A 41517-nucleotide genomic window follows, 5' to 3' on the forward strand; every position below is an offset into this window, starting at 1 on the left:
CCACGATGTCAACGTGGCGCTCTAACCAACTGAGCTATGGTCCTGCTGTGCAACGGATGCGTATTCTACGGCTTCATAGCTGAATTGCAAGTAGTTTTTAGCACTTTGAAATGACGTAAATGAACTACCCCCCTCAATTTTAATGTCTTATCGACACTTATCTACGGTTACCGCTAAGCTAAACGTAGATTAACCACTATTCACGGTTAAACCAGGAGGCAAATCTTGCTTGGGCCTTTGCTAGGATGCATCGCCATCTCATTGTTACTCGCCACACTGATTGCCCGCGTGCCTATGCGCTGGTGGTGGGTGCGCAGTTTTGAATTTCCTCGACTGCAAATTGCCGTACTGGCTTTAGCGTGTGGCTTAGCTAGCCTGTGGTTATTAGACCCAGGGCCGTGGCGGGTTACCGCGACACTGGCCTCACTCGCCACGCTAGCGCTTCAGCTGCGCTACATTTTGCCATGGACAACGCTCTGGCCTGTGCAGGTAAAAGCCGCCCATAATGCCCCTAAAGACCAGATGATTACGCTGCTAATCGCCAATGTACTGACACCAAACCGCCAGTCAAAAGAGTTACTGGCGATGATAACCCACCACCAGCCCGACATGATTCTGACGTTAGAATCTGACCAATGGTGGCAAGAACAACTTGACCCAGCATTAGATGCGCTGTGGCCTTATAGCGTTAAGATCCCCCTAGATAACCTTTATGGTATGCACCTCTACTCTCGCCTAGCACTGAAAGATACTGAGATTAAGTGGCTTATCCAGGATGACATACCTTCGATTCACACCCAGGTAGAGCTTAAAAGCGGCCAGCATATTCGCTTATTTGCCGTTCACCCAAGACCACCAGCACCCAATGAAAGCGAAAAATCTTTATGGCGTGATGCAGAGCTGTTGTGGATTGGCAAAGAGATACATCGACACCCAAAGGCCACTATCGTTGCCGGCGACCTGAATGATGTTGCCTGGTCACGTACAACACGCCGTTTTTGTCGCATAGGGGGTATGTTGGACCCACGCCGTGGTCGCGGCTTGTACAGCACCTTTCACGCTAATTACCCCCTATTGCGCTGGCCTCTCGACCACGCGTTTGTCAGCGAGCATTTCACCCTCGTCAACATGCAACGACTCGGGGCGTTCGGGTCTGATCACTTCCCTATATTGGCCACTTTTTGCTATCGGCCTTCGCGTCAAGATGAACACGAAACGCCCGATGCCAGTGCAGAAGAGCGTCAAGAGGCGAACGAAACCATTCAAAAGGGCAAAACGGAAAAGCAAGAAACCTAACCGTCTGCCCTCTGAATATCTCAATAGAGGCTACTCAGGTATGCCTCCTTGCGTTAGTACCGCAGGGTCTAGCAAACGCTCGAGCGTTGAGCGATCTAGATCGGTCTCTTCCTCCGCAACGTCAATGATTGGGCGCCCAGCTTGATAGGCTTTTTTAGCCACTGCGGCGGCGGCGTTATAGCCAATCACGCTATTAAGGGCCGTGACTAAAATAGGATTCCGTGCGAGCGGCCCCTGTAAATTATCGTCACGCACTTTGAATGTGGCGATAGCACGCTCACCCAATAAGGTGGCGGTGTTACTCATCAATGTAATCGATGTGAGAAGATTCGAAGCCACTAGCGGCAGCATCACGTTGAGCTGGAAATTTCCACTCTGACCCGCCACCGTTACCGCGGCATCCAGGCCGATGACTTGCGCTGCCGCTTGGGCGGCCGACTCAGGAATCACAGGATTTACCTTACCCGGCATAATGGAACTACCAGGCTGTAGTGCCTCAAGCTCAATCTCGCCCAACCCCGCCAACGGCCCCGAATTCATCCAGCGCAAATCGTTAGCGATCTTCATAACCACACAGGCCAACCCTTTCAACTGCCCCGACAACTCTACGGCAGCATCCTGGGATGCCAAGCTGGCAAAAAAGCTATCATTAGGCACAAAAGGTAGGCCCGTTTGCTGACTTAAATCGCTAGCCATTAGCTCGGCAAACCCCTCAGGCGCGTTAATACCGGTGCCCACCGCCGTGCCGCCTTGCGCTAATCGACACAGCCTTGTCATGGCACTATCAAAACGCTCGATGGCCTGCCCCACTTGGCTCGACCACGCTCCTAGTTCTTGATCCATACGCAGCGGCATGGCATCCATCAAATGGGTACGACCTGTTTTAACAATATGGGCCAGCTCACTCGCCCTACGATCAATCGTGGCCTGCAGCGTCACCAATGCGGGACGAAGCGCTTCATTAACGGCTATCGCTGCCGAGAGGTGAATGGCCGTTGGGATAACGTCGTTACTCGACTGCCCCATATTAACGTGATCATTTGGCGTTACTTCGACCCCTTCACGACTGGCAAGCGTCGCTAGCACTTCATTGACGTTCATATTGGTCGACGTACCAGAGCCTGTCTGGAAAACATCGATAGGAAAATGCGCATCATGCTGGCCACTAATCACTGCCCGAGCCGCACTCTCAATCGCCTCTGCGCGGGGTTTATCTAACAACCCCAACTGACAGTTACTTCGCGCAGCAGCGAGCTTTATTCGCGCGACAGCGTGAATAAATGCTGTGGGCATGGGGGTATGCGAGACAGGGAAGTTGTTGATAGCCCGTTGGGTTTGAGCGCCATAAAGCGCATTTGCAGGTACATCGAGCTCACCCATGCTATCCCGTTCAATACGTGTATCCATCCTGGCACTCCTTTTAAAAAACGCCTTAGCCAACGCCGCTCACATCACTAACATCACGTTTCCCAACGATTATTTTAGTGATAACGGTTATCTATACGCTTAAGCCTAGTCCTACCGGCGCGTTAGGTAAATCCGTGCGTATCACCGACTCACACAGCTACACTCACACGATCCTTAAATTCACTTCACCATAATGTTGCACCGCACAAAAAGCCCTGTTATGCTGCAACGCAAGATAACTAGATATCAGCCGCGGTGGACGCTTAACAAAACCGTTGCTGATCAACCAACACTAACGGCACCGCCAATCAATGGGCCGATTAGTGAGCAATGGAACAGGAGTGTTTACCATGCAAACATTTAACACCAACGAAATGACTCAGCAGTTCGACAACATGTTCATGGCACCTGTGCGTGCATACATGACGCTAAGCATCGATTACTCTGAAAAAATGCTTAACGCACAGTTTGATGTCAACAAATCTTACGTAGATACTAGCATCACCCAAATGCGTCAGCTGATGAGCGTGAAAGACGCCAACGGCCTGCGTAGCTACATGGAAGGCCAGCAGAAAGTGGCTAAAGAACTCGCTGAGCGTGTAAAAGGCGATGCAGATAAAGTTGTTGCTCTTCAGCAAGACTTCTTGCAGAAAGGCCAAAAACTGACAGAAGATAATGTTAAGCAAGCGCAAGCTGCTGCTAGCAAAATGAGCAAAACTGCTTAATCTGTTAGTTATTGACTTGCTGTCATTAAAACGCCCCTGCCAGTGATCTGGCAGGGGCGTTTTAGCAATTGCGCTTTACCAATTAAGGGCAGACTTGACGAAAGGAATAGTCAGTTTCCGTTTAGCGGATAACGATGCTTGATCAAGCGTTTCCAGTGCATGGCACAAATCCCCCAACTCCCTCGGTCCGCGGTGCATAATGTAGCGCCCTACATCATCAGGTAACTGCATTCCACGTACGTTGGCGCGAAGCTTTAACGCTGCTAGGCGTTCGTTATCATCCAACGGATGCAGGTGAAACGTAACTCCCCAGGTTAGCCGTGATGCCAAGTCCGGCAATGCAACGTCTAGTTGGCGTGGAGACGTATTGGCGGCAATCACTAAGGCTTTTCCAGCGTCACGAAGCCGATTAAAGGCGTGAAACAGAGCCTCTTCCCAACGCTTACGCCCGATCACATATTCAAGATCATCAATGGCGACGAGATCCAGACGTTCGATATCCTCCAGCATCAGCGGTGGGAAATGACCAAGGTCTGCCAATGGAAGATAAAGTGCCCGCTTATCTGCATCCGAGGCGGCGTGACACGCCGCCTGTAAAAGATGGCTACGGCCACTGCCCGGCGCGCCCCATAAATATAAGAACGGCTCAGCATCAGACTTAAGCTGCCGGCTCAGGTACTCCATTAATGAAGCGTTTGCTTGTGAGGCATAGTAATTATTAAATGTCGCGTCGTCTCGCAACCCTACCCCAAGCGGTAGCTGTGCCGGTAATCGGCTCATGGTGACTCCCTTTCGTCGTGACGACCCAGTCCATCATTGTAATGTTGCTGTTCTTGCGGACGTTGCTCGGCATCATAGAGAGCACTGCCTTTATAACGATCTTTAATTTCCCTTAAAAGCACCATAATGACCGCTGCGGCAGGCAATGCTAAGAGTACGCCCGTCAGACCGAAAAGATGACCGCCCGCCAGTACCGCAAAGATAACCGCAACAGGATGCAAACCTATCTTATCGCCTAACAGCTTAGGCTGAAGTATGACACTTTCTGCCGCCTGACCGATACCGAATACCGCGATCACGCCCAGCACAGCCCACCATGTATCAAATTGGAAAAGCGCCACGATAAGCGCCACCACTAACCCCACAATAAAACCAAGGAACGGCACAATACTGACAAGCCCAGACACAACACCAATCAGCAGGCCGAAGTTCAGCCCCATCAACGTTAGGCCCGCCGCATATATAATGCCTAAACACAGCATGACCAGTAACTGCCCACGTAGAAACGCTGATAGAACTTCATCACAGCGCTGAGCCAAGCGGGAAACATCGCTTGCCCATTGGCGAGGAACCAAATCAGCAAGACTAGAAATCAGCCTGCTCCAATCAAGTAGTAAATAGAACGTTACGACAGGAATCAGGGCGACGTAGGTAACCCAGGAAACGAAAGCCATCCCAGAACGGCCTATTTGACTTAACGCCTGAGCTGCATAGCTACCTGCATCACGCCAGTTTTCGATCAAAGTTTCTCTAACGTTCGTTAGCTCAGCGCCTAAATCGTAACCCGTCCACTCCTGAACTTGCGGCGCTAATATGTTCTCAATCCAGTTGAAGACACTCGGCAACGCCTCTCCCAGCTGTTTTGTCTGCTGCACAACCAGAGGAATCAAAATAAGCAGGCTTAAAATAAGGATCAGTAACAGGACAAAAAAGACGCTACTAACTGCCCAGGGCCGCTTCATGCCTAACCGCTGGAAATAATTAGCGAGTGGGTCAGCCAAATAGGCCAAAATTAAACCCGCAATAAACGGCATCAGTACCGCATCTAATAAGTAGAGGCAGCCCACCAATACCACCAAAAAAACAACGCCCCACCATGAATGTCGCATGCTCTTTATATCCCTCCTGGAAAGATGGTTAGCGCCCTTAGCGTACTGAATAGTAACAAAAGTAGCGTATTGAACATCGGTTAACGCCGCACATCGATGCGACTTACGTCTCTGGGTGTTACAATCCGTTCGGTTAACGCCCCAGCACTGGCCATTTCGCCAGCACTACCCGTATTGCTATAGGCTTCACAGGATCTGTCATGACCGATACCTCCACTTCTCAGGCCACTCCCTCACTCAGCTATAAAGACGCAGGTGTCGATATTGATGCCGGCAACGCGCTAGTTGATCGCATCAAACACGTTGCCAAACGCACGACACGCCCTGAAGTCCTGGGTGGCCTTGGCGGGTTTGGCGCACTGTGTGAGCTTCCCGCTGGTTATAAACAGCCAGTCCTGGTCTCCGGCACGGATGGTGTCGGCACTAAGCTGCGTCTTGCCATGGACCTTGGCAAGCATGACACCATTGGCATTGACTTGGTCGCTATGTGTGTCAACGATTTGATCGTTGCCGGTGCTGAACCGCTGCTATTCCTTGACTACTATGCCACGGGTAAGCTGGATGTGGATATCGCTGCAGATGTCGTGACCGGCATTGGCGCTGGTTGCGAACTGGCTGGTTGCGCACTAGTAGGCGGCGAAACTGCGGAAATGCCCGGTATGTACGAGGGCAATGACTACGACTTGGCAGGCTTCTGCGTTGGCGTTGTTGAGAAGGCCGATATTTTAGACGGCAGCAAGGTAGCCGAAGGCGATGTACTGCTGGGATTGGCCTCTTCTGGCCCGCACTCCAATGGCTATTCATTGATTCGCAAAATTCTGGAAGTTAGCAACTCTTCACTCAATGATACTGTGGATGGGCAGCCGCTTGGCGACGCGTTAATGGCGCCGACGCGTATTTATGTGAAGTCGTTGCTGTCGATGATGCGCGGCACAGATATTCCCGTTCACGCGCTTTCCCATATTACGGGTGGTGGTTTACTGGAAAACATTCCTCGTGTTCTACCCGATACCCTCGCAGCCCATGTTGATCTTTCTACCTGGCAGCGCCCAGAAGTATTTAACTGGTTACAAGCCCAAGGCAATGTCAGTGAAACGGAAATGCACCGCGTACTGAACTGCGGCATCGGCATGGTGGTTGTAGTTCCCCAGGCCCAAGCTGGAGACGCTATGGCGCATCTGCAAGCTCAAGGCGAGACCGTATATCGAATTGGTCAAATTATTCAGCGCCAGGAGGAAGCCGTCGTTTTGGAGAACCTTCGCGCATGAGCAGTACCGACTTCAATAGTGGCACGTTCAACGACACCATAAACGACATGGCGCCAGAACCAACAGCGGCGCGACGTATTGTGGTGCTAATTTCTGGCAGTGGCAGTAATTTACAGGCGCTGATTGACGCGCAAAGCCATGATCGACTTGGCGGGGAAATCGTCGCTGTTATTTCCAATGAGCCTGATGCCTATGGCTTGAAGCGCGCCTTAGAAGCGGGTATTGAAGCCGTTGCGCTACCTCATCGCGAATATGACAGCCGCGATGCTTACGACGGAGCGCTAATCAAAGTCATCGAACGTCATGAGCCTGACTTGATTGTTTTAGCAGGCTTTATGCGCATTCTGACGCCCCGCTTTGTGCAGCGTTTTTTAGGCAAAATGCTCAATATCCACCCTTCACTGCTTCCCGCCTATCAAGGGTTAAATACCCATGCTCGAGCGCTGGCAGATGGTGTCAAACAGCATGGCTGTAGCGTGCATTTTGTCACTGAAGAGCTAGATGGTGGGCCTGTTGTGCTGCAAGCAGAACTGAACGTTACAAATGAAGATACCGTTGAGACGCTTAAGGAGAAGGTGCACGCTCGTGAACACCTAATCTTCCCAATTGCCGTTCAGTGGTTTTTGCAAGGCCGCCTGCAATATAGCGCTGAAAACGCCACCATGGATGGCCATCCCCTGCCCCCCCATGGTATGCGGCTCTCCCACACAGATGCTGCAGAAGAGCTAGACGAAGAGTTTGACGAAAACACGTAAACGTCACTGCTCTGACCATAAGAAACGCCTTACCGCTATTAGCGCGTAAGGCGTTTTTCGTTTAGCTTGCGGATATTAGGTGCGAGGCAGCGTAACGCCTCGTTGCCCCATATATTTACCACCGCGATCTTTATAAGATGTTTCACACATCTCATCAGATTCAAGGAATAGCATCTGAGCTACCCCTTCATGGGCATAAATCTTGGCAGGCAGGTTGGTAGTATTTGAAAACTCAAGCGTCACATGCCCTTCCCACTCTGGCTCAAGCGGCGTTACGTTAACAATAATGCCACAGCGCGCGTAAGTGGATTTTCCAAGGCAAATCGTCAGCACACTGCGCGGAATACGAAAATACTCAACCGTGCGTGCTAATGCGAAGGAATTCGGCGGGATAATACACACATCCCCCTTAACATCGACAAAGCTTTTGTCATCAAACGCTTTGGGATCGACAATAGCCGAATGTATGTTGGTAAACACTTTAAATTCATCGGCACAGCGAACGTCGTAACCGTAGCTGGACGTGCCATAAGAAATAACGCGCTGATCATTCACATAGCGCACCTGCTCAGCTTCAAACGGTTCAATCATGGCATCGCTTTGTGCCATGCGACGAATCCACTTATCAGATTTAATACTCATTTGTTACGTCATCACTCGCTAAAAGAAATAGTGGGGCCGCCGCTATGGCTGGCATTTACCGATTGCGCCACTTGTTTGGCAATATCTGCAAACGTGCGACTCACTGAGCTATCGGGTTCGGAAATCACGCTGGGGCGACCGGAGTCAGCTAACTCACGAATAGAGAGCGTTAACGGCAACCGCCCAAGAACTGTCGTATCATACTCTTCCGCGATGCAATCGCCGCCACCGGTACCAAAAATAGCCGCTTCGTGGCCGCAATTTTCACAATGATAAAGACTCATGTTCTCTACTACGCCAAGCACTGGCACATTTACCTTACGGAACATCTCAATGCCTTTGCGGGCATCAAGGAGCGCAATATCCTGAGGCGTGGTGACAATCACGGCGCCTGAAACAGGCACTTTTTGCGCTAGCGTCAGTTGAATATCGCCGGTGCCTGGTGGCATATCAATCAGCAGGAAATCCAGATTATCCCATTGGGTTTGTGTCAGCATTTGCTGAAACGCACCAACGACCATCGGGCCACGCCAGACCATCGCCTCACGGGTGTTAACCATAAAGGCCATCGACATCGCTTGAAGGCCGTGCGCTTCTAGCGGCAGAAATTTATTGTCCTCTGTCGCCTGAGGCCGCACGCCTTCTTTAACACCCAGCATTTGCGCTTGGCTAGGGCCGTAAATATCAGCATCCAGTACGCCAACACGATACCCCTGGGCAGAAAGCGCTAGTGCCAAGTTCACAGTAACGGTCGATTTTCCGACCCCTCCTTTCCCCGATGCCACTGCTACTATATGTTTTACACCGTCCATCAATGGCACTCCTGTCTATTGCGACTAATCTATCCGTGGTTTGAATGATACTCCTAGGCGGCCTATTTCTAAACCAGCATGCAAAAGCGGATGCAGGGGGTACCTACATCCGCTTTATTACGCTAGCAATCAGCGCACGATCAAGTGTATAGATCAGTTACTGTTTTGCTGCCCCTGGTCTTCAGAGCTAGCTTCTTCGGTTTGCTCAGAACCATTTGAATCAGTGCTGTCACTCTCTTCATCTGTCAAAGAAGGTACTTCATCATTCGCCGCATCGTTTACATGTAAGCGACCCTCCAACGAAGAAAGCTCGTCACGCCAGTCACTAAGCTGGGTTTCCAGGCGTGCAAGCTGACCTTCACGAGCTTCAATATCACTTTCAACATTGGCTAGTTCTTCACGACCAATATCCAGCGCGACCATGAGATCATCCATCTCACTGCGCACTTGGTCGAGGCTCTGTTGCTCTTCTTCACGCAGTTGGGTTAACGAATCAACCTCGCTTTGCAACTCATCCCGCTCACTGGTGAGCGAGTCACGCTCGCTTTGCAAATTATCCAATTCACTTTGAACGGCTGACACCTCTTCCTCAGTACCGGACAGCTGTTCGCTAGCTTCACTAATCTGGGTTTCTAAACTCGACAGTTCCTCTTGAGCGGCACTAAGCTCGTCAACGGCCTCCTGACGCTCTTGTTCAGCTTGCTGACGTGCCGACTCCGCTTCTTGGCGGGACTCTTCGGCACTTTGACGAGCTTCTTCAGCTTCCTGGCGAGCAGACTCAGCTTGGTCTCGCGCGCTTACCACTTGATCACGTTCTTCTTTTAGTGATTGCAGGTCGGCTTCAGCGCTCTCTACTTGCTCGCTTAACGCATCGACTTCTTGCTGAAGTGCATCACGCTCAGCTTCTAATTCTTCAAGACGCGATTGCACCGCATTTGTCTCACCCTGAGCGGACTCTAGATCGCTTTGTGCCTGAGCCTGCTGCTCTTCCAGCGATGCCATTTCCTCACGCATTGCACTTAAATCGGTCTCAGCTTGCTCAACTTCCGCAATCCGCTGGCTAAGCTGGTTATTATCTTGCTCGACGCTGGCTAACTGGCCCTCTAACGTTTCGACACGCTCTTGCCGTGTGCCCGAGTTCGATTGCGCCATAATTGCCCAAATAACAGCAATGGCGGCAATACCAGCAATGCCTTTGACACGGTTGTCTTTAAAAAGCGTTTTCATGTCTGGCTTACTCGCTGGCGCTTGATTATCCGAGTGGTTTGCTTCTGGCATACTGCGTCCCTCTCTTCTTTATTAGGCTACCGATATCAGCAGCGTTGATAGACATTTAGCACCTGACATTCTTTTACTAGCATACACATCTAGCAACATCTAGCCAGCGAACAACGTATATGACTAACGGCCCATACGGTTAGCCGCTTGTTGGTTAGCCTAGTGGTTACTTTCCTTAAAGCCTATCGCATCCGCAGCGGCAACCTCAAACCAAGAAAGCGTGGCGTGTAACGACACAACACTACCAATAATCAATAACGTAGGCGGCGTAATCTCACCTTGGTGAAATGCTTCAGGCAGCTGTTGCAAAGAACCAATATGCGTACATTGGTGCTGTGTTGTGCCCTGTTCAATCAGCGCCAAAGGGGTGCTGGATGCGAGACCATGGTCCATCAAAGCCTGGCAAATGGCCTCTAAGTTGCTCAGCCCCATATAAAATACCAAGGTTTGCCCAGGGCTAGCTAACGCCTGCCAATCAAGCGTGCTCTCTCCATGTTGCAAGTGGCCCGTGACTAAGCGAACCGACTGCGCATGGTCTCGGTGTGTCAGAGGAATGCCCGCATAAGCGGCACAACCGGATGCCGCTGTAATACCCGGGATGACTTCTACCGCCACATTTTCAGCCATGAGCGTTTCTAATTCTTCTCCACCTCGGCCAAAAATGAAGGGATCTCCCCCCTTGAGACGCACAACTTGCTTACCTTGCCTGGCCCAAGCCACCAATGTCTGGTTAATTTCATTTTGAGGGACGCTGTGCAACGCCTTCGCCTTGCCAACGTAAAACCGCTCAGCCTTAGGCCCAATCAGGGCTAGCACTTCATCGCTAACGAGGCGGTCGTAGAGCACCACTTCTGCTACCTGAAGCCGCTTATACGCTTTCAACGTCAATAGCTCTGGATCCCCTGGGCCAGCACCGACCAAACTTACCAAACCACCGCCAACTTTTTGGGCGCTAGCCGAGTGGCCTGTCTTTATAGTGGCTGCTTTTACTTCGCTCAAAGAAACACCCCGACAATAAAAAATGATCCAATCTATTAAAAAGCAATAGGCCTTCCTGTGTCGCGCCAAAGTTTCTATGGAAGACACTGAACGTCACACCAAAATTCCTTTATAGAATATATATAGATCAATTGATTTTAAAAAAAGCAAGCATTGTCAGTAATGGCTTACATATTAGTTACGTTTTTAGGGCTAACCTTTACGATTAACTTTTATTTGGCATATGCTTTGGAGCTTCACGCATGCTCGTGAATGATACAGCCCCAGTACCGCAAAGTACTGATAGCCTGATAGCCCAGATACCTGGGGTTATTTTTCAATTCTATCGATCACACTGCGGCCGTATGCACTTTCCCTACCTGGAAGGCGGGGGCGAGGCGCTGGCACACATCGACCGACAACAATTAGCGCATGACGCTGGCCAACTTATTGAACACCTAACCGGTCACGATCACCCCAAAATAATGTCATCTATTGAGCGATCTGCACGCTGGATGCTACCGCTCACGACTCGCTTCCGCCTCCCCTTCCCTAAAGGAAAGCCGCACTGGATTGCGGTAAGTGCTAACCCCTCCCCGGCATCCAATGGTGTTCGCTGGAGCGGCATCATGATGGATATTACTGATCAAGTCGCTGAAGAGCAGCGACTAAGAAAACTCTGCGACACCGACCCTTTAACGGGATTGCCTAACCGTCGCAAACTCATGGTGCACTTAACGCACCTAGCCTCATTAAGCACGCGGCATGGGACGCCTTTATCTATCATGATGGTAGATATAGATCATTTTAAACAGCTCAATGATCGTTGGGGACACTTGCAGGGCGATAGCGTACTTGAACAACTTGCCGTGCAAACTCAGCAACTCCTGCGCTGCGAAGATATGGTGGCAAGACTTGGCGGTGAAGAGTTTATGGTCGTGTTGCCGCTTACACCGCTGCAACAATGCCATAAACTCGCTGACCGTCTCCGACATGCCATCTCAAGCTACGATTTTGGAATCGGTGCCGGCCAAGTAACCGTGAGCATTGGTGTAGCGGAGTATCGGTGCGGTGAGCCTTTAGCCAACTTAATAGAGCGCGCTGATCAAGCGTTATACAGCGCGAAAGAGGTTGGTCGCGACTGCGTATGCCTTCTATCCTGATTTGAGCAATACCCAAAGGAGGCAACCCATGACAACGCTAGCTCAGAAAACCTGCGAACCTTGCAGTGGTAATGCCATACCGCTCACTTATAGCGCATGCCAACCCCATCTAGCAGCGCTTTCAGAGTGGCAGATTGTTGACCACGATGGCATCATGAAGCTGACGAGACAGTTTACGTTTCGCAACTTTGCCGATGCCCTGGCATTCACCCAGCGCGTTGGCGATATAGCAGAGCAGGCTGGGCACCATCCTGTCATTGTTACTGAGTGGGGTAAAACCACCGTGACATGGTGGTCTCATGCAATAAAGGGCCTGCATCTTAATGATTTCATTCTTGCCGCCAGAACCGACGAGGTAGCCGAATAAATGTTTGAGCAAATTGAGCGAGTCCCAGGAGATGCCATTCTCGGGCTGATCGAAGCTTTCAAAAAAGACACCAATCCCCAGAAAGTCGATTTAGGGGTTGGCGTATATCGCGATGCACAAGGCAATACGCCGGTCATGCGCGCTGTCAAGGAAGCAGAAGCTCGCCTGCTCAAGAATGAAACCACCAAGACCTATATTGGCTCTCACGGTGCCCCTGCTTACGGTGATGCTGTGCTGCCTATGGTATTAGGTGCAGATTCTTCCGTATTGAAAGCCAACCGCGCGAGCGCTACCCAGTCTCCTGGTGGAACAGGTGCACTACGCTTAGCCGCTGACTTTATTGCTCACCAGCTTCCTGGAAAAGGAATCTGGGTCAGCGATCCTACTTGGCCAAACCATCACGGCATTTTCACCGCTGCAGGTATCGAGCTTCACAAGTACCCCTACGTTGATGCTGACAACCGCCTTGATTTCGATGGTATGTTAGCCGCACTGAAAAAGATTCCTGAAGGCGATGTTGTGGTGCTTCACGCCTGCTGCCACAACCCGACCGGCTTTGACCTGTCTAAAGATCAGTGGCATGAAGTAATGGCAGTACTGAGCGAGCGCAAACTGCTGCCATTGGTTGACTTTGCTTACCAAGGTTTCGGGGAAGGCCTGGACGAAGATGCCTATGGTGTTCGTCTGCTGGCCGAAAACCTTGATGAAGTTATCATCACCAGCTCCTGCTCAAAGAACTTTGGCATTTACTGCGAACGCACTGGCTGCTTGATCCTAATTGCAAAAGACGCCGAGCAGATGGAGAACGTTCGCTCTCAGGCTGCCATTGTGGCCCGTGAGAACTACTCTAACCCTCCCGCCCACGGCGGCGCGATTGTTAGCGAAATTCTCCACGACGCTGAGCTGTCTGCAATGTGGCGTGAAGAGCTGACCGAAATGCGTGATCGCATCAATACGCTGCGTCGCGACTTCGCTGAAGCCCTCAAGCCTTACGGCCTTGCTGAAAAGTATGCATGCGTTGCAGAACAGCGCGGCATGTTCTCTTACACCGGTTTAACTCCGGAGCAAGTAGACCGCCTGCGTGATGAGTTCGGTATTTACATGGTGCGCTCTGGCCGTGCCAACGTTGCAGGATTCTCACACGAGAATTTACCTTACCTCGCTAAGGCCATCGCTGCCGTTAACGAATAAAGCCAGTGAGTTGTTAACCTTAGAGTCAACAGCTAAAACGCCCAGGCAAATTGCCTGGGCGTTTTTGTAGATGAATTGAAGATAAGCCACTGAACAGGCAAGCGATTGTTATGTACAATTGCCCGCTTGCCGCCAGAGCCTGGGGCGCCCGTGCGGCGTCCGCTACAACGCAATGCTTGACCGATCAGTCAAATCTTCGGCACACTCAGCATAGCCTTGTATACAACACACCATAACTAAGAGGCCTAACATGGCGGCTGTCGGCACTCACTATCCGTGGTACAAAAAAGAAGACACCGACGCGTTCTTCGCGCTGTTTCAAAACAATATTGCCAACTTTGTCATTATCGCAATTACCATGCTGGGCATGGGGTTCCCCACATCCATTGTGTATGGTCAGGTGTTGCCTGGTGCCGCAGTGGCAGTCATGGCAGGTAATTTTTATTACGCATGGAGTGCCGCTAGGCTCGCACGAAAAGAAAACCGCAGTGATGTCACCGCGCTCTCCTACGGCATCTCCACGCCGGTCATGTTTGTGTTTCTATTCGGCGTATTGCTCCCCGCCAAGCAGTTAACCGGTGACGCGGAGTTAGCCTGGAAAGTTGCCGTGGCCGCCTGCTTTATTAGTGGCGCAATAGAAGCCTTGATTAGCATCGTTGGCCGCTGGGTGCAGTATCACCTCCCACGGGCCGCCATGTTGGGCGCTGTTGCTGGCGTCGCACTCACCTTTATTGCCGGCGAGATGCTATTTAAAACCTTGGAAATGCCTATCATTGGACTTCTGGTGCTCGGCATTATCATTGTTGGTCTTGTGGCACGCGTCAGCATGCCGTTTAAGCTACCGACATCGCTGTTTGCCATTGTGGTCGGTACTGCGATGGCATATTTGATTGGCGATGCGGGCAGCGAACGCTTTAGCGATGCTTTTACACATTTAGGTTTCTACCCCCTGCTGCCTAATTTGGCATGGTATGAAGGGCTAGGCTTGTTGTTTAGCGGCATGCTGGCCGTACTTACCGTCGTGCTCCCCATCACCCTCTATAACGCTATTGAAACCATGAATAACGTTGAAGCGATGGAAGCGGCTGGCGACAAATACGATGTGCGTGAGTGCCAGGCAGTGGATGGAGCAGGCACGATGATCGGCGCTCTATTTGGCGGCGTATTCCCGACAACTGTTTATATCGCAACGGTGGGCGCGAAATGGATGGGCGCAGGACGAGGCTACAGCATTTTAAACGGTGCCGTTTATGCCCTCGCCACCATGTTTGGCCTGATCGCTGCCTTAGCGGCCATTATTCCGGTCTCAGTAGTGGCCCCTATCTTGGTATTTGTCGGCATGTCGATGATAGCCACTGCGTTTCAAGCGAACGATACCCGCTATTACCCGGCCATTGCGCTGGCGATGCTGCCCTACTTTGCCAACTACGTGATGACACGCTTCAACCGGGGTGCTGGTGACGTCGTCAGCGATATTTCCAGTGCCATTGTTGTCATGGGACAAGGTGCGATGTTTATGGCCATCTTCCTAGGGGCAATGACAGTGTCGGTGATCGACCATCAGTTCCGGCGTGCAGCCGCATTCGCCACCATTGCGGCAGGCTTCTCATTTGTAGGACTGATGCACGCCCCAAAACTGGCCTTTAACGCGGCGCCTGAATTTGTCATGGGTTACTTGGGCATGGCATTACTGTTTATGTACTTCTCATTCCAGGAAGCCCCTAAGAAGCACTAAACTGGGTTACTTGCTGAATCCCGCCTGCCGATGCGGGCGGGATAAAATGCGCTTGAGCACTATCCAAGCAACCATACCTGCCAACACGTTACCCAATGCCGCACCAGCGGCTAAGCCTGTCCAGCCAAACAACTGCGCACCCAACCATAAACATGGTAGATAGCAAATAAACAAGCGTGCGCTTGAAAGCAGCATTGCTCTAAGTGGCCAGCCAAGCGCGTTACCTGCAGACACCACCAGCATACACACGCCCAGCGCAGCATAACTTGGCAACAAAAAGCGAATTAGCAGCGCGAGCTCACTTTGCACCTCCTGGTTCCCGGCTAACACCATAGCCACCCAGGGTGAAGCCAGCGCCAGCAACAGCCCCAGGCTAAGCTGCCATATCAACGCGACATTCACTGCCAAGCGCATCAGCTGCTGAATCTGTCCCCAGTCGCCCGCCCCATAGCAACGCCCAAGCCATGGTGGTAGCGACATCGTCATCGCCAATATCACCATCAGCGAAACCGTTTCTAGGCGGCTGGCAAGCCCCCAAGCCGCCACCTGGGTATCTCCTAGGCTAGCAACAGCCGCAATCGCCAACATCGCCGCCAGTGGCGGCATCAACTGACTAACCATCGCGGGAGCAGCGATACCGGTAAAAAGCCGCCACGAGCGCCTAGCTTCTTGCCATAGCGAGGTATTCGTCGTCCACTTTTGATGCTTTAGTTTAATACTGCTGAATAGCAGCCCCACAAAAAATGCAATGGCGGTCGCCCAAGCCGCGCCCGCTAGCCCCCAGCCCTGCCAAGAACCAATACCAAAAATAAATAGCGGGTCCAATCCCAGGTTAATAAGGCTACTGAGCACCATCATCTTACCTGGCAGCCGTGTATCGCCGTGAGCACGAAACACGCTATAGATAAAATAGAGCAGCGCGCCTAGCCAAGCTGAAAATAGCTGTGGCCCCCAGTAAGCGCGTATATAAACCAGCGCGCTATCATCGGCACCTAACAGCCTAAATATGGGCACTTGAAGAAACCAAAGCGCGATGACTAGTAGGCCGATGACAAGCCCACCGGCAATTAGCACAAGGCTGCTTAACCGCTTCGCTCGAACGTCTTCTCCAGCGCCTAGGGCGCGGGAAATAAGCGCCGCAATCGCGATCCCCATTCCCACTTGAATACCAATAATCAGAAAGGACAAAGGAAAGGTAAACGACTGAGCGGCCAAGGGCGCTGTTCCCAAACGGGCAATAAAAGCACTATCTACAAGCTGGAAACCCAATAGCGCCAACACGCCAATGGCCATCGGCCACGTTTGACGCCATAAGGTTATCGCCAGCTCGCGTTGCTGCATAATGACCGCTGCCAAAGAGAAATCCTCAAAACAGAGTAGATAACGGTGAACGCTACCTAGTTAACAATACTTACAACCTACGAGATGTAAGTTGTTTCTGGTAACTCCCAACGCAAAAGCGCCACCACCCAGGCAAGGGTGATGGCGCTTTCTGCTTACACTCGCTTACTGACGAATGCCTTCAAACGTCACGTAAAGCTCCAGCTCGTGCATCGCTTCTGGGAAGTCACTCATATCAATACCGAAATCACCCAGCGTTAACATGGTGCTGCCTTCAAAACCGGCACGGTAATTGCCCCAGGGGTCATCACCTTCGCCCATCAAGGTAACAGGCATTTCAATTTCCTGTGTCTCGCCATGAAGCGTTAACTCACCGGTTACGACGCCTTCATTTTCACCCGTTGATTCAAAACCTGTTGAAGTGAAAGTTGCCGTAGGAAATTCGCCGGCATCAAGAAAATCGCTGCTTAAGAAGTGACGATCACGCTCTGCATGATTAGTGTTCAGGCTGCCCACCTGCACTTCCATTTCTACAGAAGAGGCTTCTAAATCCTCTGGGTCATATGAAAATTGACCGTCAAACTCTTCGAAAGTACCCAGAATATAGGAAAAGCCGAGGTGGCTAATTTTGAATTGAACAAAGGCGTGCTGGCCTTCAGTATCAATTTGATATTCTGCTGCTTGCGCTTGGCTGAACGTCGCTAGCGAAGCGGCGGCAATTGCAGTAGCAAAAGCGGTTTTCTTTAACATCGTGGAAATCTCCTTTATTTTCCTAATAAACACTACGAGCAAACTATCAGCGCAGTGGACAAAAAAATTCCATTATTGCTTGCGGCCATGAGCAGGATTAACCATCCGCACGAGTGTCGAGTGGCGATCCCACCAATGATGCTTCATCGCGGCTAGCGCGTGCCCTGCGGCCAATACCATAAGCGCCAGGGCGCTGTACCAGTGAACATCGCCTGCCAGACTAGCTTGATCAGGAAGCCCGTGAAGCAGTGCCGGCACTTCAAACCAATCAAACACGCTAATTCCGCGCCCATTGGCGGTAGAAATCAAATAGCCACTAACAAGCACTAACAATAACAAGACATACAACATTATGTGGCCAGCATGGGCAGCTAGACGTTCAAAGCGACTACCCTCTGCATGAGGCGTTGGTTGAATTAAGCGCCATATCAAGCGAGCAAAGGTAGCAATTAACAACAAGATACCAATCGAGCGATGCACCCACGGCCCTTGGTTATACCATGTATCGTAGTAACCAAGATCTGTCATCCACCAGCCAAGAACAAACAACCCCACAATCGTAAGTGCACTAAGCCAGTGAAGAGCAATACTAATGACTCCCCATCCACTCTGCGTGTTCCGCCACATCCTTGCTTTCCTCGTTCTAAACAGCAATTGGTCATGCCTGCTGTAAGCACATTTCTACCTAAAGCATACCGTCTTAATGGTCAAAACACTGCTGAAAAAAGCAGAACACACCATTCGTAAAAAACGTTTGTTAAAAACATTGCTAAATGTTGTAGTTACAAAAACGCCGTCAGCGAAGCAAGCAATAAAAAAACCGGCCACGAATGACCGGCTTATCAAAACGCTATTTGAATCGCTCAGCCGGCCGCCAAAGCATCCAACCCAGCGGCAAGATCGCGCTGAATGTCAGCCTGGCTTTCCAGCCCCACCGCTACGCGAATCAACCCAGGGGCGATACCTGCGGCTTCTTTCTGCACATCGGAGAGCCGTCCATGCGTTGTGGTGGCTGGATGGGTAATGGTGGTTTTAACATCTCCGAGGTTACCCGTTATAGACAGCATTTTGGTGGCGTCAATGACCTGCCAAGCTCCCTCCTGGCCACCTTTCACCTCAAAGCCCAATACGGCACCAAACCCTTGCTGCTGTTTTTTGGCAAGCGCATGCTGAGGATGGGCTTCTAAGCCACTGTAGTGCACTTTATTAACGGCCGGGTGTTGATCTAGCCAGAGCGCCAAAGTCAGCGCATTCTCGCAATGTGCTTTCATGCGCAACGATAAGGTTTCCAGACCTTTGGTGAAAATCCACGCATTAAAGGGACTCAGGCAAGGCCCGCAAGTACGTACCACGCCAAACACTTCTTCCAGCACGTCGTGTTTACCAACCACCGCGCCACCAATAGCACGTCCCTGGCCATCCAGATACTTCGTTGCAGAATGGATGACTAAGTCAGCGCCAAGCGCAATTGGCTGCTGAAGTGCCGGTGTTAAGAAGCAGTTATCAATCGCCAACAATGCACCACTTCGCTTAGCAAGTTCGGCTAATGCTGGAATATCCGCGACTTCAGACAGCGGGTTGGACGGTGTTTCCGCAAACAACAGCTTGGTATTTGGGCCGATGGCCTCTTCCCAGGCAGAAACGTTTGATAGCTCTACATAACGAGTCGTGATGCCAAATTTGCCCAGATATTTGTCAAACAAACTCACGGTAGAACCAAACAGCGAGCGCGATGCAACGATTTCATCGCCAGCACTTAGCAGTGCCAACGCCGTCGATAAAATGGCCGACATACCCGAACTTGTTGCCACGCACCGCTCACCACCTTCAAGCGCCGCCAAACGGCGCTCGAACGTATGCACAGTAGGATTAGTAAAGCGTGAATAGACGTTGCCCGGTTCCTGCCCCCCAAACTTGCGCGCGGCTTCAGCCGCGCTTTCGTAAACAAAGCTTGAAGTGGGAAAAATGGGCTCGGCATGCTCTTGCTCAAACGTACGGTGATGGCCCGCGCGAATGGCAAGGGTCTCTAGCGACCAATCATCCTGGTGACTATTATCATGCATGGCTGAGCACCTTTAAAACGTCAATAAAAGTTGTAATACGAGCTATTAATCCGCGGCATTAGTCGTCAAGATCGTCATCATCTTGGTTATGCATACCCACTAGCGCATGATCACCCGCACTTTGATCTTTGGCTGCGTCATTACGACTCGCTTCAAGCACCGCCAAGTAGGCATCATCAATGTCACCAGTGACATAGTTGCCGTCGAAGACAGAGCAGTCAAACTCATCCATTTCAGGATTAACCTCACGGCAAGCCGCTTTCAAATCATCCAGGTCTTGATAGAAAATTCGATCCGCACCAATCAGCTGACCAACCTCTTCTTCTGTGCGGCCATGCGCAATCAGTTCTTTTGCCGCAGGCATATCAATGCCATAGACATTAGGGTAGCGAACGGGCGGAGCAGCTGAGGCGAAATACACTTTACGGGCCCCTGCATCGCGCGCCATCTGAATAATCTGCTTACAGGTGGTTCCACGCACGATAGAGTCATCCACCAGCAGCACATTTTTGCCTTTGAATTCGACATCAATGGCATTCAGTTTTTGACGCACCGATTTTTTACGCTGCGTTTGGCCCGGCATAATAAACGTGCGGCCAATATAGCGGTTCTTCATAAACCCTTCGCGATAGGTCACCCCTAAGTGCTGCGCCATCTCAAGGGCAGAAGTGCGCGACGTATCGGGAATTGGTATAACAACGTCAATATCGTGATCAGGCCATTCATTAAGAATGCGGTCGCCAAGCTTGCGCCCCATCTGCATACGAGTGCCATACACGTAGGCACCATCAAGAATAGAGTCGGGGCGCGCAAGATAGACATGCTCAAAAATACAGGAACGCAGCACAGGTCGATCAGCACACACCTGAGTATGAATCTGCCCCTGCATGTCGACAAAAATCGCTTCACCGGGCGAAAGGTCACGCTCCAGCTCAAAGCCGCCGACATCTAAGGCGACAGATTCCGAAGCAATCATGACCTCCTGCCCCTCGTCACTTTGGCGAGTTCCAAACACTACAGGACGAATGCCATGATGATCCCGAAATGCCACCATACCAAAACCGTTAATGATCGCGACCGCCGCGTAGCCGCCTTTGCAGCGCCGGTGCACTCTACGAACGGCATCAAAAATGTCCTCGGCTTCCAGGTGCAAACCCTGTTTACCCAACTCATGGGCAAACACGTTTAGCAACACTTCAGAATCAGAGCTGGTATTGATGTGACGAAGGTCCGTCGAGAAAAGTTCTTGCTTTAACTGATCAGAGTTAGTCAGGTTACCGTTGTGAGCCAGCGCAATACCGTAGGGGGAGTTGACATAAAACGGCTGAGACTCAGCTTCGCTAGAGGAACCTGCGGTTGGATAACGCACGTGACCAATGCCAAGGTTACCTTTTAGGCGAGCCATGTGGCGGGTATGGAACACATCTCGAACCAGCCCATTACTCTTGCGCAGTAGGAAGCGTCCCTCGCTCCAAGTCATCATGCCGGCAGCGTCCTGACCCCGATGCTGAAGTACGGTCAGAGCATCATAGATTCCCTGATTTACCGCCTGCTTGGCCAGAAGGCCCACTATACCGCACATTCAAGTTACCTCGCTTTAGTGCCATGGTTCACCGTAGCAAACCCGTACGTTCATCAAACGAATGTAAGCCACTGCCTATTTCTCGGTCGCAAAAGCGGGCATTGGTAGACAGCAGCTAACTGTATTACTAACTAAACATCACGTCGCGCCATCATTAAACAGCGCACTCACTGGCCACCATTTTCAGATGTTGGCGTAAAAGACTGTGGAACTGGCTCTTCCTGAGCGCCGAAATCTGGCAACGAAATATCGCGGAGCGAGTCAGGTGCTTGCGGTAGCTCCCGTTCCCATTGATCTAACTGGCTTACCGCCCAATCGCGCAGCTCAATAAACGTCGGCCGTAGCTCAGCCTCTTGCCAAGCCTGTAACTCAGCCAAGGGCGTTAGTGTAATAAGGACGGTTGCCACCAATAAAATGACAGCGCCACGAGCAAGCCCAAAGGCAGCTCCCGCAAAGCGGTTAAGCAACCCCATACCGACCCACTCTACCGCCGCATGAACAAGGCGGATCACAATCCCGCAAAGTAAAATGACCGCAAAAATCACTAAAATAAATGCCAACACTAAGCGCGCATCGAAACTGTCGATGAACCCGCTCATTAGATCCGCTACCGGCTCTGCCAAGACGCGCGCTACCAACAATGCGACTACCCATGCGGCCAGCCCAAGAGCTTCCCTGACAAATCCGCGCATAAAGCCGGCCAGCATGGAAAGTGCCAACACCGCCAGGAAAAGCGCGTCTATCCAAGTAAGTGCCATAAGTTAATTTCTCACTCGCACTAACAGGCCCTGTACATTGGCACGCTGTTTAATAATCGCCATCGCAGACTCGCCGTCTTCAGACGTCGCATATGGTCCAACATAAACAGAGGTGAGGTTATTATCACGCTCGCGTAGATAGGTGCTAAACCCCGCCTGAGAAAGCTGATCGCTTAGCCGCTTTGCGTTACCCGCATCACCAAAGCTGCCCACTTGAACGGCCCACTCGCCTTGGGAAGAAGATGTTGGGCCAGCAGCATTCGATGATGTGTTAGAAGAGCTGGTAGACGCGTTATTACGGTTATTGGCAGCCATTAACTCAGCAATTGGATCATCTGCTCCAGCACTCTGAGCATTAGAACTACTGGCTTGATCGGTTTGTGGCTGCCTTGGATTGGCATCAATTGGCACACTATTGGCCGCGCTATCTACAGAACGACCTTCACTTGAGGACGTGTTGATAGATGACGGCATTTGCGGAACCGGAACATCTTGCTGTGTTGCCTCAACAGGCCGTTCAATAACAAACGTAGGCTGAGGGCGCTCTTCTCGGGGAGCAGGATCACTCATCAACCACGGCACGAAAATCGCCAGCAACGCGAGTAAAATGACAATACCACTGATGCGTTCCGTTTTACCGTATTTCATATCCCTCTCCATCAAGCTTAGCGAGCACAACGGTTAGGCCGATTAAGCTTGCGGCAGTGTTATTTCCAACAAGGCCGCAACTGTAAAAAACGAGCCGGTAACTAACACCCGGTCGGAGGGTGCCAACTGCTCAGCCATTATCTGCACTCCAGCCTCTGGGGAACTGGCGCAACGATGTACACGCCCACCCAGAGATGTGATACGCGCCGCCAGTCCGTCAGCTGACCGACCACGCTCCCCTTCCAACGTCACGCATACCCAGTCAGTAATGCGGGGTAGCAAAGCGCTAATAACACCATCAGCGTCTTTATCATTTAGCATGCCGATCAGCGCCCACTGCCGACCACCTGCAGGCACCAATGGGAGTCGTCTAGCGACATAATCGGCTGCATGAGGATTATGCCCAACATCCAGGCACCACTGTCCTATCCACTGCATACGCCCTGGCACTTGCACCTCATGAAACGCCCGACGACATGCGTCTGCATTCACCACTAACCCGCTAAGGATCAATGCTTGGAGGGCCGTTGCGGCATTATCAATCGGCAAACCAGGATCAGGAAGGTCAGCGATGGAAATAGCATCTCCCTGACAGCTCAGCCCACTCCAGCTCCATTCAGATGGGCTATCTGCGGCATCAGCAGCAGCATTATCATCAATGGAGTGACTAAAAGCCTCACCAAGGCAGTAAACAGGAGCGGCAATCGCATCGGCAGCCGCTGCGACACTACTGGGAAGCAGTCGACTGCCTAATACCGCGGGCTTTGCAGCACGAAAGATGCCAGCTTTTTCGCGGCCGATCTGGGCAATATCAGATCCCAAAAAATTGGCATGATCCTGAGCAATCGTGGTCACAATAGCAACGTCTGCGTCAATAATATTGACGGCATCTAATCGCCCACCCAGACCAACTTCGAGCAGCGCTAAATCGAGGTTTTCCTGTGCTAGGCACCAGAGGGCACAGAGCGTGCCCGCCTCAAAATAGGTTAAGCTAATTTCAGGCGCTTGTAGCCTAGCGTCCTCTACGCGAGAGAAACCAGTCATTAGCCGCTGGTCGTCAGCATAGTCACCATTGATCGTCACGCGTTCGTTATAGTGCACTAGGTGGGGCGAAGTATAAGTCCCAACATGTAAACCGTGACTGCGAGCGATAGCATCCATCATGGCAAGGGTCGACCCCTTGCCATTGGTACCAGCCACCGTAATTACCTGTGTTGCAATCGGTCGGCTTAGCAACCCCATGCGTTTGGCAACTTCTGCTACGCGCTCAAGCCCCATATCAATCCCTACAGGATGTAGGGTTTCAAGGTAGTGCAGCCATTCGGCTAAAGACTCCGGAGTTACAGCGTCAGAAGCTAAAGAGTCAGGGGCTATAGACTTAGACATTGCGGTTCGAATCGTCGCTCTGAACGGTACTGGCTTCGCTATGCGTTTCAGGCGTATCCGCACCTGCTACATCTACAGCATCGGCTATTGGCGCTTCATCAACCAACGGCTCGTCAATCGATGCATCGTCACTAACATCGCTCTCGGCAGGCAGCGCGATATTATGCGTCAGCTTACGCAGCACACCACCAACACGAACACGCATATCATGGCGATGCACAATCATGTCAACGGTGCCGTGCTCCAGTAGAAATTCACTGCGCTGAAAACCTTCCGGCAGCGTTTCACGAACAGTTTGCTCAATAACGCGCGGGCCAGCAAAACCAATCAAGGCGTTGGGCTCGGCGATGTTTAGATCGCCCAGCATCGCTAGCGACGCGGATACCCCGCCAAACACTGGATCTGTCAGCACAGAAATGTAAGGCACACCCGACTGCTTAAGCTTTTCAAGCGCTGCCGAGGTTTTGGCCATCTGCATGAGTGAAAACAGTGCTTCTTGCATCCGTGCCCCACCAGAAGCGGCAAAGCAGATCAGCGGAAGTCGCTCTTCAAGGGCAATGGTTGCCGCGCGGACAAACTTCTCGCCCACAACCGCCCCCATTGAGCCACCCATGAAGGTAAATTCAAACGCAACAGCTACAACCGGAAGCCCGTCTAGCTCGCCACGCATAGCAACCAGCGCATCTTTTTCACCGGTCTCTTTTTGGGCAGCCGTTAAGCGGTCTTTGTATTTTTTAGAGTCGCGAAATTTCAAGCGATCATTAGGCTCAATCTCAGCCGCGATCTCTTGGCGATTCTCTTTATCCAAAAACCAGTCCAAACGTTTACGCGCGGTCAACCGTAAATGGTGGTCGCACTTGGGGCAGACGCTGTGGTGCTTCTCAAGCTCAGGGAGGTAGAGAACCGCTTCGCACTTGGGACATTTACGCCAGAGGCCATCGGGCACGCTGGCGCGACGGTCTTTACGCTGGATACGCCCCATGGAGGGCACAATCTTGTCTAACCAGCTCATATCAAAAAGTTTCCGTATACGTCATGCTTAGCAACGCCAAGCTTGATGAGTGTCGTCAATCAATTCAGTGTAGACGATGAGGGGATACGCTTAGGCATCCATCGCGGTGCGCATGTCGCCCAACACGCTTTTAAGCTGACCAGCAATGGTTTCAGGTGCGTCAACGCTCTCTGCAATGCGGTTCACTAGCGCACTGCCAACAATCACACCATCAGCGACTTTCGCCACTTCAGCGGCGGTCACACCATCGCGGATACCGAAGCCAACACATAATGGCAAATCGGTCATTTCGCGCAAGGGCGCGAGATGCTCTGCCACATCGTCAGCATTGAGTGTAGCAGCACCGGTAACGCCCTTAAGCGAAACATAATAGAGATAGCCCTCACCGTGGGCGCATATTGTAGCGGCACGAGCATTGGAAGTGGTAGGCGCAACCAAGAAAATCGCTGCTAAATCGCGAGCTTTTAACAGCGGGCCAAGCTCATCAGCCTCTTCAGGCGGCATATCTACCACGAGCACGCCATCGACGCCAACGCTTGCCGCTTTATCAGCAAACGTTTCATAGCCAATCCGCTCTATCGGATTGAGATACCCCATCAACACGATAGGCGTTTTAGCATCCACTTGGCGGAACTCAGCGACCATATCCAGCAGGTCAACCAAGCGAGTGCCTTGCTTAAGCGCTCGCTCACAGGCCTTTTGAATCACCGGGCCATCGGCCATTGGGTCTGAAAACGGCACGCCAAGCTCAATAATATCAGCCCCCGCCTCTACTAGGGCATGCATAAAGCCCACGGTGTACTGAGGCGCAGGGTCGCCGGCGGTAATATAAGGAATCAGGGCCTTACGACCCTGCTCTTTTAATTCGGAAAAACGCTGGTCAATACGGTTCATGCTAGCCCTTAAAACTCAATGCCATCGATGTTCGCAACGGTCATGATATCTTTATCACCACGACCAGAAAGGTTGACCACGATATGCTGGTCAGGGCGCATGGTCGGTGCCAGCACCTTCGCATGAGCAAGCGCATGGGCGGATTCCAATGCTGGCATAATCCCTTCCATGTGCGTCAGTTCACGAAACGCTTCCAGCACTTCTTTATCGTTTGCGGCTACGTAGTTAACTCGCCCAACATCTTTCCATAGCGCGTGTTCAGGCCCAACCCCTGGGTAGTCGAGGCCAGCAGAAATCGAGTGCGTGTCTGACACTTGTCCCGCTTCGTCAGACATCAAGTAAGTTCGGTTGCCATGCAAAACACCACGCGGCGCATTCGTCGAAAGCGGCGCGGCATGTCGGCCTGTTTCGATACCATCGCCACCGGCTTCGACACCGTACATCGCCACCGCATCATCTTCGACGAAGGGGTAGAATAGGCCCAAGGCGTTAGAACCACCGCCCACACAGGCAATCAGCGCGTCTGGCAGGCGCCCAATTTGCGCTAATGACTGTTGGCGCGCTTCACGCCCCACGACCGAGTTGAAATCACGCACCAACTGCGGATAAGGGTGCGGACCCGCTACAGTGCCAATAATGTAGAACGTGTTATCAACGTTGGTGACCCAGTCACGCAAGGCTTCATTCATTGCGTCTTTAAGCGTACGAGTGCCTGACTCGACCGGGATTACGCGCGCGCCCAATAGGCGCATACGATAAACGTTCAGCTTCTGGCGCTGAACGTCTGCCGCCCCCATATAAACGTCACACTCCAGGCCTAAGCGAGCTGCCACAGTCGCCGTAGCAACACCGTGCTGGCCTGCTCCGGTTTCAGCAATAACCCTGGGCTTGCCGGTTTTTTTGGCTAATAGCGCTTGGCCAATGGTGTTATTAACCTTATGAGCACCGGTGTGATTTAAGTCTTCACGCTTCAACCAAATTTGCGCACCACCTAGCGACTGTGACCAACGCTCTGCATGGTAAAGCGGCGATGGACGCCCCACATAATGGGCAAGATCACGGTCAAACTCAGCCTGGAAATCGGGATCATCACGCAGACTCAGGTAGGTCTGCTCTAACTCTTCCAGGGCAAAGCTCAGGGTTTCCGACACAAACCGGCCGCCGTAGGGGCCAAAATGACCACGGGCATCCGGCATTCGGGTCAGGTCGCTGAACTTGGTTTCAGTCGCTGAGACAGTCACAGGCATACCTCACAAGATCGCCAGAACAGGCAAACAATAAATGAACTAACAATGAGGCGTAGTCACCCTGCTGGGTACGCTACGCAATGAGCTTAATGGGCGCTGGCTAACGCCACATTTTGAACAAAAGATGCCATTAACTCGGCATCTTTTATGCCATGAGATATTTCTATACCACCAGAGACATCAATAGCATAAGGCATTACTTGGTTAACCGCAGAAGCCACATTATCAGCCGTTAACCCACCAGCCAGGATAACAGGTTTTTCTAAGGTTGCGGGGATTCTAGACCAATCAAACGTCTCTCCCGTTCCCCCTGGGATACCAGGTCGATAGGCATCTAATAGCAGCGCCTGTGCAAGCGAGTAGTCAGCCGCCGCCTGGTGCAGGTCGATATCATCACGCATGCGAAGTGCTTTAATCCAAGGCCGTCCAAACTGCTGACAGAACGAGGCTGGCTCATCACCATGAAACTGAATTAAATCCAAGTAAGGTAAGCACTGCTCAATGAATTCAGCGGGCTGATTAACAAACAATCCCACTCGCGTCACAAAGGCAGGTACTTCCACTGCCAACTCTTCCAGCACAGCAGGCGTTATGCTGCGGGCGCTCTTAGGCCACATCACGAAGCCAAGCGCGTCCACACCAAGCGATGCTGCCAGCGCGACATCCTCATGGCGAGTTAAGCCACAAAATTTAATCCGCGTACGACCAGAACGCGCGTTCATAATGGGGTCTCCTGCTGCTCTGAAGGCGCTGACTCTTGGTTTAAAGGCGTCTGACTCTTAAACGTCAACTTGCGCCGTGCGGCAATGCGCGGATTATCAGGTAACTGACGCTCCCCGGTCCACTCACCGGTAAATGCGAGCAGGTTGGGGCCTAACGGCTCTTTGGGCAGATCAAATCGTTCGTCATAAAGTGAGTCTACGAAATGAAGGCCACAGGCTGGTGCAGTGACATCGCCTTTTCGGCGATTCTTCAGTGCCAGCAAGCGCGCAATGTGCCCTTCATCTTGTGAGCCGCGCCCTACGCTGACCAGCGCCCCTGCAATATTGCGAATCATGTGGTGCAAAAAAGCATTGCCCTGAATATCAATGACCACTATTGGCCCATAGCGTTTCACTTCTACAAAGTGCATTTGCCGCCAAGGCGTTTTGGACTGGCAGCCCGCCGCTCGAAAGCTGCTGAAGTCATGTTCGCCTACTAAAGCCTGTGCCGCCCGATGCATAGCATCGGCATCTAGCGGATCTCGACACCAGGTTACGTTGTGGCGCTCTAACACCGGACGGCTAATTTGATTCAACAAAATATAACGATAGCGACGCCCAAGTGCGCCCAGGCGGGAGTGAAAATCATCGGACACAGGTTTTACCCAGCGCACAGCGACGTCTCTAGGAAGATTGGTATTACTGCCAAAAATCCAGGCTTTTTCAGAACGCTGAACAGGCGGGTCAAAATGGATGATCTGACGTGTGGCATGCACGCCAGAATCGGTTCGACCACTGGCATGAATACGCACTGGCGCGCTGGCCACTTTATCCAACGCATCCTCCACTGCTTGCTGAACAGAAGCTGCATGCTTCAAACGCTGAAAGCCGCAAAAGCGCGTACCATCATATTCAATGCCCATCGCTAGGCGCCCCGTTAGGGGCTTTGTTTCGTCAAAATGGTAAAACAGCGTCATGAAGCCACGTCACATAGAAGATAGTTAGGGTGTGCCATTATCCCGACGTCGAGGCTCAAATGCCACCTCTTCGACTTCCCAGCGTCCCTCGACGCTCTTTCCTCTATATTGGTTGCGTCCCACGCCTGGAGGTGAAGACGTCTCCTGCCGTTCGGCCTCAACTATCGGTACTGGCTCACTGTTAGCTGGTACTGTATCGGCCGTTGATGAATCCCGCGCTGGTGGCTCAGTAGTAGCAGAAGGCGTAGTAGGTGAAGACGTAGTAGGTGAAGACGTAGCAGGTGGCATCGTATCAGCGTTATAAACTGAGGAAGTGGGCGGAACATCTTCCCACTGCCGTTCGCGACGTCTGCGAGACCATACTAGCGCCCCCAACAAAACCGCTAACGCAGTGCTAGCAAGCGGCCATTGATAGGCAGTAATGCGCTCAACAAGCGTGTCTGACGCACTCTGCGAACGGTTCAGGTTAGGCACCTCGTTAGCTGTATGGCTGTTTGCCATCAGCGCGGCACTCCCCGCCAGCGCATCAGACATTTCTTGAGCTTGCTGAAGCTCGCGCTGAGAAGCGCTTAATGCTTGGGTTAGCGACGCCACCTCTTGACGCAGCACCGCTAGCTCATCATGCATTTCTTCGCGCTCGTCAAGCGCCGCTAGCAGCCTATCCTGACCCTCCAACAGCTGTTCAGCGAGCACTTGTTCGATGGCGACAGTATCGGATGTTTGCGGAGATGGATTAGTGCCTTGGTCGACACTTTCCAGGGTTGGCTCGCCCACCTGCTCCATGCTCGAATCGCTAAGGCTTTCAGATTTTTCTTGGGGCTCAACCTGACGGTCTACAGGCTGACGCATCGCTTGAATCGCCGGGGCAGCATTGCTGGACGTTCGTGACGTAACCTGTTGACGGGTAGGGATATTGAGCGTCTGGCCTGCACGGAGTTCATCTACATTGCCAGTGGGAAACGCAGCAGGATTAGCGGCTACGAGCGCCGTCATCATTTGTTGAATGGTTACATCGGCTGGCTTCACCCTTGCGGCAACGCTCCAAAGAGTATCGCCACTGGCTACGTAGACAATATCGCGGGCGGCCGATGCCATAGAAGCGGCTGCGCTGCTGGTCGCTTCGGCCGAGCCAATGGCGTCAACAGGGCTACCTAACGCGTATTCGGGTGGATCAAACAACAGCGTTAAAGCGCGCGTCTGCCGCCCTTCTGGCGAAGAAATCGTTAACAGTAGATCCAACCATGGCTCATGAACTGCCTGGGAAGAGCGCAGCAAAAGTCGATGCCCAGCTGGCTGCTCTTGAACCTGAACACTGATACTTGCCGTAAGGGGTGTCCACTCCAACCCCAGCGCTCTAAACGCCGATTCGTTTGCCAGGTCGACACGTAAATCACTCAGTGCGAAGCGCTCGCTTTCCTGAAGCGGCACAGTGGCCTCAAGCGGCGCATCTAACGGCGAACTTACCGTTGCCTGGCCCAACCCAAGCGCCACTGCCAGCGGGCTAATAGCGCTCAGCGATAGCCCCAACATCCCTGTTAACTGTTTTCTCATAAAGGCCTCTGCTGCCTTTTATTTGGTCGCGGCCAAGCCACACTTTCTTACATTTACTTAGCAAAATCACACTCTGCCTCCTTTTTACCACACCCAGAGAATAAAAAAACGGGAAGCTGCGAACAGCTTCCCGTTTTTATCAACGCCTTTATTTAAGCGTGGCGTGCTCTACTGCTCGCGTAAGATCTTCAGCATACGCTTGAGCGGCTCGGCAGCACCCCATAACAACTGGTCACCAACACTGAAGGCTGACAAGTATTCACCGCCCATATTCAGCTTGCGTAGACGACCGACCGGTACTTGCAGCGTGCCAGTCGCAGCAGCGGGCGTTAGGCCAGCAACTGTAGCGTCTTTGTCGTTCGGGATCAGTTGAACCCACTCATTATGCTTAGCAATGCGATCTTCAATCTCGTCAAGCGGCACATCCTGCTTCAGCTTAATAGTGAACGCTTGGCTGTGAGAACGCATTGCACCGATGCGCACGCAAAGGCCATCGATGGGGATCGGGTTATTTTGCAAACCTAAGATCTTGTTAGTCTCAACGCTGCCCTTCCACTCTTCACGGCTTTGGCCGTTATCAAGCTTGGTATCGATCCATGGCAGCAAGCTACCCGCTAACGGCGCACCGAAATTATCCGTGGGGAAGTCACCACTGCGCATCGCAGCCGTCACTTTACGGTCGATATCCAGAATCGCGCTAGAGGTATCTTTAAGCTCTTCGCCTACGCTGTCGCGTAGTTGACCCATCTGGTTCAACAGCTCGCGCATGTGCTTGGCGCCTGAGCCGGAAGCTGCTTGGTACGTCATGGAGGTCATCCACTCGACCATGTCTGCTTCGAACAAGCCACCCAAGCCCATCAGCATCAGGCTCACGGTGCAGTTGCCGCCGACAAAGGTTTTAGCACCCTTCGCTAACTGGTTATCGATCACCTTACGATTGACCGGATCCAGAATAATGGTCGCTTCGTCTTCCATACGCAGGGTGCTGGCCGCATCAATCCAGTAGCCTTTCCAGCCCGCCTCACGTAAGTCTTTATAAACCGGCTTGGTATAGTCGCCACCTTGACAGGTCACCACCACGTCCAGTGCTTTTAACGCATCAATATCAAACGCATCTTTCAGTGGAGGCACGTCCACGCCGATATCGGGGCCAGGCTGACCAACTTGGGAGGTGGTGAAAAATACCGGTTCAATACCGTTAAAATCACCATCTTCCTGCATGCGCTGCATCAGCACTGAGCCAACCATGCCACGCCATCCCACGAAACCGACTTTCAACATGTGAAGTCCTCCAACTAAGAATGAGAGCGATATTATACACAAATATTAGACACAACGTCGGCCACCCCCAGGGTGGCCGACTGTTAATACCTTTCAGCGTCAATTAGTTAGCACGCTTTATACATAATTTAATTTTTTGCGAAGGCCGCCAATACGGCATCACCCATCTCATCGGTAGAGACACGTCGCGTCCCTTCAGAGGCGATGTCAGCAGTACGCAAGCCATCATCCAACACACTGCCAACAGCGGCTTCAATGCGCTCAGCCATGGCGGTTTCATTCAATGAATAGCGTAACATCATCGCGACCGACAGCATCATCGCTAACGGGTTAGCAATATTCTGCCCAGCGATATCCGGCGCGCTACCGTGGCAAGGCTCGTACATGCCCTGCCCACTCTCGTTTAGCGATGCTGAAGGCAACATTCCGATAGAGCCGGTAAGCATGGCAGCGGCATCGGAAAGAATATCGCCAAACATGTTGCCCGTCACTACCACATCAAACTGTTTCGGCGCGCGCACCAGCTGCATGGCGGCGTTATCCACGTACATATGGGAAAGCTCAACATCCGGGTACTCCGGTGCCAAACGCTCCATCACTTCACGCCACAGAATAGTGACTTCCAACACGTTGGCTTTATCCACCGAGCAGAGTTTTTTGCCACGCTTCTGAGCCATTTCAAAGGCGACGCGACCAATGCGCTCAATTTCGCTTTCAGAGTAGATGTAGGTGTTAAAACCCACCCGCTCGCCGTTGCGCTCTTCAATGCCACGTGGCTGGCCGAAATAAATGCCACCGGTAAGCTCGCGGACAATCATAATATCCAGCCCAGCCACTAACTCCGGCTTCAAGCTAGAGGCGCTAGCCAACTGCGGATAAAGCATGGCCGGACGCAGGTTGCCGAACAAACCTAAGTTTTTCCGCAGACCTAACAGGCCTTTTTCAGGACGCTTGGAAAGGTCTTCGAGTGTATCCCATTTAGGGCCACCAACAGCGCCCAGCAAAATAGCACTGGCTGCCTTGGCTTTTTCTAGCGTTTCAGCAGGCAGTGGCTCACCGTGAACATCGTAAGCAGAGCCACCGACAAGGCCTTCTTCGACGTCGATATCCAAACCAGCTTCCTGGCAGGCCTTCAGCAAGCGGGCCGCCTGAGCCGCAATTTCAGGGCCAATACCATCACCCGGCAGCAGTAATACCTTATGAGTCATGCAATTTCCTTAACATTTCAAACGTTAAAGGTGAATGAACACTTACGCAGGCTGACGGAATAACCACGGGCGCTGCTGGCGATGTTTTTCTTCAAACGCGCGAATAGCGTCTTCGTCCTGCAGGGTAATACCAATATCGTCCAGACCGTTCAGCAGGCAGTGCTTGCGAAACTCATCGACTTCAAATTCGAGAATTTCGCCACTGGGTGTAATGACCCGTTGGTTTTCTAAATCTACGTCTAATTGATAGCCTTCGCTGCCTGCCACTTCCGTAAACAGGCGGTCAACAACGTCTTCTTCCAAGGTAATCAGCAGAATGCCGTTTTTAAAAGCGTTGTTGTAGAAAATATCGGCAAAGCTTGGCGCAATCACCGCTTTAAAACCAAAATCTTCCAGCGCCCACGGGGCGTGCTCACGAGAACTACCACAGCCAAAGTTGCGGCGCGCCAGCAACACTTCAGCACCTTGGTAACGCGGTTGGTTCAAGACAAAATCTGGGTTCAGCGGGCGCTGCGAACAGTCTTGTCCTGGCTGGCCTTCATCCAGGTAGCGCAGTTCATCAAACAGGTTCACGCCAAAGCCAGTGCGCTTAATCGACTTCAAAAACTGCTTCGGAATAATCAGATCGGTATCGACATTAGCACGGTCAAGCGGCGCTACGATTCCTTCTAAACGTTCAAACTTTTTCATGGCTTAGGCCTCCTGCGCGTGGCTAGTGTCGTTAGCGGGTAAGGTACGTACATCAACAAAGTGACCAGCAATCGCTGCCGCCGCGGCCATCGCAGGGCTCACCAGATGTGTGCGACCACCGTAACCCTGGCGACCTTCAAAATTGCGGTTAGACGTTGATGCACAGTGTTCACCAGCGCCCAACTTGTCGGCATTCATTGCCAAGCACATTGAACAACCCGGCTCACGCCACTCAAAGCCAGCTTCAATAAAGATTTTATCTAAGCCTTCTGCTTCTGCCTGGCGTTTCACCAAACCAGAACCCGGCACCACCATGGCAAGCTTAATCGAGCCAGCGACTTTATTGCCTTTCGCTACCTTGGCCGCTTCGCGTAAATCTTCGATACGCGAGTTAGTACAGGAGCCGATAAATACTTTATCGAGCTTGATATCGGTAATTTTCTGGTTTGCCTGCAAGCCCATATATTCGAGGGCACGCGCATGGCTGCGCTGCACGGTGTCATCCAGCGCGGCTTGGGGGTCTGGCACTTGGCCGGAAATACCGGTGACCATTTCCGGGCTAGTCCCCCAACTGACCTGGGGCTCGATCTCTTCAGCTTGCAGAGTGACCACTTTATCGAACTGCGCGTCGGCATCGGAAACCAGAGTGCGCCAGTCGGCTACGGCGGCTTCCCACTGCTCTGCGGTGGGCGCAAAGGGACGCTCGGCCAGATAATCAACCGTCGTGTCATCGACGGCAATCAGGCCCACACGGGCACCCGCTTCAATGGCCATGTTGCATACGGTCATGCGGCCTTCCATAGAGAGCGACTCAATCGCACTACCGGCAAACTCAATGGCATAGCCCGTACCACCAGCGGTGCCAATCTTGCCAATAATCGCCAACACCACGTCTTTAGCGGTCACGCCCAGGCCAAGCTCGCCTTCCACGCGCACCTGCATGTTCTTCATTTTTTGCGCCAGCAAGCACTGGGTCGCCATAACGTGTTCAACTTCTGAGGTGCCAATACCATGGGCCAAGGCACCAAACGCACCGTGGGTAGCGGTGTGGGAGTCGCCGCACACTACGGTCATACCGGGCAACGTTGCGCCCTGCTCTGGGCCTACCACGTGCACGATACCCTGGCGCGGGTCGTTGATTTTGAACTCTTCAATGCCGTACTCAAGGCAGTTATCGTCCAAGGTTTGTACTTGGATTAACGACACGGGGTCTTTAATACCGCTATTGCCTTCAGCGCGCTCTTTTACCGTCGTAGGCACGTTGTGGTCAGGCGTTGCCAAGTTAGCATCTAAACGCCAGAGCTTGCGATTAGCCAGGCGCAGTCCTTCAAACGCCTGGGGCGAGGTGACTTCGTGAAGCAACTGACGATCGATGTAGATCAACGCCGTGCCGTCGTCACGCTGTTTCACCAAATGTTGATTCCAGAGTTTGTCGTAAAGCGTTTGACCTGACATGTTGCTCTCCTGGGCATTGCCCTGCTAGTTCGGTATGGCAGCCTCTACGTGCTGCTTATGTGACTATATGGGCAGTGTCACGCGAGTCGCGCATAAAAGCAATTCATGTTATTCATAGATTAGATTCCAAACTGGAATGCTTATTCAGTAGCACCTATTAAATACCTAGTGATAAATACCTGTTCAGGGAGTCGCAAGTGGATACTCAAAGCCTGCAAGCATTTCTGGCTGTTGCCGAAACCCAGAGCTTTTCCCGCGCGGCGGAACAGTTGTATTTAACGCAGCCTGCAGTAAGCAAACGCATCGCTACTCTGGAAGACCAACTTGGCACCCGGTTATTTGACCGCATCGGGCGGCGTATTGCGCTGACCGAAGCGGGCAATGTATTACTTCCCAAAGCACAGCACATACTGTTTACCGTGGAAGACAGCCGCCGAGCACTCGCCAATCTTTCCGGCCAAGTAGGCGGTAAGCTAATGCTAGCCACCAGTCACCACATCGGCCTGCACCGTCTCCCGCCGCTTTTAAAACAATACACGCATCGCCACCCGGAAGTGGCGTTAGACCTGCACTTTCTGGACTCAGAGCTAGCCTACCAAGGCGTGGTCGACGGCACGCTGGAGATGGCAATAGTCACTCTCGCCCCCCACCCCGTTGAACAGCTTCACGTGGTAGAGCTATGGCGCGACCGGCTGTGTTTTGTCTGCGCCACCGACCACCCACTGGCGCAGCGTACCCGCCACACCAGCAGCCCGCTCAGCTTGACTGAATTATGTGAATTCAATTGCGTGCTGCCAGGTGCAAAAACCTTTACTCGCACCTTGATTGGCCAACGTTTTGCCGAAGTGGGCCTACAGCTTCCCGTCAGCATGGCGACAAACTATTTAGAAACGCTGAAAATGATGTGTAGCGTGGGTCTGGGCTGGAGCCTGCTACCTGAAAACATGATCGATAGCGAACTCATCGAACTCAATGTAGACACCGCCCCCATCCAGCGCCCGTTGGGCTATCTCGTCCACACCAGTCGTACACTTTCCAATGCCGCTAAAAAAATGATTGAAGAGCTGGAAAGCACCCGCGTATAGCAATGTGGGCACCCATGAAATTATTATGTTACGCGCAACGCCAAAACTTCATCACCATTTTCTAGCACGTCACCCGTAGGCAGCCATCCCAACCGACGATAAAACCCATGAGCGCGAACGCGCGCGTTACTATCGGCTGCCAGCCAAACCGGATTTGCACCGTTGCGCTGGAGTTGATCGACCACGTCACTAAGCAACTGCTTCCCAACCCCCTGCCCCTCAAAATCAGGTAACACCGCGAGAACCAACACTTCCCCCGTCGCCATATCGCCTGTACAAAACCCAACAACGCTATCTTGATTTACACACACCCAGCCATAAAGCTCTCCAGACTCAAGCCCTTCAACGACTGCAGCATGGGTGATCCCCATTTGAGCCAACTGCTGCTTGGAAATGGGGTTATCACGGGTTTTACCGCGCACCGCAAAAAGCGCGCTCACATCATTGCTTTGCGTTTTTCGAAAATGCAGCGCCATTCGCACACACTCCCTTACTGCTCAATTTCCCATGATAAGAATACGACTCAGCAAGTAGCACGCCATAGCCCATGCCACTTCCGGTCAATACCCAAAGAGTGTCATACACTGCAGATGGTGGTAAAAAAGAGCGTATGGGAGCAAGCCGTCTTTGCAGATTAATCAAAAGAGGGTTGATGATGTACTGCATGCTAAAACAACCAATAAGACGATGGCCGTTGCTATTGATGCTGGCCTTTACCTTCACTACGGCTCAAGCACCCGCATCGGAGCAACACACCCGCGACTTTTTTGCAGACAATGTTCTCCCTCTCTCTGAGCCCAATCATCTCTCCCCGTTGTATGACGCCATCGGTGAGCGCCGCTTCGTGCTGCTGGGTGAGTCGACCCACGGAACTCACGAATACTATCACTGGCGGGCCAAAATATCCCGAGAGCTGATAACCAACCACCGCTTCACATTTATAGCAGTAGAGGGCGACTGGCAAGCCATTTATCGGCTGAACGACTACGTTAAATTGCGCAACTCCGCTGAAGGTGATGCCCGCACACTACTGCGCAATCACGCTATTCGCTGGCCACGCTGGATGTGGGTCAATGAGGATTTCGCAGCGTTTCTTGATTGGTTGCGCGCCCACAATACCGAATTGCCTATGGAACAGCGGGTAGGTGTTTTTGGCATTGATATGCAAGACCCACAAGACTCTATGGAACATGTACTGGCCTGGTTCCAGCAACACGACGCTGACCACTACCCGCAGGTGGCCGCAGCCTACCGGGACATACTCGACTTCCCAGAAGAGTTCCGCGGTTACGCCCAGCACTTGGTGCATGGCGGAACACGCCTTAATGATCAGATGGCGCTAGCCTCCCAGCTCTTACACAATCATTTAGGTGATCAGTCAGAAAACGCCGACAAAGCGACATGGGTTGCTCGCGAAAATGCTCTGGTTGCAAAGCGTGCAGAGGCACAATTTTACGGAGCAACGCAGCAAGGGCCGGAGTCCTGGAACGCCCGCGCCCGCTTTATGCATGAAGCACTCTTACGTCTGGCCAAACGACATGGTGAAGAAAGCCGAGGGATCGTGTGGGCGCACAACACTCATGTGGGGGATTCAGCTGCCACCGGCATGAGTAATCGTGGCGAAGTTAATATCGGGCATTTACTGCGCACCACTGAAGGTGAAGACGATGTCTTTATTGTTGGCTTCGGGACTAACCAAGGCAGCGTTATTGCCAGCTCGGACTGGGGGAGCGAACAACTAGTGATGACGGTCGTGCCCGCACACCCAGAAAGCTATGAAGGCTTGCTGCACCAAAGCGGGATTACCCAGGGCCTGTTTGTGTTTGATGATGCCGCTCGGCAAGGTGATTTGCTAACGCCACGCCACCAACGCGCCATTGGCGTGATTTATCGTCCTCCTAACGAAGCCTATGTGCCTACCATCCTGACGCGTCGTTACGACAGCTTTATTTATTTTGGCGAGACCCAAGCACTAAAGCCCTTGTAAGAGGGCTTTTCTTTAAAACACCACCTACATTCTTTACGCCCTGGCACCGCCTCAGTATCGCCTGAAACATGAATACTGACTAAGGCTCACAAAGCAATCACCTATTCGCCTCCACCATGCCTCTGACTACATCTCCCAGTTCAGCTATCGCGGTGTTTCTGTCTTCAAATGATGCGGTAGTTTCGGTGATATAAAATGCTACGATAATGGGCTTGCGCTCGGGCGGCCATATAACAGCGGTAATCGATCTTGAACCAAAACCACCGGCTCCCGTTCGATCTCCAATTACCCACTCATCAGGCATTTGTGACCTAAACAAGCCATCAGCCACTTCATTATTAACCAACCATTCACGCAGTTGGTTTTTCGACTGGGGCGATAGCGCGTTTCCCACCACCAGCTTCTCAAGGTTACTTACCATTGCATTGGGCGTGGTGGTATCACGCTCATCACTTGGAACAGCCTCATTTAGCTCTGTCTCCCAACGGTCCAAACGCGTGACACTATCTCCCAGCTCTCTAACAAACTCCGTCACGGCCTGCGGTCCACCAATCGCCTGCAAGATCAGGTTAGCCGCGGTGTTATCGCTGGTTGTCATCGTCGCTTCGCAGAGTTCAAACAGCGATATTTCCCGGTTATCCGCATACGCTTCGGTAACGGGTGAATAGGTGACAATGTCAGAAGCAGATACTTTCACTCGTCTTTCGAGTTGCTCACTTCCTTCATCCACACGCTGCAGCAACGATGCACACGCTAAGGTTTTAAAGGTGCTGGACATTGCGAACAGTTGGTCTGCGTTGTATTCCCAGCGCTGCTCAGTTTCCAGGTCATAGGCTGCAAAACCAACACGTGCATCCAACTGATTCTCTATACGATCAACCTCTATAAGCAAGTTATCATCCTGAGCCATCAACACAGAAGGAACCGCTATTAAGCAAATCGACATAACCCAGCGCGAAACTCGTTGTTTGCAATCCACTTTCATCATCCTTCTAAAATCATAAAATCTATAACGAGGGGTAGAAGCATGGTGCCCGTCGCACACAAGGCCTGGAAGGTTTATTAAGCGAGGGAGTTTGACGACGGGTCACTTACCAACCTTCCATATAAGGCGGAATCAGAGACAACACCATTCACTTCCCATCGCTGTCGAAGCACCCCTTCTAGAGTAAAGCCAAGCTTCTCGAGCGCTTTCGCTGAGGCGTGATTATCTGGGTCAATTTCAGCTTCAATACGACGAAGCCCCAGTGCATTAAAGCCATACTGTATCAAGGCTTCACCCGCCTCATTGATATAGCCTTTTCCCCAATAGTGCTGGCCTAAGCCAAAGCCGACCTCAGCACGTTTAGACTCTTTGTCATGGTTAAATAGCATGCACTTACCCACCAGCTCACCTGTTGACTTCAGATATACCCCAAGTACTAGTGACTCTTCACGCAGCATCGAACCGTTGCTGACATTAATAAAATCCAAAGCGTCCTGAATACCTGACCAAGGTGCCGTATTCCAATATTTCATCACTTCAGGGGAAGAAAATATGTCTAGCAGGCTTTCCGAATCATCGGCTGCTAATGGCCGCAGTGTTAGCCGTTTGGTTTCGATCACTGGGAAAAACAACCCTTCTGACATTTATGCCTCCTTTTTTTGCATAACGCCGCCAACACGTGCAGCTTTACAGCAAAGGCGCAACCGCAACGCAAAGCGGTTATCGCACCTAGGCTATCTATATTGCACCTTTCAGTGCCTCCAGGATAAAACCCGTTTTGGCAGCAGTATATGCTTCTCTATCTGACTTAAATTCTGCCGCCCATAACCGCTTATTCTTCTCATACCGTTGGGCTAGCTCAGCATTGGCACACAGTATGTTCCGAAATGCCAAGCGCTGATCCCATTCACGGCTACCGTAAACCATGAGATGTAGGTGATGCGTCCTACGCCCCTCGGCCCACCGCATAAGCCAACGCCGACCGACTAGCGAAGCGTTGAACGCCATTGATGTTGCATAGCCTGCGCGGCACAACGGTTCCATTAATTTGTCGGCACGTGACATCGAATCCACGCCAGCCAAGATATCGATAACTGGTTTGGCAGAAAGCCCCTGTACGGCTGTACTCCCAACGTGTTCGATCGCCAAAAAATCATCTGGAAACAAATCAAAGAGGCGCTCTCGCTCCTCCTCGAACATTCGTTGCCAGTTAGTATCATATGGAAAGATTACCACTTCCTCATTAATCGCCCTGTTAAGGGACTCTGCTTCATCCATCGTCACTATCCCTTGCAACATCAACCTGATCAAAAATAACCATGGCCATGTACACCCGTCCGGTCACTGTGGCGATGTTATTACCACGCCTAAACTGAACGTTCATAGCGACAGACCTCGGTTATTTTCTGTGCGTCGTGAAGCCTAAGCGACAACGCTTTTGCCAAATCACCCGCCCAACTCACCGACACCAAAGGATGCCCAGAGGAAGAGCTAACCAGCACAATATCAATACTAGGCAGTGCCGGCATTTCATGGGCAGCATCGACTTCGACCAAATCACTCGGCAAGGAAGCCGTCGCCACCGCCGTGATGGCCTTGCCCTGCCGAACCAACCCCATCAAGGCTCCAGCGTTGGCACTGAGCGCCTTAATGCGGTAAGCGCGGCGTGTTTTGTTTAGGCCATCCAAAGCCGAGCTGTGAAATTTGCAGTCGGCTTCATACAGAGCCAAAGGCAATGTTTCGTGCTGCTGCCAGTCAAATTCCGGGTGCTGTATCCAAATTCCCTTATCAAGCATCAGCACATGGCCTTCATCACTGTTGGCCGCTCGCGTCAGGATAGCCAAGTCCAGCGCTCCCTCATCCAGCTGCTTTCTCAACGTGATGGTAGGCGCGCATATCAGCTGTAGCTGAACACTAGGGTGTTGATTATGAAGGGTATCTACCAACAAAGGTAGCAGGCTCTGGGCGTAGTCATCGGGGCTGCCAATACGCAACGTCGGTAAAGCGGCGCTCGATCTCAGTTGAACTAGCGCCTCATCATGCATTGCCAACAATCGGCGAGCGTAGCTGACAAGACGTTTGCCTTCGTTGGTGAGCTCTAGATTGCGGCCTTCTTTAAAGAACAAGCTGCAGCCGGCCTGCTCTTCCAGCCGCTTCATCTGCATACTGAGCGCGGCCTGGGTTCGGTGCACCTGACGCGCGGCACGGGTAAGGCTGCCGGTATCAACCACGGCAATATAGGTGCGCAGGAGATCCATATCCATTTAACGAGGCCTCTATCCATCAGCCCCACTGATGGCTGATATTAGTACTATTCGTTTGTCGTACTTCGGGGAAAACGAAACACTGTCCTCCGTGGCTTGGGTGTAAGCGTTCATTCCAAGGCGTTCTGCCACTCCGGTAAATTTCT

40 protein-coding genes are annotated in these 41517 nt (G+C 52.0%); 10 read left to right on the forward strand and 30 right to left on the reverse strand.

Annotated elements, in window-relative coordinates:
* Positions 1–225: 225 nt before the first annotated feature.
* Entirely contained in the window at positions 226–1296 is a 1071-nt protein-coding gene (locus INT19_RS09505) for an endonuclease/exonuclease/phosphatase family protein (protein ID WP_193060567.1), read from the forward strand.
* 30 nt (positions 1297–1326) lie between these two features.
* Here the strand turns inward: INT19_RS09505 and INT19_RS09510 are convergent, their stop codons facing one another.
* Entirely contained in the window at positions 1327–2703 is a 1377-nt protein-coding gene (locus INT19_RS09510) for a class II fumarate hydratase (protein ID WP_193060568.1), read from the reverse strand.
* 350 nt (positions 2704–3053) lie between these two features.
* Between INT19_RS09510 and INT19_RS09515 the strand changes: the two genes are divergently transcribed.
* Positions 3054–3428: a phasin family protein gene (locus INT19_RS09515; RefSeq protein WP_193060569.1), complete on the forward strand. Its 375-nt coding sequence runs from the start codon at positions 3054–3056 to the stop codon at positions 3426–3428.
* Between the two features lie 75 nt (positions 3429–3503).
* Here the strand turns inward: INT19_RS09515 and hda are convergent, their stop codons facing one another.
* Positions 3504–4208, reverse strand: a complete 705-nt coding sequence (gene hda, locus INT19_RS09520; RefSeq protein WP_038483749.1) for a DnaA regulatory inactivator Hda — start codon at positions 4206–4208, stop codon at positions 3504–3506.
* Positions 4205–5317 carry an AI-2E family transporter gene (locus INT19_RS09525; protein WP_193060570.1) on the reverse strand — a complete coding sequence of 371 codons (1113 nt, stop codon included), beginning with the start codon at positions 5315–5317 and terminating at the stop codon, positions 4205–4207. Before INT19_RS09525 ends, hda begins: the two co-directional genes overlap by 4 nt.
* 200 nt (positions 5318–5517) lie before the next feature.
* Between INT19_RS09525 and purM the strand changes: the two genes are divergently transcribed.
* Both purM and purN read left to right on the forward strand, forming a co-directional pair.
* Positions 5518–6585, forward strand: a complete 1068-nt coding sequence (gene purM, locus INT19_RS09530) for a phosphoribosylformylglycinamidine cyclo-ligase (protein ID WP_193060571.1) — start codon at positions 5518–5520, stop codon at positions 6583–6585.
* Positions 6582–7340 (forward strand): phosphoribosylglycinamide formyltransferase, encoded by a 759-nt coding sequence (purN, locus tag INT19_RS09535; protein ID WP_095604134.1) that lies wholly within the window; start codon positions 6582–6584, stop codon positions 7338–7340. Before purM ends, purN begins: the two co-directional genes overlap by 4 nt.
* Positions 7341–7415: 75 nt before the next feature.
* Here the strand turns inward: purN and dcd are convergent, their stop codons facing one another.
* The 4 genes from dcd to cobA all read right to left on the reverse strand — a co-directional run bounded on the left by dcd (position 7416) and on the right by cobA (position 11002).
* Positions 7416–7982, reverse strand: coding sequence for a dCTP deaminase (dcd, locus tag INT19_RS09540; RefSeq protein ID WP_038483741.1), 567 nt, complete (start codon positions 7980–7982; stop codon positions 7416–7418).
* An 11-nt stretch (positions 7983–7993) separates the two neighbouring features.
* Positions 7994–8794, reverse strand: a complete 801-nt coding sequence (gene apbC, locus INT19_RS09545; protein ID WP_193060572.1) for an iron-sulfur cluster carrier protein ApbC — start codon at positions 8792–8794, stop codon at positions 7994–7996.
* A 153-nt stretch (positions 8795–8947) separates the two neighbouring features.
* Entirely contained in the window at positions 8948–10072 is a 1125-nt protein-coding gene (locus INT19_RS09550) for a kinesin (protein WP_193060573.1), read from the reverse strand.
* 159 nt (positions 10073–10231) lie between these two features.
* Entirely contained in the window at positions 10232–11002 is a 771-nt protein-coding gene (gene cobA, locus INT19_RS09555) for a uroporphyrinogen-III C-methyltransferase (RefSeq protein WP_193060594.1), read from the reverse strand.
* 311 nt (positions 11003–11313) lie between these two features.
* Between cobA and INT19_RS09560 the strand changes: the two genes are divergently transcribed.
* From INT19_RS09560 to INT19_RS09575, 4 genes are all read left to right on the forward strand, one after another.
* Positions 11314–12213 (forward strand): GGDEF domain-containing protein, encoded by a 900-nt coding sequence (locus tag INT19_RS09560; RefSeq protein WP_193060574.1) that lies wholly within the window; start codon positions 11314–11316, stop codon positions 12211–12213.
* A 28-nt stretch (positions 12214–12241) separates the two neighbouring features.
* The gene (locus INT19_RS09565; RefSeq protein WP_089038177.1) at positions 12242–12580 is read left to right on the forward strand and encodes a 4a-hydroxytetrahydrobiopterin dehydratase; all 339 of its coding nucleotides are present in this window, start codon (positions 12242–12244) and stop codon (positions 12578–12580) included.
* A complete protein-coding gene (locus INT19_RS09570) occupies positions 12581–13771 on the forward strand; it encodes an amino acid aminotransferase (RefSeq protein WP_193060575.1) in 1191 nt (396 codons plus the stop codon).
* 250 nt (positions 13772–14021) lie between these two features.
* Positions 14022–15506, forward strand: a complete 1485-nt coding sequence (locus tag INT19_RS09575; RefSeq protein ID WP_193060576.1) for an NCS2 family permease — start codon at positions 14022–14024, stop codon at positions 15504–15506.
* A gap of 6 nt (positions 15507–15512) precedes the next feature.
* On the opposite strand, the gene INT19_RS09580 is transcribed toward INT19_RS09575, so the two are convergent.
* The 18 genes from INT19_RS09580 to leuC form a co-directional block, all read right to left on the reverse strand.
* Positions 15513–16847, reverse strand: coding sequence for an MATE family efflux transporter (locus INT19_RS09580; RefSeq protein ID WP_193060595.1), 1335 nt, complete (start codon positions 16845–16847; stop codon positions 15513–15515).
* 165 nt (positions 16848–17012) lie between these two features.
* On the reverse strand, positions 17013–17597 hold the full coding sequence (locus INT19_RS09585) for a YceI family protein (RefSeq protein ID WP_193060577.1): 585 nt from the start codon (positions 17595–17597) through the stop codon (positions 17013–17015).
* A 72-nt stretch (positions 17598–17669) separates the two neighbouring features.
* A complete protein-coding gene (locus tag INT19_RS09590; RefSeq protein WP_089038173.1) occupies positions 17670–18224 on the reverse strand; it encodes a cytochrome b in 555 nt (184 codons plus the stop codon).
* A 236-nt stretch (positions 18225–18460) separates the two neighbouring features.
* Positions 18461–19660 (reverse strand): O-succinylhomoserine sulfhydrylase, encoded by a 1200-nt coding sequence (locus INT19_RS09595; protein ID WP_193060578.1) that lies wholly within the window; start codon positions 19658–19660, stop codon positions 18461–18463.
* Positions 19661–19718: 58 nt separating this feature from the next.
* The gene (gene purF / locus INT19_RS09600) at positions 19719–21242 is read right to left on the reverse strand and encodes an amidophosphoribosyltransferase (protein ID WP_193060579.1); all 1524 of its coding nucleotides are present in this window, start codon (positions 21240–21242) and stop codon (positions 19719–19721) included.
* Between the two features lie 167 nt (positions 21243–21409).
* Complete coding sequence (locus INT19_RS09605; RefSeq protein ID WP_193060580.1) at positions 21410–22000, reverse strand: CvpA family protein; 591 nt, start codon at positions 21998–22000, stop codon at positions 21410–21412.
* Positions 22001–22003: 3 nt separating this feature from the next.
* Positions 22004–22648 carry an SPOR domain-containing protein gene (locus tag INT19_RS09610; RefSeq protein WP_193060581.1) on the reverse strand — a complete coding sequence of 215 codons (645 nt, stop codon included), beginning with the start codon at positions 22646–22648 and terminating at the stop codon, positions 22004–22006.
* A gap of 42 nt (positions 22649–22690) precedes the next feature.
* Positions 22691–24034: a bifunctional tetrahydrofolate synthase/dihydrofolate synthase gene (gene folC, locus INT19_RS09615; RefSeq protein WP_193060582.1), complete on the reverse strand. Its 1344-nt coding sequence runs from the start codon at positions 24032–24034 to the stop codon at positions 22691–22693.
* Positions 24027–25046 carry an acetyl-CoA carboxylase, carboxyltransferase subunit beta gene (gene accD, locus INT19_RS09620; protein ID WP_193060583.1) on the reverse strand — a complete coding sequence of 340 codons (1020 nt, stop codon included), beginning with the start codon at positions 25044–25046 and terminating at the stop codon, positions 24027–24029. The genes folC and accD overlap by 8 nt, the downstream gene beginning before the upstream one ends.
* A 90-nt stretch (positions 25047–25136) precedes the next feature.
* Complete coding sequence (gene trpA / locus INT19_RS09625) at positions 25137–25940, reverse strand: tryptophan synthase subunit alpha (protein ID WP_089038166.1); 804 nt, start codon at positions 25938–25940, stop codon at positions 25137–25139.
* An 8-nt stretch (positions 25941–25948) separates the two neighbouring features.
* Positions 25949–27187: a tryptophan synthase subunit beta gene (trpB, locus tag INT19_RS09630; RefSeq protein ID WP_038483713.1), complete on the reverse strand. Its 1239-nt coding sequence runs from the start codon at positions 27185–27187 to the stop codon at positions 25949–25951.
* Between the two features lie 86 nt (positions 27188–27273).
* Positions 27274–27909, reverse strand: a complete 636-nt coding sequence (locus INT19_RS09635; protein WP_089038165.1) for a phosphoribosylanthranilate isomerase — start codon at positions 27907–27909, stop codon at positions 27274–27276.
* Entirely contained in the window at positions 27906–28865 is a 960-nt protein-coding gene (gene truA / locus INT19_RS09640; RefSeq protein ID WP_193060584.1) for a tRNA pseudouridine(38-40) synthase TruA, read from the reverse strand. The genes INT19_RS09635 and truA overlap by 4 nt, the downstream gene beginning before the upstream one ends.
* A 24-nt stretch (positions 28866–28889) precedes the next feature.
* Positions 28890–30416 carry a type IV pilus assembly protein FimV gene (locus tag INT19_RS09645; protein ID WP_193060585.1) on the reverse strand — a complete coding sequence of 509 codons (1527 nt, stop codon included), beginning with the start codon at positions 30414–30416 and terminating at the stop codon, positions 28890–28892.
* Positions 30417–30584: 168 nt separating this feature from the next.
* Positions 30585–31697 carry an aspartate-semialdehyde dehydrogenase gene (gene asd, locus INT19_RS09650; RefSeq protein ID WP_089038162.1) on the reverse strand — a complete coding sequence of 371 codons (1113 nt, stop codon included), beginning with the start codon at positions 31695–31697 and terminating at the stop codon, positions 30585–30587.
* Between the two features lie 128 nt (positions 31698–31825).
* Complete coding sequence (leuB, locus tag INT19_RS09655) at positions 31826–32905, reverse strand: 3-isopropylmalate dehydrogenase (protein ID WP_038483705.1); 1080 nt, start codon at positions 32903–32905, stop codon at positions 31826–31828.
* A 42-nt stretch (positions 32906–32947) separates the two neighbouring features.
* Positions 32948–33595 (reverse strand): 3-isopropylmalate dehydratase small subunit, encoded by a 648-nt coding sequence (gene leuD, locus INT19_RS09660; RefSeq protein WP_193060586.1) that lies wholly within the window; start codon positions 33593–33595, stop codon positions 32948–32950.
* A 3-nt stretch (positions 33596–33598) separates the two neighbouring features.
* The gene (gene leuC / locus INT19_RS09665; protein ID WP_193060587.1) at positions 33599–35050 is read right to left on the reverse strand and encodes a 3-isopropylmalate dehydratase large subunit; all 1452 of its coding nucleotides are present in this window, start codon (positions 35048–35050) and stop codon (positions 33599–33601) included.
* 197 nt (positions 35051–35247) lie between these two features.
* Here leuC and INT19_RS09670 point away from each other — a divergent pair, with 197 nt between their 5' ends.
* Positions 35248–36135, forward strand: a complete 888-nt coding sequence (locus tag INT19_RS09670) for a LysR family transcriptional regulator (RefSeq protein ID WP_193060588.1) — start codon at positions 35248–35250, stop codon at positions 36133–36135.
* A gap of 23 nt (positions 36136–36158) precedes the next feature.
* On the opposite strand, the gene INT19_RS09675 is transcribed toward INT19_RS09670, so the two are convergent.
* Positions 36159–36611 carry a GNAT family N-acetyltransferase gene (locus INT19_RS09675; protein ID WP_193060589.1) on the reverse strand — a complete coding sequence of 151 codons (453 nt, stop codon included), beginning with the start codon at positions 36609–36611 and terminating at the stop codon, positions 36159–36161.
* Between the two features lie 188 nt (positions 36612–36799).
* Between INT19_RS09675 and INT19_RS09680 the strand changes: the two genes are divergently transcribed.
* A complete protein-coding gene (locus INT19_RS09680; RefSeq protein WP_193060590.1) occupies positions 36800–38122 on the forward strand; it encodes an erythromycin esterase family protein in 1323 nt (440 codons plus the stop codon).
* A gap of 97 nt (positions 38123–38219) precedes the next feature.
* Here INT19_RS09680 and bla read toward each other — a convergent pair whose 3' ends face one another.
* From bla to INT19_RS09700, 4 genes are all read right to left on the reverse strand, one after another.
* Entirely contained in the window at positions 38220–39068 is an 849-nt protein-coding gene (bla, locus tag INT19_RS09685) for a class A beta-lactamase (protein WP_442311499.1), read from the reverse strand.
* Positions 39069–39184: 116 nt separating this feature from the next.
* Entirely contained in the window at positions 39185–39751 is a 567-nt protein-coding gene (locus tag INT19_RS09690) for a GNAT family N-acetyltransferase (protein WP_193060591.1), read from the reverse strand.
* A 94-nt stretch (positions 39752–39845) separates the two neighbouring features.
* Entirely contained in the window at positions 39846–40385 is a 540-nt protein-coding gene (locus INT19_RS09695) for a GrpB family protein (protein WP_193060592.1), read from the reverse strand.
* Positions 40386–40474: 89 nt separating this feature from the next.
* A complete protein-coding gene (locus INT19_RS09700; protein ID WP_193060593.1) occupies positions 40475–41371 on the reverse strand; it encodes a LysR substrate-binding domain-containing protein in 897 nt (298 codons plus the stop codon).
* Positions 41372–41517: the final 146 nt, after the last annotated feature.

This window comes from Halomonas sp. 3A7M, from assembly GCF_014897875.1.
In the GTDB taxonomy this organism is placed as follows: Bacteria; Pseudomonadota; Gammaproteobacteria; order Pseudomonadales; family Halomonadaceae; genus Vreelandella.

Excerpts from the sequence above, each read along its gene's own strand:
- INT19_RS09510 (WP_193060568.1), bottom strand. The coding sequence starts at position 2,703 with ATGGATACACGTATTGAACGGGATAGCATGGGTGAGCTCGATGTACCT.
- INT19_RS09515 (WP_193060569.1), top strand. The coding sequence starts at position 3,054 with ATGCAAACATTTAACACCAACGAAATGACTCAGCAGTTCGACAACATG.
- hda (WP_038483749.1), bottom strand. The coding sequence starts at position 4,208 with ATGAGCCGATTACCGGCACAGCTACCGCTTGGGGTAGGGTTGCGAGAC.
- INT19_RS09525 (WP_193060570.1), bottom strand. The coding sequence starts at position 5,317 with ATGCGACATTCATGGTGGGGCGTTGTTTTTTTGGTGGTATTGGTGGGC.
- purM (WP_193060571.1), top strand. The coding sequence starts at position 5,518 with ATGACCGATACCTCCACTTCTCAGGCCACTCCCTCACTCAGCTATAAA.
- purN (WP_095604134.1), top strand. The coding sequence starts at position 6,582 with ATGAGCAGTACCGACTTCAATAGTGGCACGTTCAACGACACCATAAAC.
- dcd (WP_038483741.1), bottom strand. The coding sequence starts at position 7,982 with ATGAGTATTAAATCTGATAAGTGGATTCGTCGCATGGCACAAAGCGAT.
- apbC (WP_193060572.1), bottom strand. The coding sequence starts at position 8,794 with ATGGACGGTGTAAAACATATAGTAGCAGTGGCATCGGGGAAAGGAGGG.
- INT19_RS09550 (WP_193060573.1), bottom strand. The coding sequence starts at position 10,072 with ATGCCAGAAGCAAACCACTCGGATAATCAAGCGCCAGCGAGTAAGCCA.
- INT19_RS09560 (WP_193060574.1), top strand. The coding sequence starts at position 11,314 with ATGCTCGTGAATGATACAGCCCCAGTACCGCAAAGTACTGATAGCCTG.
- INT19_RS09565 (WP_089038177.1), top strand. The coding sequence starts at position 12,242 with ATGACAACGCTAGCTCAGAAAACCTGCGAACCTTGCAGTGGTAATGCC.
- INT19_RS09570 (WP_193060575.1), top strand. The coding sequence starts at position 12,581 with ATGTTTGAGCAAATTGAGCGAGTCCCAGGAGATGCCATTCTCGGGCTG.
- INT19_RS09575 (WP_193060576.1), top strand. The coding sequence starts at position 14,022 with ATGGCGGCTGTCGGCACTCACTATCCGTGGTACAAAAAAGAAGACACC.
- INT19_RS09580 (WP_193060595.1), bottom strand. The coding sequence starts at position 16,847 with ATGCAGCAACGCGAGCTGGCGATAACCTTATGGCGTCAAACGTGGCCG.
- INT19_RS09585 (WP_193060577.1), bottom strand. The coding sequence starts at position 17,597 with ATGTTAAAGAAAACCGCTTTTGCTACTGCAATTGCCGCCGCTTCGCTA.
- INT19_RS09590 (WP_089038173.1), bottom strand. The coding sequence starts at position 18,224 with ATGTGGCGGAACACGCAGAGTGGATGGGGAGTCATTAGTATTGCTCTT.
- INT19_RS09595 (WP_193060578.1), bottom strand. The coding sequence starts at position 19,660 with ATGCATGATAATAGTCACCAGGATGATTGGTCGCTAGAGACCCTTGCC.
- purF (WP_193060579.1), bottom strand. The coding sequence starts at position 21,242 with ATGTGCGGTATAGTGGGCCTTCTGGCCAAGCAGGCGGTAAATCAGGGA.
- INT19_RS09605 (WP_193060580.1), bottom strand. The coding sequence starts at position 22,000 with ATGGCACTTACTTGGATAGACGCGCTTTTCCTGGCGGTGTTGGCACTT.
- INT19_RS09610 (WP_193060581.1), bottom strand. The coding sequence starts at position 22,648 with ATGAAATACGGTAAAACGGAACGCATCAGTGGTATTGTCATTTTACTC.
- folC (WP_193060582.1), bottom strand. The coding sequence starts at position 24,034 with ATGTCTAAGTCTATAGCCCCTGACTCTTTAGCTTCTGACGCTGTAACT.
- accD (WP_193060583.1), bottom strand. The coding sequence starts at position 25,046 with ATGAGCTGGTTAGACAAGATTGTGCCCTCCATGGGGCGTATCCAGCGT.
- trpA (WP_089038166.1), bottom strand. The coding sequence starts at position 25,940 with ATGAACCGTATTGACCAGCGTTTTTCCGAATTAAAAGAGCAGGGTCGT.
- trpB (WP_038483713.1), bottom strand. The coding sequence starts at position 27,187 with ATGCCTGTGACTGTCTCAGCGACTGAAACCAAGTTCAGCGACCTGACC.
- INT19_RS09635 (WP_089038165.1), bottom strand. The coding sequence starts at position 27,909 with ATGAACGCGCGTTCTGGTCGTACGCGGATTAAATTTTGTGGCTTAACT.
- truA (WP_193060584.1), bottom strand. The coding sequence starts at position 28,865 with ATGACGCTGTTTTACCATTTTGACGAAACAAAGCCCCTAACGGGGCGC.
- INT19_RS09645 (WP_193060585.1), bottom strand. The coding sequence starts at position 30,416 with ATGAGAAAACAGTTAACAGGGATGTTGGGGCTATCGCTGAGCGCTATT.
- asd (WP_089038162.1), bottom strand. The coding sequence starts at position 31,697 with ATGTTGAAAGTCGGTTTCGTGGGATGGCGTGGCATGGTTGGCTCAGTG.
- leuB (WP_038483705.1), bottom strand. The coding sequence starts at position 32,905 with ATGACTCATAAGGTATTACTGCTGCCGGGTGATGGTATTGGCCCTGAA.
- leuD (WP_193060586.1), bottom strand. The coding sequence starts at position 33,595 with ATGAAAAAGTTTGAACGTTTAGAAGGAATCGTAGCGCCGCTTGACCGT.
- leuC (WP_193060587.1), bottom strand. The coding sequence starts at position 35,050 with ATGTCAGGTCAAACGCTTTACGACAAACTCTGGAATCAACATTTGGTG.
- INT19_RS09675 (WP_193060589.1), bottom strand. The coding sequence starts at position 36,611 with ATGGCGCTGCATTTTCGAAAAACGCAAAGCAATGATGTGAGCGCGCTT.
- INT19_RS09680 (WP_193060590.1), top strand. The coding sequence starts at position 36,800 with ATGCTAAAACAACCAATAAGACGATGGCCGTTGCTATTGATGCTGGCC.
- bla (WP_442311499.1), bottom strand. The coding sequence starts at position 39,068 with ATGTCGATTTGCTTAATAGCGGTTCCTTCTGTGTTGATGGCTCAGGAT.
- INT19_RS09690 (WP_193060591.1), bottom strand. The coding sequence starts at position 39,751 with ATGTCAGAAGGGTTGTTTTTCCCAGTGATCGAAACCAAACGGCTAACA.
- INT19_RS09695 (WP_193060592.1), bottom strand. The coding sequence starts at position 40,385 with ATGGATGAAGCAGAGTCCCTTAACAGGGCGATTAATGAGGAAGTGGTA.
- INT19_RS09700 (WP_193060593.1), bottom strand. The coding sequence starts at position 41,371 with ATGGATATGGATCTCCTGCGCACCTATATTGCCGTGGTTGATACCGGC.